Consider the following 57,671-nt stretch of genomic DNA (forward strand, 5'->3'; position numbering starts at 1 on the left):
AATATTTTCTTTTAAAAGATCAATATCGTTAAGGTTAGCCTGATCTGAGATAAACGGAATGGCACCAAGTTCGCGGGCTGCTTTTTCTACAGCTTCTTTTCGCCTTCCGGTAATGATCACGGTTGCTCCTTCTGAAATAAGTTCTTTTGCTGCAGCGAATCCGATCCCGCTGTTTCCTCCTGTTACGATAGCCAGTTTGTTACTGAATTTTTTCATTGTAAAATTTTTTGACAAAGTTATTTCAAAATGGTATACTTTTGTAACCAGTATCACAGAGTATACCAGTATCATTCGTGATATCACTTAACTTTGCAATTATGGAAAGAGACCAGAACGAAGAACTCAGAGCATTACAGGATACCCTTTATTTTATCGGAGGCAAATGGCGGATTCCTGTCATCAATTCACTGTGTAACGGGAACAGACGCTTCAGGGAAATTGAAAGGAGTATTCCCGGAATTACCACCAGAATGCTTTCTAAAGAACTGAAAGATATGGAACTGAATAAACTGCTAAAACGCACCGTTTATCCCGAAACTCCTGTTTTAATAGAATATGAACCCACAGAATACTGCCGAACCTTTGGAAATATCATTCAGGAAATGATCAACTGGGGCAGGGAGCATAGAAGAGTAATTGTGGAAGATAGGAAATAATGCCAATAAAAAACCTCTCACAAAGGAGAGGTTTATAATTATTTGTCAAAAATTTCGATCATTATATTGTCAGGAATTATTCCCGAATAATCATAAGACTGAACGTTGAGTTGAGTAACTGAACTTACACAGACTACCTTATTATTGTAGCTGAACACTTTATAAGGATATCTCTTTGTATTGATTGTCTTGGTTTTTGTGTAAGAATTGATGTTGTAAAGCTCAATGGTCTTACTTGTGGTTCCTGCAATAATACTGTTACCATCAAAATCAAAACTTGAAAGCTTGGAATTTCCGGAAGGCAGATCATTCTGATAAATCATTTGCGAATTATAGACAGAACCTGAACTTGCCGTAATGATTCTTCCATCAGGAAATGCTTCAAATATCCTGTAATTAAGTGGGTGATCTCCATGATAAGTATCGTCCTGATGACTTATGTAATTACCATTAAGATCAAAATTATAAAGATCCATATCTACAGGTGAAATATTCTGTGTTATGGTATATAATTGCACAGAAGTCCCTACAGCTTTTCTCATCCTTCCACTATTATAATAAAGCTGAGGTGATTGAGAAATTATAGCTTTTGTAGCTCTGCTTGCTGATTTAATCACACTGGAACTGCTATTACTATTTGAAGAACCGTAAAGTATACCGTTATGATAAACAGTACTGATGAGCGGCATTCCGAAACTCACCTGAGCTTTCAATGTCAGGTCATTTCCATCATAAATATCTACCCAACCATCATTTCTGGGAACATATAGTTCTACACTTCCATTATAGGTTCCAATATCAGAGTAGCCTAAAGTTGCATTTGTGCTGATCTGATGGGTAACAGAGTTTGTATTTACATCATAAATAGCAATTTTCCCATCCGTATCTAATAGGTATAGCTTTCCGGAGTTTTTATCAAATTGGGCATCAAAAGTTTTAAGATTAACCAATTTGATCTCAGGTCTTTCAATTTTTATAATGTTACTTTTAACCTCTTCACCATTAGCCTTAATACCAATAACCTGATATTCTACATAAGGGTTAAATGGTACGGCTGAAGTAAATGTAAACTGATTCGGATAGCTATTACCAATTTCGGATTGTATCCCATTTTGAGAATCACTTCTTACAATTTTATAATGATTATAAGTGGCATCTCCGCTGAGTGTCCATTTTAAACTTACCGTTTCAGTGGTACCACTGTAAGTTGAAGTTAAATTAATCTTATTTTCAATAACAGGAGGTGTTACTGTGACCACCTCCGTAATATCATCGTTTGAACTGCTGCATGAAAATATTGATAAATAAGCAAATAATAGGGTTATAGTTTTTTTCATAAATTTTAGATTCCGTCAATAATTTCATTTAAAACAGTGCTAGGTCTCATGGCTGCATATGTTTTATATGTATCAGCTTTGTAGTAACCTTCAATGTTTTGAGGTTTACCCTGAGCACCAATTAATTCAGCATTGATTACTTCTTCATTTTCCTGCATTGCCTGAGCAACAGGAGCAAACTGAGCAGCCAGTTCAGCATCAGCAGTCTGGTTCGCCAACGCTTCAGCCCAATACATTGCTAAATAGAAGTGAGAACCTCTGTTGTCTATCTGACCTACTTTTCTTGCAGGAGATTTATCTGTAGCTAAGAATTTAGCGTTAGCTTCATCCAATGCATCAGCTAAAACCTGAGATTTTGTATTCCCTTGAGTTTGTGCAAGATGCTCTAAAGAAGCCTGAAGTGCTAAGAATTCACCCAGAGAATCCCATCTTAGGTATCCTTCTTCCAGGAACTGCTCAATATGTTTTGGAGCAGAACCTCCGGCACCAGTTTCAAATAAACCACCACCATTCATCAATGGAACGATAGAAAGCATTTTTGCAGAAGTACCAAGCTCAAGGATTGGGAAAAGGTCAGTTAAATAATCTCTCAATACGTTTCCGGAAACTGAGATTGTATCTTTACCTTCTCTTGCTCTCTTCAATGTTTCAGTCATAGCGTCTTTTACATCAAGGATTCTGATGTCAAGACCTGTTGTATCGTGATCAGCAAGATATTTCTCTACTTTTTTGATGATTTCTCTGTCGTGAGCTCTTCCTTTGTCTAACCAGAAGATAGCAGGAGTATCAGATAATCTTGATCTGTTTACCGCTAATTTTACCCAGTCCTGGATAGGAGCATCTTTAGTCTGACACATTCTGAAGATATCATCTTTTTCTACTTTCTGAGAAAGAAGAACGTTTCCGGCTTCATCCTGAACTTCTACAGTTCCGTCAGCTGACAATTGGAAAGTTTTATCGTGAGAACCATATTCTTCAGCTTTCTGAGCCATTAAACCTACGTTTGGAACAGATCCCATAGTGGTAGGGTCTAATTTTCCGTGCGCTTTCATATCATCAATCACAGATTGATAGAAACCAGCATAAGAACGGTCCGGAATAATACAAACGGTATCTTCCTCATGTCCGTCTTTGTTCCACATTTTACCTCCTCCTCTTACAAGGGCAGCCATAGAGGCATCGACGATGATGTCAGAAGGTACGTGGAAGTTAGTAATTCCTTTGTCAGAATTTACCATTGCTACTCTAGGTCCTTCAGCAAGAGCTTTTTCAATATCAGCTTTAATGTCAGCTTCCTGAGCGTTTCCTTTGATTTTTTCGAAAAGATCAGCAAGACCGTTATTTGGATTGATATCTAAAGACTTGAAAGTCTCAGCATATTTTGTAAATACTTCTTTGAAGAAAGTCTCAACGATAGCCCCGAAAATGATTGGGTCAGAGATTTTCATCATCGTTGCTTTAAGGTGAGCAGAAAGAAGTACATTTCTTTTCTTAGCTTCCTCGATAGCTTCCTGAACGAATGCTTTCAATGCCTTTAAGTTCATAACAGAAGAATCAATTACTTCACCAGCCTGAAGACCTGCGTAGTCTTTTAAAACATATTCAGAACCGTCATTTCCTTTAAATACGATTCTGTATTTTGTAGCGTTTTCTAAAGTTGTAGAAGTTTCTGTACCATAGAAATCACCATTGTTCATGTGAGCCACATCAGTTTTGCTGTCAGATGCCCAATCACCCATTCTGTGAGGATTAGCTTTTGCATAGTTTTTAACAGCTTTTGGAGCACGTCTGTCAGAGTTTCCTTCTCTTAATACAGGGTTTACAGCACTTCCTAATACCTTGGCATATTTAGCTTTGATCGCTTTTTCTTCGTCATTTTTAGGTTCTGCAGGATAGTTTGGAACTGCGAAACCTTTACCTTGTAATTCCGCAATCGCTGCATCCAATTGAGGTACAGAAGCAGAAATGTTCGGTAACTTAATGATGTTGGCTTCAGGTTTTGTTGCCAATTCTCCAAGTTCTGCCAAAGCATCACCGATCTTTTGGTCGTCTTTCAAAAACTCAGGAAAGTTGGCTAAAATTCTTCCTGCCAAAGAAATGTCCGGTACTGCGATTTCGATATCTGCTGATTTTGTAAAAGCTTTTACGATAGGTAAAAACGAGTGAGTAGCCAGCATTGGAGCTTCATCAGTAAGTGTGTAATAGATTTTTGATTTTTCTGACATTATACTGTTATTTTTTATTTGAAATTTTAAGTCCCACAAATTTAGTAAATATCATTGTTTTATTTAAGATATTTCCATAAAAAAAAGAGGCTTTTGAGTCTTTATATTGATATCTGCTTAATTTATGTTCACCTTCCGGGTACATTTATTTTAGAAATAATTTTATAATGTTCAGAGGCTGAACTTTTTGTCCTTACAATCAGGCTTTTGTAAGTCTGCAGCTACATAATAATTATCTCTGATAAAACTGATTATCAATAAGATATTTTTTATTTTCACTTTAAGATTAATTTAACCATAATAAAACCGGAAAAATTTTCTTTTTTGATTACATTTGAAAAAATAAAAAAATAAATATTATGTCAACGACAATCACTTTAAAAGGAAACGAAGTACACACAATAGGAGCATTACCATCAGTAGGAACCACTGTAAAAGACTTTGCATTGGTAGATTCAGGATTAAATGTAAAAACACTTCAAAATTTTGACGGAAAGAAAAAAGTATTCAATATTTTCCCAAGCATTGATACCCCTACCTGTGCCGCTTCTTCCAGAAAATTCAATGAGGAAGCTTCAAAGCTTGATAATACGGTGATCATCAATGTTTCTAAAGACCTTCCATTTGCATTAGGAAGATTCTGCGCGGCAGAAGGATTGAATAATGTAGAAACACTTTCAGACTTCAGAAGCAGCTTTGGGGACGATTATGAAGTGACCATCGCAGATTCTCCTATGAAAGGATTACTGAGCCGTGCCGTGATCGTTACTGACGAAAACAATAAAGTAGTATATACTGAGCAGGTTCCGGAAATTGCTAATGAACCTAATTACGATGCCGCTCTTGCAGCATTGAAATAATAAAATAATTTTTGTAGAAAAGCCTTGTGAATATGATTTTGCAAGGCTTTTTTAATTAAAAAATTTGAACATGGTAAAAAGAATCGTAGTCAATATTAAAACGAATACTATTTCCAAAGCCAGCCGGTTTTATCAGGATATTCTGGGACTGGAGGTTTTGATGGATCATGGCTGGATTAAAACATTGGGTAATGAGGAAGAAGCCAAAGCTCAGATCAGCTTTGCTGAACAGGGTGGAAACGATACAGAAGTTCCAGATCTTTCCATTGAAGTGGATAATGTGGATGAAATCTATGATAAAATGAAAAAGGCAGGCTTTGAAATCACTTATGAACTTACCCATGAAGAATGGGGAGTACGAAGATTTTTCGTTATAGATCCATTTGATAAGCTGATTAATATACTGTCTCACCAATAAAAACGGTTTTATGGATCCGTATGTTTTACCGTAATTAAACATTATTAATGATCCGGATCATTAAATAATAAGATGAATAAAACTTACCTTTACAGTTTGATAATAGAATGAAACGATCAGGAACAGCAGATTTACCTCTTCACTATGGCAAAGTACCGCCATGGCTGTATGAACGCATGTCTGTTCTGGGGCTTTCCATTATTGAAGTCATTCTCATGGATTACGGTAAAGACGAGGTCTTACGTCGTTTGGCAGATCCATTCTGGTTCCAGAGCTTTGGAGCCGTGATGGGAATGGACTGGCATTCTTCAGGGATTACCACTTCCGTTATGGGAGCTTTAAAACGTTCTGTTAACCCAAATTCTCAATCGCTGGGACTTTATATCTGTGGCGGAAAAGGGAAGTTTTCCCGCGAAACTCCATCAGAGTTAATTAAAATTGCAGATAAAACCGGATTGGACGGAACAGAACTGGTAAGAGCCAGCAAGCTTTCTGCAAAAGTAGATAATACAGCCATTCAGGATGGCTATCAGTTGTATCTTCACAATTTCATTCTTTCAGACAATGGAAACTGGAGCGTCATTCAGCAGGGAATGCATGAATTTGACGGAACAGCAAGACGTTATCACTGGCACTCGGAAAACATTACCTCTTTTGTAGAACAGCCGCACACAGGAATCAATGGGATTTCAAGAGGAAGAATTCTTAACCTTACCGATACTGAAGCTTCAGAGAACAGGAAAGGAATTCTGGATATTTCCCACACCGATTCTGCGGAAGTGATGAAAGATTTTGCAAGACTGATTCTTCCTGCCCACCATGATGTTCAGGCTTCTGATGTTGATTTGAAAAGACTGGGAGCACTTTTATATGTTACCAGAGAACAGCAGCCACAGAATTTTGAAGATCTGCTGATGCTGGAAGGAGTAGGGCCAAGAACCATGCAGTCTTTGGCTCTGGTCAGTGAAGTGATTCACGGAGCGCCGTCAAGATTTGCAGACCCGGCAAGGTTTTCCTTTGCTCATGGCGGTAAAGACGGACACCCTTTCCCGGTGCCGATCAATACGTATGATGAAAGTATCAGCATCCTGAGAAAAGGGATTGAAAAATCCAAACTTGGAAATTCTGATAAGCTGAATTCTTTAAATAAACTTCATGAGATCATAACAAAAGCAGAAAAAGATTTCACTCCGGATTTTGATATTCAGCAGGTGATTGAAGATGAAAGACAGAATTCCTGGCGCTTTGGCGGAAAAACGGTATTCGGCGATGCCCAGAAACCCACTGCTCCCAAATCAATACAGCTTTCCTTATTTTAAGCTTTCTATTTCTTTTAAAAAGTTTACGATTACTATTATCGGCAGGTAGTTATTCCCATCCTTTGGAGGGGTGGCGAAAATTCAAAGAATTTTTGACGGGGTGGTCATATATCGTATGTTTCAAATGGCTGTTTAAAAACAAAAATATTTGAAATGCTTTTAATTCAATAGGGTATGTGTTTTTGATAAAAACATTCAACGCTTTGTTTAATATTTTTTGCTCTGAATTCAATTAAAAATTTTACTTTTAAAGACTTAAAAAATTGACACCAAATGACCAATAAAGCTTTAGAAACCTGCTATGATTTCCCCTTTTTTTTCCCCGAAGAGCTTGCTGAAATATTCCAGGCTCATGAAAAAAGATCTTTCCAGAAAGGTGACTTCATTCTTGAGGAAGGAAAAACGGCCAATGAATATTATATTCTTGAAAGCGGATTGGCGCGTTCCTATGTTAATGATTTCAATGGAAATGAAGTAACTACCCACTTTTTTGTAGAAAATGAAGTCATCATTGAGGTGTTGTCAATGTTTCAGCGGGTTCCGTCTCAGGAAAATATCGTTTGTATTACAGACTGCGAGTGCTGGAGGCTGGATTATGATACCTTCCAGGAGTTGTTCCATAAAATCCCCAACCTCAGGGAATGGGGAAGATCGTGGATGTCTCAGGAACTTTTTGCCTACAAACAAAGATCTGTAGAAATGTTTACCCTTTCTGCGACCAGAAGATACCTGAATCTGCTGGAGCAGAAATCTAAAGTCATACAATTGGCGCCCTTGAAACAAATTGCTTCCTATCTTGGAGTTACAGACACTTCTCTCAGTCGTATCCGTAAAGAAATCGTTTCCCACCCTAAGAAAAATTAAATCTTGCCCTATGACAAGTAGATTTTCATTGCACCTCGGTAATTTTGGATTACAATTTAACACTAAAATTACAAAAATGAAAGTCAATCAAATTTATGTGAACCTTCCGGTAAAAGATGTACAGAAAACCAAAGAATTCTGGACTAAGGTAGGTTTTTCTATCAATGAACAATTCTCTGATGATAAAGCAACCTGTGTTGTTTTGAATGATACCATCTATGTGATGTTTCTCCAGGAAGATTATTTTATGACCTTCACCAATAAACCTGTTGCCAAAGAAAATACCAGTCAGGTTCTTGTAGCGGTAGGTTTGAACAGCCGTGAAGAAGTAGATAAAATAGTAAATACTGCTGTAGATAACGGAGCACGACAGCACGAAGAGCCCCAGGATTACGGATGGATGTACCAGAATTCTTTCTGGGATCCGGATGGGCATGGCTGGAATATTACTTTTGCAGATATGTCTCAAATGCCTGCTGAATAATTAATCCAAATAAAAAATAAATCTTGCCCTATGGCAAGCACATTCTTACCGAATCCCGGTAATTTTGGATAACAATCACCACTAAAATTTACAAAATGAATATTACAGATATTTACGTCAATTTACCTGTAAAAGACGTTCAAAAAACCAGAGAATTCTGGACGAAGCTTGGCTTTTCTATTAATGAACAGTTTTCAGATGATAAGGCCATATGTGTAGTCATGAAAGAAAATCATATCTACACCATGTTTCTCAAAGAAGAGTTCTTTCAAACCTTTACCAACAGACCTTTTGCTAAAGGAGATACAACACAGGTACTTCTGGCCATCGGGGTAAACAGCCGGGAAGAAGTAGACGGTATGGTAAAAACAGCGATCGAAAACGGAGGTTCAAAATACAGTGAGCCTGTAGATTACGGATGGATGTATCAAAGCAGTTTTGCTGATATCAACGGCCATCAGTGGGAAGTAATGCATGGTGATGCCTCTCAGATCCCTGCAGAATAATCCATAACACCACAAAATATATCATATGGAAACACAATCAAACGATATAGAAATCATAAAAAATCAGATAACCAGTAATTATTTTGTGATTACGATGAATATCGATGGTATTACCCACGAAGAATCTATGATTTTTCCCAATGGTGAAGCCAATTGTATGAACTGGATCCTTGGACATTTAATTTACATCAGAAATCCCTTACTGAATATTTTAGGAGAAGAATCTGTCTGGGATAGTGAAAAATTTTCTTTCTATAACAGGGGTGAAATTGCTTTAGATCATCAAGATAAATTGATTAGTTTTGAAGATTTAAAATCCTATCTTAAACAATCCCAGGATAAGCTGGAAGCAAAGCTCAGCACGCTTGATAGTTTTAAACCTGAAATGATTAAAGATATATCAACCCTAAGCCTTCATGAAATCTATCACAGTGGGCAGCTGGGTTATCTCCGCAGAATTTTAGGAAAACCGGGTGCTATAAAATAGCATGCTATTTTTAGACTCCTTACTTCGCTCGGAATGACAGGTGCATCGCTGAAATATGAGTATTACCTTTTCAGATGAGTATAATTTTATCGCAGACAAAATCCTTGCGACTTAAAAAAGCATAGTTTGTAAAACTCTTAGCGCCTTTACGTTTCTCCAACCTACTAACCTCTAATTTCTAACTTCTAATCTCTGATTAAAAATGAACACACCAAAATCAAAAAAAATGGAGCTCGTTATTCCGGCTTACAGAATGCATTCCCAAAGCTTTATGAACGTTTTGGACGGCATTTCGGAAGAAGACGCCTTGAAAAGAATTGAAAATAAAACCAATCATATCGTATGGATGGCAGGAAACTTTGTCAACATGCGCTACGGATTAGGTTCAGTACTTGGACTTCAGGGAGAAGACCCTTACAATGATTTGTTTTTCCAGGGAAAAGCATTGAATGAAAGTTTAAAATATCCAACCTTGGCTGAACTGAAAGAAAACTTTCATACAATTTCAGCTAAAGTCTTTCAAAAACTTCATGAAGTAACCGATGAAGAGCTGGATGAAATATTTGAAATAGGAATGAACATCCCTTTCATTAAAGAAACAAAACTCAATTTTGTCGGAATGTGTATCGGCCGTGAAGACTATCTCTGCGGACAGATAGGTCTCATGCGCAGAATTTTGGATTATCCGGGAATGAAATATGATGTGGACGAAAATCTTAAATATTAATAATGAATCCAGTAGAAAAAGGCTATAAAAAAGTCAACGGAATCCAATTATATTACGAGATCTACGGATCAGGAAAACCTGTGGTTTTAATCCATGGCGGTGGCTCTTCAATGCTTTATGATTTTAAAGAAGTCATTGCAAGGCTGGAAGGCAAGTTCCAGCTGATAGGAATCGATTTACAAAACCATGGCAGAAGTGAACACCGCGATATTCCTGAAACATTTGAACAGGATGCAGACGATGTTGCAGGACTTTTGGCAGAACTTAACATTGAAAAAGCTTCATTCTGGGGATTCAGTAATGGAGGAAGTACCGTAATGCAGATTGGGCATCGTCATCCAGGAATTGTTGAGAAATTAGTGATTGCCTCTGCTTTTTATAAAAGAAGCGGAATGATAGACGGCTTTTTTGAAGGAATGCAGGAAGCAACTTTTGAATCAATGCCTGAACCTTTTAAAATTAATTTCTTAAGCCTCAATCCTGATTTCTCAAAGCTTGAAAACCTTTTTGAGAAAGATTGTACAAGGATGCAGACTTTTCAGGACTGGAATGATGAAGTGCTGAGGTCAATCAAATCACCTGCATTATTTATCAGCGGCGATCAGGATGTGATGAAGCCGGAACATACTGCCGAAATGTGGCGGTTGGTGAAAGGCTCCCGGTTATTGATACTTCCCGCAACTCATGGTATTTATATGATGCCGGACTTTGATGGAAGTATTGATGCCAACTTAATAGACTTTACCGTCAGGGAAGTAGAAAAATTTTTAAACCATTAAGCGTTTTTTTATTCATAGTAAATTAATTAATCCTTAATGGATCAACAGTAGAAACAATATTTTATAATAATAACTTTAAAATTAAAAATCATGGCTAAATTAAATCCATACCTAAATTTTGATGGAACAGCTGAAGAAGCGTTCAATTTTTACAAAAGTGTTTTCGGTGGTGAATTCGTTGGTGGAATTCATAAAATGGGAAATGCTCCCGGAACAGAAAACCTTTCGGAAGAAGAAAAAAACAGAGTAATGCACATCGCTCTGCCTGTAGGTGGGGACCTGTTAATGGCCTCCGATATTGTACCGGCATTCGGGCAGACTCTTACCGTAGGAAATAATAATTATGTGTCTATTTTCCCTGATTCAAAAAGCGAAGCAGACAGGATTTTTAAAGAACTTTCTGATGGCGGAAACGTGGAAATGCCTATTGAAGATCAGTTCTGGGGAGACTACTTCGGATGTTTTCAGGATAAGTATGGTGTTCATTGGATGGTGAACTATAATGAAGAATCTGCAAAATAATCTTATATTTAACTAATGATAATAAAGAGATGCTCATTTTTGGGCAGCTCTTTATTTAAACTTTTAAAAATATAGAACTATGGATCCAATTAAAATAGACATCACAATTTTAGCACCGGTGGAGAAGGTTTGGAATTATTTCAATGAACCCAAGCACATTACGAAATGGAATTTCGCCCATGAAACCTGGCACTGTCCTAGTTCTGAAAATAACCTTGTAGTAGGAGGCAAATTCAAAAACAGAATGGAAGCAAAAGACAAAAGCTTCGGATTCGATTTTGAAGGCGTATATGATGAGATTATTCCTTATGAGATCATTAGGTATCACCTTGAGGACGGACGAAAAGTTGAAGTTGTATTTGATAAGATAGATGAGAATACAACGAAAGTGATTGAAATTTTCGATCCGGAAAAACAAAATTCTGTGGAAATGCAGCGGGATGGCTGGTATGCTATTCTCAACAACTTCCACAAATATGTTGAGAATCATTAACAATATTTTTTTGTAGCCATGATCAATCTAGTTATCATGTCAAAGAGTTTAAACTCTATGTATGCTTTTAATTATGACTCTGCAGAGCAATTCCTTCACGGAGTTATTGCAATACCTGCTAGAAAAGCCTTAGAAAAAGAAAAAATAAATTCTTTGGAAAAACTTTCAGATTATTCCGAAAAAGAAATTATGCAGCTGCATGGTTTCGGTAAAAATGCGATGATGAAACTGAAGAATTACATGAAAGAAAATCAGGTCTGCTTTAAAGAAGCATAATATATATACAACTGAAAAATTTTGCAGTGTCATTGCAGTAAAACGGATTGGTATCGTTTAAAAGCAAAGGCATAAGATCTGTTTTTGCTGTATAGAAAGTTAAAAATACATCACCCTTTTTAAAAATTAAAATTATGAATAACGATATTTTCCCATGTCTCTGGTATGATGGAGACGCCAAGCAGTCAGCCGAATTTTATTGTAAGGTTTTCGGAGGCGAAATCACTGCAGATACTCCTGTTGTCATGAATATTGATTTGTTTGGACAGAGAATTATGCTTCTGAATGGAGGCCCTCAATTCAAAAAAAATGCTTCCATCTCTTTTATGGTAATCTGTGAAACAGAAGATGAAGTTCAAAAATACTGGGATCAGTTACTGGATGGCGGAATAGCTTTGATGGAACTGGGATCTTACTCATGGAGCCCGAAATACGGATGGGTTCAGGATAAATATGGCGTAACATGGCAGTTGTTTCTGGGAGAAAAAGCAAGCGATCAGAAAATAATTCCTACCTTGATGTTTATCCATGGAAATAACGGAAAAGCCAAAGAAGCAATGGAACTTTACACGAAAACTTTTCCCAATTCAAGCATCGGAAATATATTGACCTACGGAGCAGGGAGCGAAGGACATAACATTCCGGAACCGGCAGAAAATGTTCAGCATGCTCATTTTACAATCGATAATTACAGCGTATTCTGTATGGATAATTCCTATGATCACCAGTTTGACTTCAATGAAGGAATATCATTAGTGGTAATGACAGATGACCAGGAACAAACCGACAAATATTGGAATACACTCACTGCTGGCGGTGGCAGAGAAAGTATGTGCGGCTGGCTGAAAGATAAATACGGATTAAGCTGGCAGATTGTTCCTAAGAGACTCATCCAGCTGATGAATGATTCTAACCAGGAAAAAGCCTATAAAGTTGTTCAGGCGATGATGAAAATGCAGAAAATTATTATTCAGGATCTGGAAGACGCTTATAATTCTTAAATATTTTCGGCGTATTGTTTGATGTGATTTAGAAAAAAGATTTGCATATGAAAACACAGAACAAATCAGACTCTAAGTCAAAAGTCCCTAAAGACGGGGTGTTTCCGGAAATTATCAGGAACGATTATCAGGGAAGCCGGAAGCTGCAGGGTAAAAAAGCTGTTATTTCCGGAGGAGACAGCGGCATAGGACAGGCGGTGGCCGTTCATTTTGCCAGAGAAGGAGCAGATGTCGCCATTATCTATAAAGAAAGTGACGATGATGCTAACGAAACCAAAAGACTGGTGGAAAAAGAAGGGCAGAAGTGTCTTCTGATCAAAGGAGATCTTACCCGGAAAGCATTCAGAACCAAATGCGCAGACAAGATTAAAACAGAGTGGAAGAATATTGATATTCTTGTTAATAATGCAGGAATTCATACTTCAAAAAGCAGTCTGGAAAAAATCTCTGATGAACAGATTCAGGAAACGTTTGATACCAATATTATTTCCATGATTTCATTCACCAGAAATTTTCTTCCTATGATACCAAAAGGAGGACGAATCATTTGTACAACCTCTGTTACAGCGTACCGCGGAAGTGACCACTTAATAGATTATGCGGCAACAAAAGGTGCTGTTTTGTCTTTTATCCGGTCTCTTGCCGATAATCTTGCCGAAAAAGAAATTCTGGTAAACGGAATTGCACCAGGACCTATATGGACTCCATTGGTGAAAGAAGCTTTTGATGACCTTTCCACCTTTGGAAAAGACACTCTGCTGAAACGTGCGGGACAACCTTCTGAAGTAGCACCAGCTTATGTTTTTCTTGCCTCAAAGGATGCAAGTTATATTGCAGGAGAAATTATTCATATCAATGGAGGTGATTTTGTCGGAGGATAGAATGAGAAGCTAGAAGTGGTCACAATAACACTCTTACTCTCTTACTCTCAAACTCACCCACCAACGCAGTCACCTGCAACCTATTATCCATCACCTAATCCCTTAAAAAATATATGGAAAAATTATCATATGAAATAGAGATCAATGCTGAACCTGAAAAAGTATGGAGTGTCCTTTGGGGTGATATTACCTACAGACAATGGACAACAGCATTTGCAGAAGGTTCTTTTTATGAAGGAACGCTTGAAAAAAATAATATTGTCAAGTTTCTTGATCCGAAAAACAACGGAATGTACAGCAGGGTGGAAAAAATGATCCCCAACGAGGAAATAAAATTTTTGCACCTTGGAGAAATTTATGAAGGCATTGAAGTTCCTCAGGACTGGGGTGAAGCTACAGAGGCTTACTTTCTTGAGGAGAATGAAGAAGGCACTTTACTGAAAACAGAAATTCAGACACCGGCAGAATTTAAAGAATTTTTTGAAGAGAAGTTTCCAAAAGCGATGTCACTCGTTAAACATCTTTCAGAAAATCAGCTGTAAATAATTGAGTTAGAATTAAAGAAAAATCTGCGAGCTCTGAGATTGCTTCGCTTTGCTCGCAATGACCACCCTAAAAAAATAAAAAATGGAAACCTTATCATACGAAACAGTAATTGATGCGCCTATGCAGAAAGTGTGGGACATCCTATGGAATCCTGAAACATATAGTGAATGGACTAAGTATTTCGGAGCAGGATCTGTTATGAAATCCGACTGGAAAGTAGGAGGAAAAACCTATTTCCTGAATGCACAGGGAGAAGGAATGGTTTCAACCATAGACAGCATGGACGAGCCCAATCATATTGTGTTTAAACATCTGGGAATGGTAGATAAAGATGGGCATGAAGATACCCAAAGCAAAGAAGTCATGGAGTGGAACGGGAGTTTTGAAAAATACTTTCTGATAGACTTTGACGGAAAAACGAAACTTCACGCCGAGGTTCAGGTAGAAAAACAGTGGCAGGATCATATGAATACAGGCTTTACAAAAGGATTAATGGTTGTGAAAAGTCTTGCGGAAGGAGTGAGCCTTGGTTCAGTGTGATGAAATTCAATGTTTAATGTTTAAGGTTTAGAGTTGGTTTCTTACCCTGAATACTAATATCTGCTACCTGCCACCTAATATCTACCACCTATAAATGAAATTACTCGTAATACTTTTCGCAACATTTATTCTGGCTTTGCTGGGGACTTTTTTGTTTCAGGGAAAGCCGGATTTTATATTTTCAGGGAATCTGGGAATGGCTGTTTTCATCCTATTTACAGGTTTTTCCCATTTTAAATTTCAAAAAGGAATGGCGATGATGATCCCTGATTTTATCCCTGCCAGGATGTTTTGGGTATATTGTACAGGAGTTTTGGAGATTGCGGCAGGAATCGGGCTTATGATTCCTGCCATCCGTGAGATAACAGCAATTTTACTCATTATTTTTTACGTATTGGTTTTTATAGCCAATATCAATTCTTCCAGAAATAAGATTAATATTTTTAAAGCCGATTACACAGGGCCGGGAATGAAGTATCTTTATACTCAAAGGATTCCCATGCAGATTATTTTAATAGTCTGGACCTGGTATTTCGGAATTTATTTACACTAAAAAAGACAGTCTGTATAGGCTGTTTTTTTTATAATCGGGATTTTTTTTAACTAAATGAGATAAAAATGTAACATTTTATAGGTGTAACGAGTCTTATTATAGAAAAGCATGAGTTTTTACTAATCTAAAAATGAAATGCCTATATAACTTTAACCTTTAAAACAGAAGTTATGAATCTAAATCACAACATTTTCGGTACAGCCCTTATTGTACTATCCACCATTATGACCAACGCACAGAGTTCTACTGCCAAACTGCCGGGAGATCCTACTTTACCATCTTCCAGGGCTAATCTTGAAAAACTTATTTCCTACGACAAAGGAGATTTTAAATACAAAGTTGAAGATTATTTTGCAAGACCAAAAGCTTCAGCCTTTAAAATTTCTCCGGACGGGAAATATCTTTCCTATAAAGAAAAAGATCAGGAGAAAAAAAATCATGTTTATGTAAAAGATCTTGGCACCGGAAAAATTACCAAAGCTATTGTAGAAAAAGATGATCTGATAAGAAACTATGGCTGGCTGAACAAAAAACGCCTTTTCTATACACAAGATAGAGGCGGAAATGAAAATATCCACCTGTATGCTACCGATACAGACGGAGGAAATCAAAAGGATTTAACACCATTTGACGGAGTAAAAGTGCAGGCCATTATTCCTATAAAAGATACTGATTTCGTTGTGGTTACCATGAATAAAAACAACAAGCAGATCTTTGAGCCTTTTAAAATCAATTTCATTACCGGGGAAATGACCCAGCTGTATGAAAATAAAGATGTCAACAGCCCTATTGACGATTATCTTTTTGATAAAGACGGAAATCTGAGAGGTTATAGCGTCCTTGAAAACGGATTAACCACAAAAACCTATTATAAAGATCTGCAGACCGGAAAATTCAATCTGATCAAATCTGCAGACTGGTCTGATACCTTCAGTATTATAGAGTTTAATGAAAATTCTAAAAATAAAGATGAAGCGTATGTAGTAACCAATCTTGATAGCGATAAAGCGAGAATCGTCCTGTATGATCTGAAGAAGAATGCGGTGATTAAAGAAATTTATTCCAATCCTGTATATGATGTAAGCTCAATAAGCACAGCGGGTAAAAACAGAAACTATGAGCTTGACTATATCAGCTATGAAGGAACCAAAGGAGAAACAGTTCCGGTAAGTAAATTTTATAAAGAAATACATGACAAATTAAAATCTCAGTTTGGAGACAAGGAATTTGGAATTGTTTCTTCTGATGATAATAATGATAAACTTCTGGTTGTTGTAGGAAGTGATAAGCTCTATGGGACTTATTATGAATACGACACCAAAACCAAGCAGACCAAGCTTCTGTACAACCTGATGCCACAGTTGAAGGAAGAAGACATGGCTGAAATGAGGCCTATCGAATTTAAAAGCAGAGACGGGTTGACAATCCATGGATATATTACCCTACCTAAAGCTGCATTGGAAGGTAAAAAAGTTCCTTTGATCGTAAATCCTCATGGCGGCCCTCAGGGAATCAGGGACAGTTGGGGATTCAATCCGGAAACACAGCTGTTTGCAAGCCGTGGATATGCTACGCTTCAGGTGAACTTCAGGATTTCCGGAGGATATGGAAAATCATTCCAGAAAGCAGGTTACAAGCAGATCGGAAGAAAAGCGATGGATGATGTGGAAGATGGTGTAAAATATGCCATTGAACAGGGATGGGTAGATAAAGATAAGGTTGCTATTTACGGAGGAAGCCACGGTGGATATGCAACATTGATGGGATTGATCAAAACTCCGGATTTATATGCTTGTGGAGTGGATTATGTAGGGGTATCCAACATCTTTACTTTTTTTGATTCTTTCCCGGAATACTGGAAACCATACAAAGAAATGGTAAAACAGATTTGGTATGATCTTGATAACCCTGAAGAAGCTAAAATTGCTAAAGAGGTATCTCCTGTGTTTCAGATTGATAAGATTAAGAAACCTTTATTCGTAGTACAGGGAGCTAATGACCCAAGGGTTAACATCAATGAATCTGATCAGATTGTAAAAGCAATGCGTGCCAAAGGTTTTGAAGTTCCTTATCTTGTAAAATACGATGAAGGACACGGATTTGGAAAAGAGCCGAACAGAATAGAACTTTATAAATCGATGTTGGGATTCTTTGCTGAAAATTTTAATAAGTAAACTATAATTTTATAATGTTTGGAACGGAAGGCTTGGTCTTCCGTTTCTTTTTACCATAAAGTCATTGCGAGCAAAGCGAAGCAATCTTATTAAAACCAGAAGTAGTAGAGTTGGAAAACGCAAAGACGCTAAAAATTTTCACAACAATCTGTATATTTTTAAGGCGCAAGGATTTTATCTCCGATAAAATTGAAGACTGCCTATTTTAGTTTTTTAGCTGATTATGTTGACTAAATAGATTTGAGAAGTCCCATGATTAGAAAATAATAAGACAGATCGCTTGCTGAAAATCTCTGATTTTCTTGCGCCTTACAATTATACATTATAACGATAAAAACTTTGTGCCCTTGCGTTTTCCAACAAAAATATTATTTTACAATTTTATCATTCATCATTCATCAATTACCAATTATCACTCACCAACTTAGCCCCGATAGCAGCGGTTACCCCGGAACATGGGTGGAAGAGCCGGAGGGTAAGAGGGTGGGGTAATTTGGCGTGAGGAGTATGAGCGGATAGCGGGAAAAAGCTTCTTTAAACATAAGTAATGAGTAATCCGGGAATAATTGAGAAGATAAAAACATGATGAATAAAAGAAAAATTGAATTGTAAGAAAAATATTTTAAATTTATTAAAGTAAAACCAAAAGGCTAACCGTCATATCAGTATGGAGGTTGTCGAAAAAATAACAATGCCACAGAAGGAGAAAGAAAGCATCATCTCACAAACCGTTTCGAACTACGGAGGGAAGCTGATGTCTTATATTCGTCCGAAAGTGAAAAACACGGAGGATGCGGAAGATATTCTGCAGGAAGTGTGGTATCAGTTCAGTAGCCTTACGAATCTTTCTGAGATCGTAAACGTTGGGGGCTGGCTGTACAGGGTGACGGCGAATAAGATCACAGACCGTTACCGGAAAAAGAAAACAGAAAATCTTGAAGATTTCGTATATGAAGATGAAGACGGCAGTTTTTCTATCAAGGATATCCTTTTGATGGATGAAAGTGCCGGTCCTGAAGTGAAGATGTTTCAGGATGAGATCTGGAAAAAACTGTTTGAGGCGCTTGATGAACTTCCCGAAAAACAAAGGCTGGTCTACGTAGAAAATGAACTGAACGACAAAACCCTCCAGGAGATCGCCGATGAACAGGGAGAAAACATCAAAACCATCATCAGCAGAAAAAACTATGCTGTGAAGCACTTAAGAAACAGATTGAGAAAATTATACGAAGATTTAAAAAGTTAGAAAAAGAAATTATGAATCATAAACACAAAAAGGGTTGGATTTTTTTATTGCTATGCCCGCCATTAATTTTAGCTGCCGTTACATGGATTGTCATGATGCTTTGGAACTGCCTTCTTCCGGAGATTTTAGGAGCAAAAACAATTACTTTCTGGCAGGCCATGGGAATACTGATCTTAAGCAAAATTCTTTTCGGAGGTTTCCACTTTGGCAAAGGGGTGAGAGATTTCAAGGAAAGAAAGATGAGAGAAAAAATGGCAGGCTTATCTCCTGAAGAAAGAGAGAAATTTAAAGAAGTCTGGAGAAATAAATGCTCCGGTGGATTCTTCAACAGAAATAACGAATAATCTGAAATTTTTAAAGAAGTAGTAAAGTAAAAATCAGCATTCATTCGTCTCTATAAAAAACAAGAAGTAGTAAAATTTAAAATTTTGAAAAAATGAAAAATTCAGCATTAAAAGGGGCTCTTGGAGCATTAGCTGTTGCAGGTGTAGCCTTAATCGCTAAAAAAGCAATACAAAGAAGAAGATTTATCAAAGGTATTTTTGATGAGTATGGAATCAAAGAAAAGTCACCTTTCGGACTGGCAGATAAGATCAGAGAAATGAATGAGGAAGACTATCAGGAACTGAAAGGGAAATTCAAAAAAGAATTCCGTTCAAAATGCTGCAAAAAGGATAATACCTGCGAAGCATAAGAAAAGTAAAAACTAAATTGAAATTGTTACATTCCGGCTCGGGAAGCGAAGCTTCCCGAGCCGGAATTTTTACATAAAATAGTCCCAGTAAAGGCTTTTTAACACTATATTTGTTTCTTTCTAATTAAAAGCTATTTCCGGTTATGATGAGGTTTACAAATGTTTTTATTGTCATACTTTCATTTTTTTCGATCATATTGTTTGGGCAAAAGTCACAACAAAAACAATATATTTTCTTTTTACATAATAAATTTTTGGAAGATCATTCTTTTGAGGAAAAGCATCCGAAATATGGTGTTGCAGAATATGAGACAATACTCAATAAGCTAAAGGATAAAAATACGATTGTCATTTCTGAGAAAAGAAAAGCGGACACAGATCCGTCAGCGTATGCTGAAAAAGTAAAAAAGCAGATTGACAGCCTGATGAAAAAGGGAATTCCTGCCGGAAGGATTACCGTTGTGGGAACTTCGCAGGGAGGATATATTGCACAATATGTGTCTTATTATGAAAAGAATCCGCAATTGAAGTTTGTCTTCATCGGAGCCAGTTTTAAAGATGATTCTTTGGAAAAAGATAAAAATTTCAGATTGTATGGAAGGATTCTTTCTATTACGGAGAGATCAGATGACGGACATGTGCCGATGTCGTATGAACAGCGGTTCGTCAGATCCCCCCTAAAAGACTTTAAAGAAATAGAGCTTAATACGGGATTGAATCATGGCTTTCTTTTCAAAGCACTTAATGAGTGGATTGCTCCCACTAAGGATTGGATTTCCCGTAAGTAATTACGGTCGGTCTATTACCGTTCAGTTCTTATGATTGAATTTACTACGAAATGATCTGGGTAATTTGCGGCATCTGTGGGAAATACCTTTAATATGAAGTTGAGATTCCTTGCTTTGCTCGGAATGACAAAGGGGCTGTTGAACTCATTCAATTCATGTATTTGTTGAGAAGTACAGTTTTATCGGAGATAAAATCTTTGCGCCTTAAAAATATGCAGACAGCTATAAAAAACTTTGCGCCCTTGCGTTTTTCCAACCAACGGATTATAAGCTATGTTGAGATTGCTTCACATGCAGTTCGCAATGACTTTTTGATCTATACTTCCAACAAAATTTTACCGTAAACATCAAACGCAAAGAAAAATAAATCCTTATTTTTGTATTGCTCAATGAAAGATTACTATTATTTTCTCGGTATATCACAGGATGCTTCAGAAGAAGACGTCAAAAAAGCCTATCGTAAACTGTCCTTAAAATATCATCCCGATAAAAATGACAATGATGACTTTTTTGCGGACCGTTTCCGTGAGATTCAGGAGGCTTATGAAACCTTAAGTGATCGCGCGCTGAGACGTACTTATGATCAGAATTTAGAAAACCATCAGCGAAGTTTCAGGTATAATATTCCGCCAGCCATCAAAACTTTTACAGCGAATAAAATTCATGCGAAAAAAGGAGAGGAGATTATCATCAACTGGCAGACGAGTAATGCCGATGTGGTGAAAGTATTGCCTTTCGGATTAGAAAAGCCGTATGGAGAGAGGATCTTTAAGATCACAGAATTTAAAGATGGAAAATTCCAGCTTCTGCTGCATGCAACCAATTCTCTTTTGCACAAAACGGTTGTTCAGGGAATTACCATCACAGAAGTTTTTGAAAACGATTCTGAAAAGTTCAAAAGTTCGGTGGAAGAAATGTTTAAGCCGCAGCCTGCAACAAGAATAAACAAGTCAGGTCAGCCTAAGATAATGATGCTGATCTGGGGAATTATTATTCTGGCAATTGCGATCTATATGCTGATAAAAAACTTCAGCTAATTGCGTTTATGCCATTTTCTTTCTTCCCGGGCATTTTTTACATCTTTTTCCCTTCTTGAATTTTTTACAGCATGATTTCTTTTCACAGAACATCTCTTCGGTATTGAATGAGTAAGGTGCCAATGGCGGAACTTTAAATGGGATAATCATATTCATGTTGCAAATATATTAATTTAGAATAAATATAATTAATAAAATTGCATAAAATTCTTACAACCTGATGAATAGCAGTTTCAAATTAATTTAAAAGAGTTTTAATGGAAGTAAATTTGAATGACAGAAGCTTTCAGTATAAGAATAAAAATAGATGTTGAACACATTATATTTTTAAAAAAATTCGTTTAATAGATTCAATAATAAGGGTGAAATTTATTGATGATATACACTAATTTAATAATACGCAAAGAACTTAATTATATAGAAATTGATAGTTTTCCTTGTGTATTATGTATAGAATAATGGTTATTATTGATGAAATTAATGCTAACCTTATCATAATTTACGAAATGCAAATTGTGATAAAAATCACAAATAGATGTGTGAATTATCACCTCTCTGGTACTCTTGTGAAATCATTCAAAAAATTGTAATTTTACCCATCTTTTTACAAACAAAATCTAATAAATAAAAATGAATACAGAACAGTTTGTGAGCCGTCACATTTCCCTTAATGAAGCCGATAAACAGGCGATGTTGGAGAAACTTGGCGTTTCTAGTATTGAAGAGTTAATTTCTCAGACCATCCCTTCTTCTATCCGTTTAGAGAAAGATCTTGAGATCTCGGAACCACTTTCTGAATACGAAATGTTGAACCACTCAAAAGAATTGGCATCTAAAAATACTGATTATACAAGTTATATCGGATTCGGATACCACAATACCCTTTTGCCTTCAGCAATCCAGAGAAATATTTTTGAAAACCCTAGCTGGTATACTGCGTATACTCCATATCAGGCAGAAATTGCACAGGGAAGACTTGAAGCTCTTCTTAATTTCCAGACTGTAGTATGCGATCTTACAGGTTTTGCATTGGCAAATGCATCTTTATTGGATGAATCTACTGCTGCTGCTGAAGCAATGCATATGTTCTTCAACAACAGATCTAAAGACCAGAAAAAAGCCGGAGCTAACAAGTTCTTCATTTCTGACCTTGTTCTTCCACAAACCATTTCTGTATTAAAAACAAAAGCTGAAGGGTTAGAAATTGAGATTGTAGTAGGAGATCATAAAACACACCAGTTTGATGGTTCTTATTATGGTGTTTTATTACAATATCCTGGTAAAAACGGAATCGTTTTAGACTATACAGAAGATATTGTAGAATATAAAAAACTTGATCTTCAGGTAGCTGTGGCTTGTGACCCGATGGCTTTGGTTAAGCTAAAGTCTCCTGCAGAAATGGGTGCTGACTGTGCCGTAGGAACTACGCAGAGATTTGGTATTCCATTAGGGTACGGAGGTCCTCACGCAGCTTTCTTCGCTTGTAGAGAAGATTATAAAAGAGATATTCCGGGAAGAATCATTGGGGTTTCTCAGGATATGTACGGAAAACGTGCATTAAGAATGGCATTACAGACCAGAGAGCAGCACATCAAAAGAGAGAAAGCTACTTCAAACATCTGTACAGCTCAGGTTCTTTTGGCTGTAATGGCAGGTATGTATGCTGTTTACCACGGACCAAAAGGATTAAACTATATCGCTGATCAGATACACTTTAAAGCAAATGCTTTGAAAAACGGTCTTAAAGCATTAGGATATCAGGTAGTAGAAGAGCCAATCTTCGATACTGTGAAAATCACTATGGCTGAAGATGAGAAAGCAAGATTGGTAAGACTAATGCTTGATCACAGATTAAACTTAAACTATTTCACAGAAGGTGTAGTAAGTATTGCGATCAACGAAAGTACAACATTAGAGAAATTAAACTATCTGATGGCTTCTTTCGCTCAGTTCAAAGACAAGCAGACTTTCAAATTAGAAATCAAAGAAGGATACAGTATTCCTGAAGAAAACTTAAGAAAAGACGAAATTCTTACAGAATCAGTATTCAACAAATACCACACGGAAACAGAATTGATGCGTTACATCAAGCGTCTTGAGAGAAAAGACCTATCATTGACTCATTCAATGATTTCTTTAGGATCTTGTACCATGAAACTGAATGCAGCCACTCAGATGTTACCACTTTCATGGGAAAACTGGGGCGCAATTCACCCATTCGTACCTGTAAACCAGGCTGAAGGGTATCAGGAAATGATCCGTGAACTGGAGAAAGACTTAGCAGAAATTACAGGTTTTGCAGGAACTTCACTTCAGCCAAACTCCGGAGCACAGGGAGAATACGCAGGATTAATGGTCATCAGACAATATCATATCTCAAGAGGTGACCACCACAGAAATGTAGTATTGATCCCTCAGTCTGCACACGGTACCAACCCGGCTTCTGCTGCTATGGCAGGAATGAAAATCGTAGTCGTGAAAAACCTTGAAAACGGGGAAATCGACTTCGAAGATCTTAAAGCTAAAACAGAACTTCATTCAGCCAACTTATCAGCTGTAATGATCACTTATCCTTCTACTTACGGATTCTTTGATGCCAACATTAAAGAAATTACCAACCTTATCCATGAGCACGGAGGACAAGTATATATGGATGGTGCAAACATGAACGCTCAGGTAGGATTTACAAGTCCTGGAAACATCGGAGCAGACGTTTGCCACCTTAACCTTCACAAAACTTTCGCAATTCCTCACGGAGGCGGAGGTCCTGGGGTAGGTCCAATCTGTGTTGCTAAACACTTAGTACCTTTCCTTCCGTCTAACGCGAACATCAGAATTGGTTCTAAAGAAGCAATTGAAGGTATTTCTGCTGCACCTTACGGTTCAGGATTAATCCTTAATATTTCTTACGCTTACATCAAGATGTTAGGAACAGAAGGTCTTAAAAAGGCTACAGGCCATGCTATTCTTAACGCTAACTATCTGAAAGAAGTATTAGCAGAGCATTTCCCGATTTTATATTCAAACGAAAACGGAAGAGTAGCTCACGAATGTATCGTAGACTTCCGTCAGTTCAAGTCTTTAGGAATTGAAGTGGCTGATGTGGCGAAGAGATTGATGGATTATGGTTTCCATGCTCCTACCGTTTCTTTCCCGGTTGCAGGTACATTGATGATTGAGCCTACAGAATCTGAAAGCAAGGCTGAAATCGATCGTTTTGCAGAAGCATTGATCTCCATCAAAAAAGAAATTGATGAAATTGCTAATGGAGAAGCAGATGCAACAAACAACGTATTGAAAAATGCTCCTCACACAGAACAACTGGTGATCTCAGATTCATGGGATAAACCATACAGCAGAGAAAAGGCAGCTTATCCTCTAGAGTGGGTAAGAGACCACAAATTCTTCGCTTCTGTATCAAGAGTAGATGAAGCTTACGGAGACAGAAACTTAGTTTGTACTTGTGAGCCAATTGAAGCTTATATGTAATCTTAGTTATAATTATAAAAAAATCCCTTTCAGTAATGAGAGGGATTTTTGTTTTTATAGTCATTGCGAGCGCAGCAATCTCTTTAACGCAAATGTTGCAAGGGTTTTTTGACAACTAATTGTTTCAATGTTCACAAAGGCGTTCCACTCAACGAAGCTTAAACGATGTGTTTTTTCGGCAAATTACGAGCCTTGCACGACCATTGTCATTGCGAGCGTAGCGAAGCAATCTCAATGATTTTTATTTGCTTTTAATCAGTCCTTCAAGCCTGGTCATCATATCATCCTTTTCTTTCAGCATTCTTTCATAAAGTGCAATTTTTTCTTCATGAAGTTGGATGATTTTATCAATAGGATTGTAATTATTGACAATTACACCTGTCGCGTTATCATGGAAGTTGCTTGCAATAATATTGATAGCCTGTTCTTCATCAAAATTTTGAAATGCTTCCACAGGAATTTTTAAAACCTCAGAAATCTTTTGAAGAAGCGGATCTTCAATGGTTTCTTTCTGTTCCAATAAGGAAATTTTCTTCTGGTTCCAGTCATCCCCTAAATCCAGCGCCAAAGCTTCCTGTTTGATGCCCAGCATTTCTCTGAATCTTTTTACGTTTCTTCCCTGATGTATCTTTTGTTCCATTTGTGGTTTTTAAGCTTATTTGAAGGTTTATGATGAGTAAAGATAAAAAATTGTAGTGATATTAATATGTGGAGCTGAAGATTTGTACCAAATTCTTTTTAATTAAAACAAAATCACCTCCCAAAAATTGAGAGGTGCTTAGTATTTAAATTCCGGATTGTTATCTTCGTTTAAAGCTATACGCCAGCAAAATAGCAAAGCCCATAGTAACGCAGGTTATAATTGAAATGGTTTCAATGGAAATTCCACTTTTCATCTGTGTGTTTTCTTTTTCACATGAAAAAAAGAATAATAATGTCATGAACAGACATACCGATAGTAATTTTTTATCCATAAATGTATTTGTTTGGTTACGAAATATTTACAGCAAAAAGTATACCGAATTTGTAGACTAAGGAATGGGTTTATTGACTTGTCCTTATAGTTAATACCTGGGATTAATGAGTAACAAAGGTTTTTCTTATTACTAACCCTTCGACAGGCTCAGGGGGACAACCGAATACCTACCGAAATTTTTAAGCGTTGTCAGGCTGAGCCTGTCGAAGCCGGTATTTTACTAAAGAGATAGGTTTTTACTGCTTAATTTTCGGTTAAATTTTGGAAACGTTATCTATTACCAAAATATAATGACAATAATGTATAATGATACCGGCAATGAAAAGGAGAGAAGCTATTAGTATCTCAGTAGTCAGGTGATGTAGGATAAAATGCAGGATCAGGAAAGTACAGCGGAATAGATTAGGGAAAATAGGATAGAATAAAATGCTTTTGTTTTGTAGGTAAGAATTCTTGTATTTTCGTTGTAGTAGAAGTATTCTTTGCCAGTGAGAAAACTAATGGGGATTTGTTGGCAAAATCAAGTTTAAACATTTTGTTTTCACCTATGATGGTGCCGTCAGCAAGAACAATATCAGTTAAACCCCTTTCTGTGATTGAATGACATACTGCATCAGTGACATTTTTAAACGTTTTGCTATCTTTTATTTCTCTCTCAAAAGTATAAGTAAACGGGAACATATAATTTTAGTCTTTATTATTTGTTTTTCCTTCATCCCAATAATAAGTGTCTGGGTAGATTCTCGCTCCAAAAACAGCAGTCCCCACCCGTACAATCGTGGCACCTTCTTCAATGGCCGTTTCCAGATCGCTGCTCATTCCCATGGAAAGCTCTTTCATTTCTACGTTGGGGATATTTTCGGTGATGATATCTTGTTGAAGTTTTTTCAGGATTTTAAAACATGCTCTTACTTTATCGGTCTCAGCACTGAACAGACCGATGGTCATCAATCCCTTTATCTTTAAAGTAGAGTAGTTGGAAATCTTTCGGGTAAGTTCAATAGCCTGAGCAGGATCAACTCCAAATTTGCTTTCTTCATTGGATGTATTCACCTGAATTAAAACATCCATTGTTCTGTTTTCAGCCAAAAGTCTTTGATGAAGTTTTTCAGCCAGTTCCAGACGATCCAGAGACTGGACGCAGGTAACATCATATTTCAGGATATCTTTGATTTTATTGGTTTGAAGATGGCCTATAAAATGATTTTCATGGGGAATGTCTTTCAGGTCTTCATATTTCTCCTTCAATTCCTGTACTTTGTTTTCTGCGATTAATTCCTGTCCGTTCTCCAAAGCAATTTTGATATGGTCTGCAGAAACAGTTTTAGTAGCGAGCAATAACCTGACATCATCAATATTCCTTCCGGATTGATCACAAGCCTTTCTTATTCTTTCATTGATCAAAGTGAGATTATAGAGGATATCTTCTTTCATGATGGGATAATTTCTTGAGCTTCCAGTTTTTTTATTAAAGCAGCTTTGACGGCGGTTAAAGCATGGTCTTTAGCTTCAGCAAAAGAAACAGAGTATTTTCTTTCAATCGTTCTCAAATCTTCCGGAAACTGTGCTAATAATTGATTGTAGTACGAATCCAGAATTTCAGCGGAAGGCATTTCATAATTAATTTTTAGCTGGAAACGTCTTAGAAGGGCGGTGTCAATAATCTCAGGATGATTGGTGGCACAGATTAAAAGCGCATTTTCAGGATAATAATCAATCAGCTGAATCAGGGTATTAACTAATCTTCTCATTTCGCCTACATCTTTATCATCGCTGCCTCTCGCTTTTCCGATCTGATCCAGTTCGTCAAGAAAAAGTACCGACCTTTCTCTGGCAGCTTTGTCAAAAATCATTTTGATGTTCTGGGACGTTTCCCCGATTCTCGAAGACACAATATTGCTAAGGTTTAAAATAATAATATTTTTTCCCAGAGCATTGGCAACGGCCTTGGCTGTCATTGTTTTTCCACATCCGGAACTTCCTTCAAGTAAAATCTTATGGTTAACCGGAAGGCCGTATTCCTGCAATTCTTTAGCGTAAGTATGCTCTTTGATAAGCTGTACAAGCTGTTCTCTGTTGCCGGCATTGAGGAATACTTCGTTAAGATTTACCTGTTCTTTGTCTTGAATAATAAGGTTGTACAGATTCATAATGACAATTAAAAATATTGAGTAAACAAAGATAAAGCTTTATTGGATGTCAAAAAGAATCCTGAAAAATAATAAACAGCTGGTCCAGCGTAAAATGGATTGTAAATGATAATTGAACTGATGTTGGTGTTAGCAACAATTTGTGAAAATCTGTGAGATTTGTGGGAAAAAGACTCAATAAAAAATAAAGCCAGACTTGCGACCGGCTTTATTCATTGGATATTAAAATTTGTTATGAAACTAAGATCTTTCTGCTTATGTTTTTGGACCCTTTTACCCGATGGGTAAAAGAGCGATCTGATCTCTCAGACTAAAAACATAAAACAATATAATTAGTATAGATTTTCTATAGGCTTGTTTTGTTTTAAGATTAGTTTCTTTCTCTTCTTACTGTCATGAAATATGAAGTAATTACGACTAAACCTGTTGCGATACCGATATAAGTTATCATTTTGTATTATTTTTAATTATTTGACTTTTTTTTATCAATCTTTCAATTGCAATATTACTACTTTCAAATCATGTGCCAAAGTAAAATACTATGATGTTTATCAGTGTATTAGTGTGTTTTGGGTTCATGTATCGGTGAATTTTTGTTTACAATAAATTAATGTATTATTTGGAATTTATTAATGCTTTTGTTATTCTATCTGTAAAATTATGTGAATGTGTTAATCGTTTATCGACTTCTACATTGGACTTGATAAAACAAATAATAAATAATGCTTAGCATAATATTGTTTTAAAGTGTATTTTTTGCACGTTAATTTTTCACTTCAACCAGATTTTTATGTTAATAAAATTTATTTTTAACACTGATTTCTATGTTGGAATTTTTGTCAGCTGTCATATTTCATGTCAGAGAGAAATAGGAGTTTGTGTCACAACTGAAAATAACATTGTCTGCTGACCGATGGCTTGGATGTCATTTTTTGAATTACCCGGGGGCTTTTATTACTTTTGTATAAAGAATGAATTTTATGGGACGCAGTTATATTTTTCTTGCTCTGGCAATCATATTTGAAATTATTGCCACTACTTTTCTGAAAAAATCTGAGGAATTTTCCAAACTATGGCCATCTGTAGTAACAGTTGCCGGATATGCCTGCGCTTTTTATTTTTTAAGCCTTACCCTTCGTCAGATTCCTGTAGGAATTACCTACGCCATCTGGTCCGGCGTAGGGATTGTATTTATAACGATGATCGGAGTGATAGCCTTCAAACAGATCCCGGATCTGCCGGCTATCATTGGTATTGCCCTGATTGTAACCGGAGTGATTATTATCAATGTATTCTCAAAAATGGGAACCCATTAAACAATAATATCCTGCTGCATTTGCTGCTGCTTCCAGTGTTCAGACCTTTTTTTGTATAAAAAGAACTTACCCAGTTTATATTTGAACTTTAAAAAACCTCTGAACTCAATGCCGTCAAATAAAGTAAAAGGAATAGAAGGATTTTCTGCCAGAGACTGTTTTATACCCTTACTGAAGACAGTAGGACCAGTAGTAGCGTGTACATCATTCGGATACCGGTGATTATTGATATTATCAAGCATCAGTTCTAATGTCTTCTTAAGAAAAGGATGGTTTTTATTAAAAATAAGTCCCCATTGCACATATAAATTGGCATGTCTTTCCGCACTGATCACCGCTTCGTCACTTTCTTTGATAAGTTCCCGGAACGGCTTTACGATACTGCTGTCAATATCCAGATAAATGCCTCCTTTTTTATATAAAATAGCGTACCTGAAAAAGTCAGCTTTTGCAGCACCAATTGTCAGTTTATGGTACGTTTCGATATAGCTGGGAGGAAATTCTTCTGTGAGAAATTTTTCAATATCACTGTCATCATAAAAGAAGTAGCTGTATTCCGGATTCTTTCTTTTCATATTCCAGATGTGATATCGTGTAATAAAAGGAAGTTTTTTGGTTTTAAAAGTCTGAAATATTTGTTTGGGTACTGCCATGTCCTGTTTTTAATAAATTCTTATACAAATTCTTAAATCCTTTTTCGTCAGTGATGTGCATGCAGTAATAAGAGTTTTCATAAGGAGAAGGGAATCCCTGAAATTTGAAACAGCTTATGCCGGCTTTGTTTTTTGATTGTATTTTGAAGAAATGGTTAAAAGCCGGAAGAAGAAAATTTTAATTTTTTTTTAATCTTCCAGATTGTGAATTTTAATATTAAGTTCAGATATTGTAAAATCAGTTTTCTTTTTTTAAGGGTTGAATGATAGATTGGAAAAAATTGAAGGTGAAAATTCTGTCGTAGAATATATCCAGGCTGTTTTCAATAATTGCATCCGTGTAGCAGGCAGTATCAGGAACAAATGTTTCCTCTACAAAAACAAACCAGAGTTCTGAAAGCCCAAATCTTCTTCTAAACTCTTCAGATGCATTGCTGTCGGGAACGGCAGAATGTTTAAGATCACAAAACAGGATTCCTTTTTCCTCCCCTTCATGGACTACAATATTAATGGAATGATGCAGGTAACTAACAATTTTCATTTTTGCATCGAAACATTCTACAAAATGGTGAAGATCGATAAGCTGTATTACTTTTTCTTCCTGCTGAGATTCGGTCATAAAAAAACATTCTACTGATATTTCCTGAGTGAGTTCTTGAAAAGCTGTTAATTCCATATGTGTTCATTTATCAGCACAAAGGAATAGAGAAAAGAAGGATACAAATTTGTTTTTATACAAAATGGCTGGTATTTTATACGAAATCCTGAAGGATGATCATTGGTATAATAAAATACCGGTTTTGTATAATAAAACAACTTTAATTTCCGTTATTGCCTATTTTTGTAATAAAATGAGCCTGCCATATGAAATATAGCCCGTGGAAATTTGAAGAAACCTTTGTGATCGATTTTCTGGTGGAAGCGAAATATGGATTCCGAAGGCATCTGCTGTTCCTGATCTTCTTTTTCTTTTTACTGTACAGCGCAAGATTCTGGCACTGGTATTCCGGAATATATCAGTACTATGTTTTATTCTTTGTGTATGTGATTCTGATCGCAATGGTCTACATTAATATATATGTATTGGTTCCTCGGTTTTTCTTTAAAACAAAATATGTCACTTATCTTGTTCTGCTCGTCCTTATGGGTGTGATGGGACTTAATTTCATCGGGTACAGTTTCAGACATCTTTTTCAGGATTTCAGAACACAATACATTCCGAAAGATAATGAAAGAGGAGGCATTTATGAGGGCGTTCTGATGTGTATTCCGATCATCCTGACGACGACAACCATCAAACTTCTGCAGAAATGGATCAGTGATAATAAAAGAATCAATGAACTGAGCAATCTTACCCTGAATATGGAGCTGAATGAATTGAGAAACCAGATCAATCCGCATTTTCTGTTCAACATGCTGAATAATGTAAAAGCATTGATCAGAACAGATCCGGCCAAAGCATCTGTAGTCATTGTAAAACTTTCCGAGTTTCTCAGATATCAGCTGTATGAAAACAGCGAAGAAAAAACGTTGCTGACTTCAGAGATTGATTTCCTGTCTAACTTTTTAAATCTTGAAAAAATAAGACGGGACAATTTTTCTTTTGACATTCAGGTCAATATTGATCAAAGAGTAATAAGCAGTACCTTTATTCCTCCGAATCTGTTTACCACTTTTGTAGAAAATGCTGTGAAACATAGTGTAGATCTCAGTGGAAGAGAATCCTATGTGAAAATAGAAATCAATATCAATAACAGGCAGCTTTATTTTAAATGTGTAAATTCAATAAGTACCGGTTATCTTCCTTCGGACAAAAAGAGCAGTGGACTTGGGCTCGCCAATATCACAAGAAGACTGGAACTTCTTTATAGTGATACTTTTGATCTGAAGACAGATCCCGGAAAGAAAGAATATATAGTAAATTTAAAAATTCCCGTGTGATGAATTGTATTATTATTGATGATGAACCTCTGGCAAGATCCGAAATGAGATCGCTGATCACTGAAATTTCCGGTATTGATATCCTTGGGGAATTTTCCAATGCGCCGTCTGCCCTCGAATTTCTTAAAGATAATGAGGTAGATCTTATTTTCCTCGATATAGAAATGCCCATGGTAACAGGTCTTGAATTTGTAGAAATGCTTCCGAAAAAATCACTGATTATTTTTACTACCGCCTATTCTCAATATGCATTGAAAAGCTATGAACTGGAAGCCGTAGACTATCTTTTGAAGCCTGTTGATCCGCAAAGACTGGAAAAAGCAATTGATAAAGCGGTACTTTATACAGAGCTTTTATCTAAAGATACCGTTAAAAATACCGTGGAATCCAATACGGCAGACTTTTTATTCATCAAAGCAGAACGAAGATTCTATAAAATCAGTTTTTCAGATATTAAATTTATTGAAGGGCTCAAAGATTATGTAGTTATTCATACAAAGCAGCAAAAGCTGATCACAGCAATGAATTTAAAAACCATTCATCAGAAGATTTCCGGGGAAACCTTTATCAGAGTAAGCAAATCCTACGTGGTGAATATGAATTTTATAGATTCATTCGACAATCATAATATATACATTGAAGACTCCGAAATTCCTCTTGGAGAAGTATACCGCTCCGAGTTTTTTACAAGATTTGCAGGAGGTCTTCTCAATTCAGACTGATATATAAGTAATGAGTAATGAGCAATAATAAATATCGGTCATATGATTAGAAAATTTGTGTAATCAGTGGGGAAAAATAGAATATTATGATTCAATAGCAACGGGCTTTAGTCCGTTAGATAAATAAAAACAATCAACGGCTTCAACCAAAACATAAGAATAGCGGTTTATTCAATAAAGCTTCTGATCCTTTTCACAATAAAAACTTCTCCTTTTTCCTACGCCGGTTTGTTTCTTAACCAATTTTTGTCCACAAACCGGACATACCGATTTTGTATGAACCAGCCAATGCTTTTTCAAAACAAATTCTCTTTTCAATTTCAAAAAATCAAAACTGTAATTCCTGGCTTCAGCAATGAGCTCTTTTCTTTTTTTAGCAGGAAGATTACCCAGTAAACTTTCAGGCTGCACACCAATTCTGAAAAGAACCTCATTCTTAATAATATTGCCTACACCTGAAAAAATATCCTGATTCATCAATGCATCACAAACCATCATTTTTGGACTGGATTTTAATTTTTCTTCTGCTTTTTTGGGATTCCACTGATCGCTCATCACATCGGCTTCCCAATCAATTGCTGAAAGATATTCAATAGGTACGGATTTTACGGAACAGGTATAAAAATAAATGTTTCCGGTAGAGAAAAACAAGGCCAAACGCAAACTTTTATCCGGTTTGGTCTGCTCATCAACACTGTAAGAACCGAACATTAATAAGTGAATTCTGATAGCTGCCTTTTCAAAAACGAGGTAAGTCTGTTTTCCAAAAGTACGGATTTCGAGAAGAGTCTGGCCAATAAAAGAATCTTTCTCAAATTGGGCATTCCCTGAAACTTCTGTCACTTGCTGCCCTGCAAATGGCTGCAAGGTTTCTTTCATTAATATGATGGATGGACCTTCAGGCATACGTTTGTTTTGATATAAAGATTCAAATAATATTCCATAGCTGCATACAACCTGATTTTTATCCCAAAACAAACCTGTTTAACATATTTTTAGGCCATTTTTTGTCCTACAAAACGAATGACGGAACCTGTCCCGTTATGGAATAGTCCCTCATTGAGCTCTATTTCTGTTTCAGCTAATTCAATAATATCATAATCCGGAAAATCGGCTTTGATTTCTTCAATAGAGAATAAAGACTCAAGATCTTTTGGACCACCTACTTTTTCGTTTTTTGCAATATATTCAAGATGATTTTTGCTGAAAGCTTCGAAAATAATAAACCACCTTTACGGAGATATTGATTTAACATCTGATGAATAGAAGATTTGATCGCACCCGGAAAATGAGCGTAGATAAGCGCAATGGCATCAAACTGCTCTTTCTGATAATCCAAAGTGGAAAGTTCTCCCACCTGATAATCAATAATAACCTGCTGTTGCCCGGCCAATTGTAACGCTTTATCTCTTCCGTTTGCACTGATATCGAAAGCAGAAACCAGCCATCCTTGTGTGGCTGCAAAAACAGCATTTCTTCCTTCTCCTTCTGCGGGGAAAAGTATTTTACCTGGAGTTAATTGTGATAATTGTTCTCTTAGATAATTGTTGGGTTCTGTTCCATACGCAAATTCTTCGCTGCTGTACCTTTCGTCCCATCTGTTGAGCCATGTGTTGTCTGTCATAGTTATAATTTAAAATTTGAAAGAAGAATTATAGGGATTCTTCAACTGTATTGGTTGTATCAAATGTAAAATATTTATTCAAGCTTTCCGATTCCTAAAAAACGTTTACTATCATAGATTTTTTGAATGGAAGATCTCACTAATAAAAATATAAATACTATTCCGTACAATTAAAATTTGGAGTAATTTTGAAAAATGATGAATTTAAACCAGATTTTCACCAATCAACGTACAGGAAACAATCCACAGACCAAAGCTTCACGAACTGATTTTCAAAGGGATTTCGACAGAATTATCTTCTCTTCTGCCTTTAGAAGACTGCAGAATAAAACGCAGGTTTTTCCTCTTCCGGGAAGTGTTTTTGTGCATAACAGACTTACGCATTCTCTGGAAGTATCATCCGTAGGAAGAAGTTTAGGAAGTATTATCGGTGAATTTATTGCTGAAGATTTTAAAAATGAACTCACTGAAGACTCAAAGAATTTTTATCTCTATAATTTAGGAAATGTAATTGCCGCAGCATGTTTATGCCATGATGTGGGAAATCCTGCATTCGGACATTCCGGGGAAGATGCCATTGCAAGCTATTTTGAACGAAATGAAAAGGATCTGAAATCAAAATTCAATGAAAAGGAGTGGGCAGATCTGGTTAATTTTGAAGGAAATGCAAACGCCATCAGAGTATTGGCACAGCAGCAACAAGGAAAAGATGCAGGAGGTATCCAGCTGACATTTTCTACACTGGCAAGTATTGCAAAATATCCATGTGAGGCTGTTGCAAAGAAAAAAGGAGTCATTCACAGAAAGAAATTCGGTTTTTTCCAGAATGAGAAAGATATATTCCTGGAAATTGCTAAAGAAACACAGCTTATTTCTGAAAGTGAGGAACCTCATATTTTCAAAAGACATCCTTTTGTGTGGCTGGTAGAAGCGGCTGACGATATCTGTTACAACATCATTGATATGGAAGATGCCCACAGATTGGGAATTGTTTCCACAGCAGACTGCAAAAACCTGTTTTTCGAGCTGGTAAAATCGGAGACGGATGATGTTCAGAGAATTGAAACAAAGTTACGTTCTATATCCAATGAAAATGAACAGATTTCTTATTTAAGAGCAAAAGTAATCAATGCATTAATCAACAAATCGATTGAGATGTATAAGCATAACTTTGAAACGATTCTTGAAGGAAATCTTAGTAATGGATTACTTGATATTTATAAAAAAGAAAATAAAGCACTGCAGGATATCGAAAGTTTCTCGGTAGAAAAAATTTACAATCATAAAGCTGTTGTTGAAATTGAAAATGCCGGTTACAATGTAATGTATGAATTGCTGGATCACTTTATTCCTTCCATTCTGAAGTCTAAAGATAACAGAAAATCATATGATGAAAAAGCTTTGAAATTAATTCCAAAGCAATTCATTTACAATGACGGCACCGATTATCAGAAAGTTCTTGGGGTTATTGATTTCGTTTCCGGAATGACAGATAATTACGCTACCGATTTATATAGAAAAATTAAAGGAATAGACATCGGAATGACCGTATAAATTCTATTTACTGTAATAATTCAGAAGCCTCTTCAATTAGTGATCTCATTAAAGCAGAGGCTTTTTTATGCTTTAAAAGCGGCGCAATCTGACCGGACCAGAAGAAAACCAGATCATTTTTTTGCTGTTCCAAAGCCGCTTTTCTCAATGCTCCCATAAAATGCGTCTGCAATGGGAACGGTAATGTTTTTTCTGTTGCAGCCAATACATCTCTTGTGATTTTTGTAGTAATCCCACGTCCTAATCTTCCGGTATAAGCTCTGGTTAAAGTAGTGGATTTCGCAGCTTCGGAAAATAAAAACTCTCTGTGTATCGGTAACGCTCCGGATTCTTCAGTAGCCAGAAATGCCGTTCCGATCTGTACAGCATCAGCTCCCAGCTTAAAAGCACCCGCAATTCCACGGCCGTTGGCAATACCTCCTGCAGCCACCACAGGAATTTTTACCTTATCTTTAATCAATTGAATCAAAGCAAAAGTGCCCGTTACAGAAAACTCAGCACTATCCAGAAATGAAGGTCTGTGACCACCGCTTTCAAAACCGGAAGCCACAATAACATCCACGCCTGTTTTTTCCAAAGCAATCGCTTCATCAAGTGTTGTTGCATTTCCCAAAACAACGGTTCCCTGACGATGAAGATCTTCGATGAGGTTTTCACCAAGCAGTCCAAACATAAAGCTGAAAACTTTAGGCTTTATATCCAAAACTACCTCCAGCTGATTTTGAAATCTTGATTCAAAAGAGAGTGGTGGTAAAGGAATATCCGTCTGCAGAAGATCAAAATAAGGTTGGAAAGTCTCAACAGCCTTTTGGTATTGTTCTTTTGTGTGTTTTTCGTCAATAATATCGTGATCGCTTACCCAGAGATTGAGATTATAAGGTTTGTCCGTTTTGGATTGTATGGCTCTGTGAACGTCATAGATTTCCTGCGGTGACAAAGTATAAACTCCGAAACCTCCCAATCCGCCGAGATTACTCACTGTTGTTGTCAGTTCAACGGTGGAAAGGCCTCCGCCGAAAGGTCCCTGCAGAATAGGATATTCTATTCCCAGTAATTCCGTAATTCTATTTTTATTCCACATGATTGTATTGGTTTTCATTAAAAATCTGAATTAAGGCTGTACATTGGTCAAAGTCTTGTTAACGATCATCCATTGCCCGTCTATATAATTGAAAGTTATGAAATTATAGTAATTAAAATCATACATCCTTACATTTAATTTTGCAACAGCAATTGAATTCATAATGTCGATTGAAATAATTTTCGCTTTAAAGCCTTTTCCTGATTTCTGCGGACTTATACGATTTCCAACGCCTTCAATATATTGCTCTGCAGTTTTGAAATAGGGAACTCCGTTAACGTCTCCGAAAAGCAAAGCATCTTTATAAAAAGCTTTGGCAAGAATATCGGTATTTCCTTCATAAATCCCTTTGAAATAATAATTCTCTATGACATTTCTTATTTCAGTTTCTGAGGTCTGATTGGTTTTCATATCCTTTAGATTTTGTGCAAGGTTACTCAGCGGAAAGCTGAGCAGCCATGCTATAATTAATGATAGTTTCATGATAAATGATGCCCGGCACCCATTCCGCCATCAACATTGATGATGGCCCCGGAAATTAATGTGTTCTTTGCAATCGCATGAATCATCTGAGCAACTTCTTCCGGCTCTCCGATACGATTAATGAGGTGAATTCCTGTATTATTGTCAAGGTCTGCACCATGCATTGGAGTTCTGATCAATCCGGGAGCCACCGTATTGACTCTGATATTATCTTTCCCAAACTCTGCCGCCAGCTGCAAAGTCAGTGCATGAATAGCTCCTTTACTTGAAATAGGTGCTGTGGAAGGAGACTCTGCAATGGCATGATATACCAATGGTGTTCCTACATTAATTACCACACCGTCTTTTTGTCTGATCATCTGAGGAATAACAGCCTGTGTAGTGAAGAATGTTCCTTTTAAATTCGTTGTTAAAAAACGGTCCAGATAATCTTCGGTAACTTCAAGGAAAGGCTTGTTCTCGTAAATTCCGGCATTATTGACGAGAACGTCGATTGATCCGAATCTTTGAACTGCTGTTTTTACCAATGCTTCCCCTGTTGATTTGTCAGAAACACTTCCGGCAACCATTGCCAGATTTTCCCCTGCTCCCAATTCATGATAAACTTCCTCTAATTTGGATGCCGTTTGTGAGTTGATGATGACATTATCACCTCTGTCCAGGAAATAACGGGCCGTTTCCAATCCTATTCCTGAAGAAGCTCCTGTTATAATTACGGTTTGTTTTTTCATTGCTGATTTATTTTTTTCCTGTTGAAAACCCCTGTTCTTTTAATACTGAAACCTGTTCTCCGGCATATCCCCAGTTATCATCCTCAATCTCGTTAATGACAATATGGGTTAAGTGAGGATCCTTATTCAAAACTGAGGTGACAGCTTCACTTATTTTTCTGATTAATTGCTGTTTTGTTTCGCGGTTAAGATCTTCGCGAAGCACATCTACTTTGATGAATGGCATGATGGTAAAATTTTTAAGGTTATAGAATTAATAAGCTTCCGCTACAAGATGGATGTTTAAGTCAAAATTGTTGTATATCAGCGTATCACCAAGGTTGGTGAAGAAATTGGAAGATCTGAATCTGATGTTGAATTTCGTTCTGTCTACTATGATCTTGGTTTTTAGAACGGCCATATTATCTGTTTTTACAATCTGCAGGCTTGTGTCTATAGGATGTGTAATTCCTTTTATGGTAAGATCTCCTTTTGCATAATAAAGATTTTCATCACCCGGTTCAGCATGCGTGATTTCGAAATGAGCTTCAGGAAAATGCTCAGAATTAAAGAAATCATCAGAAGCCAGATGATTGGCAAACTGTGCATTGGTTTCAGCATCTTCAATGTCCAGGATTTTGATGGAACGGGTATCTATGACAAACTTTCCTGACATAGAACTTCCTTCTCCAAATGTGAAGTTTCCATCTTTTATACCGATAGTTCCATTGTGAGCGCCGGTTACTTTTCTTCCGATCCAGTCGATAGTACTGTTTTCTGTATTGACTTTAAAATTTTTTGTGTCCATTTTTATTGGGTTTAAATATTGACACAAAGTTCAGCCGACTGAAGGAAAAAATTATGTGATGTACCTCACAAAATAGAGGAAGAGATTAATTGTTTTAAAGAGGTTGATTACTGGTGCAGCCTGCTCAAAGTTTCTCTGGTTACTCCCAGATAAGATGCAATCAGATGTTTCGGAACCAGATTGTACAATTGAGGATACATGGATAGAAGTTCTTCATACCGGAATCTGGCATCATTATTCATAAAAGATAACAAACGTTTCTGGGCGGCTACATACCCTTTATTGGTTCTCCATCTGAAAAAATGTTCAACTTCATGAATTTCATTACAGATCTTTTCCCTGTCCTCGTTGGAAATAGAAAGGATGCTGGCATTGGTGATACAGTCTACATTGATGGTTGCTCTTGTTTTATTGTAAAGTGCATCAAAATCTGTCACCCACCACGTAGGCATGGCAAACTGAAGGATAAACATTTTCATGCTGTCATTAAGATAAAATGCTTTCAGACAGCCTTCCAGAACAAAATATTCATGATTCACAAAATCACCTTCCGAGATAAGGCTTTGCCCTTTTTTTAAAGAGATCAGGTTAAAATGTCCAAAGACATAATCATACTGCTCTTCTGTGAGAGAAGTAAATTTTGAAATGTGATCCTTTAATATTTCTTTAGAATTAATCATGATGTAATGAATATTCAAAAGTAAGTCTTTTTCAGAATAGTTTTGGTTTAAAAAAAAATATGATATCATAAAGTCTGATTTCCCGGGGATTATATTCCGGATCTTACATTTATTTTTCTTATATTTAAGCAGCTACTTACAAAAAATGTTTTTAACAAAAACAGGTGGTGTAACGACATATTAATAAAAATTAAAACTATGAGTATATATTTTGCACCCGTTATTTTCTTCGGGCTTATCATTTTATTCGCTTCGTTTTTTGTCGTTAAGCAGGAAACAGCAGCAATTATAGAACGTTTCGGGAAATTCCGTGCGGTAAAGCATTCAGGTCTTCACCTGAAGCTGCCCATCATAGATCAGATTGCCAAAAGACTTAATCTGAGAATTCAGCAGTTGGATGTACTGATTGATACAAAAACATTAGACAATGTTTTTATTAAAATGAAAATTTCTGTTCAGTATCAGGTCATCAGAAGTCAGGTGGGAGATGCCTACTATCGTTTGGAAAATCCTGAAAATCAAATTACTTCTTTTGTTTTTGATGTGGTAAGAGCAGAAGTTCCCAAGTTGAAGCTTGATGATGTTTTTGTAAGAAAAGATGATGTGGCCATTGCAGTGAAAAGCGAGCTTCAGGATGCCATGAACAGTTATGGTTATGATATTATCAAAGCTTTGGTAACAGATATTGATCCGGATGAGCAGGTAAAACATGCCATGAACAGGATCAATGCAGCAGAAAGAGAAAAAACGGCTGCTGAATACGAATCTGAAGCACAAAGAATCAGAATTGTTGCGGTTGCAAAAGCAGAAGCAGAATCCAAGAAATTACAAGGGCAGGGAATTGCCGACCAGAGAAGAGAAATTGCAAAAGGACTTGAAGAGTCTGTAAGAATGCTGAATAATGTGGATATCAATTCTCATGAGGCTTCAGCGCTTATTGTAGTAACACAGCATTATGATACTTTACATTCTGTGGGCGCCAGCAACAGAAGTAATCTTGTACTCCTTCCCAATTCACCAACAGCAGCCAGCGGAATGCTGAATGATCTTGTTGTGGCGATGACAACAGCCAACACAGTAGGAGAGGCTACGAAAGGAAAATATCCCGATCCACCCCAGAAAGAAAGCGGGTTTTAAGATAGAAAGGAAGTAAAAAGAAAGACAGAAATAAACACTTAAAATGGATCATTTGTTGACTTTTCCTGATCGTCCCAAAGAAACTTCTGGCTTCGTTCTTCCCGCAAAATAAAAAACCGCTTCTGGATTTTCAGAAGCGGTTTTTTATTGATTATTTTTTCGTTTTAGAAACCTGTTCTACCAATGTATATTTGATTGAAGAAGCATCTGCCGGAGGATTAGCGATTTTTTCTGTTTTTACTTTTAAAACATATTCATATCCCGGTTCATAAGTAAATCCTTCGATATTGCTGTAGAAATTTGTCCAGTTTCCGGAAGCGTTTTCTTTTACCTGCAGACATTTCATAGGAGCTACTCCTGTACAATCTGCTGTTTGTGGTCCTACGATGAATGTTTTTTCATCACCTGCGGATGTATTGGCTGTGGTTGTACATTGTGTCATTGCGAATAATGCTAATGCGGGTGCTGCCCCTTTTAGAATTGTTGCTATACTTTTCATAAACTTGATTTTCCCCATACCTCGCAATTACCATGCCGAAGTTAGCTTTCCTTAATTGTAGTAGTTCTGCTATTGCTTTTTACTTTTTTAATCGTTTAATTTGAATTTCTTAAGAACACTAACCAAAATATAATTCTTATAATAAATATGGATAATCAAATGCAAGTTGAAAATTACAGGATTCAAAAACCTGAAATGTGGGCAGGAAATATCGGGGATGAGGAAATAAAGAACCGAATCAAAGACTCCGAATTTGCCAGAAGACAAATTGATGAAGGTCGTGATTACTGCTACTTTTTAGACAAAAAATACTATACAAGCAATACTGAAAACAGTGAGTACGTATGCATGGCGTATACTCTGAACGAACCGGGAAACCTGGAAAGGGCTTCTGTTTCTGATGTGATTGTTGAGGAAAATGAAGTTTACCAGATTCACAGGATCAGTGTGTTAAGGGATGGAGTGCTGATCGATAAGATTCCGGACACAAAAATAAAGGTTCTTGACAGTGAAAACCAAAGCAGTGGAGGAGTTCTGAGCAGTAATAAAAAAATCAATATCACCATTAAAGATCTCAGGCTGTATGATGTTCTGATTTTGGAAGATTCAAGAATCAAAGAATTTACAGACCGTGATTTTCTTAGAAAGGAGTTCTCAAAATATGTCTGGGTAAGTCCGGATAACTATTGGGCTTATGGCAGTTTTAAATTTACATTCATCAACGAACGTGAACAGACTGTTGCCTATAAAAAAACATTCTTCAGAGATGAGCAGGGAAATGTTCTTGAGCCGGAAATCAGTTATCTGAAAAAAGGAGATAGATTTGTCATTGAAGAAGAGAATTATATCAACCCTGTAGATTCAGGCCGTGAAATTTTTCCTTATGTAGATTTTGCTACAGAAAGCAACTGGAAAGATCTTTCCAACTATATTGTACCGTTCTATGAGGAGATTTTTAACAAGTCTTCGTTAAAGGATTTTGCTCCCAATCTGGTTGAAAAACTCGATGCCATTGCTGATCAGGACGAAAAACTGCAGTTTGCCATAGAATATGTACAAAATCATATCTATTATGTTTTCAATGCAGATGAAATGAATGGTCATAAGCCACAGGAACCATCAGTAACGTATGAAAATAAACAGGGCGATTGTAAGGCAAAATCGGTTTTATTGAAAGTAATCCTTGATTATATAGGAGTAGACGCCTCTGTAGTGCTGGTTAATTTTAATACGGATTATTATATTAAATATTATCTACCGTCCCTGTTAAGTTTCAATCATGTTGTCGTAAAAGTGAATTATAAAGGTGAAGAATATTTCATTGATGCAACCATCCGTGATGAATTCGGACTGATTGAAAACAGAGGCTTTATCTATTTTATGCATTATCTGGAAGTGAAGAAAGATCATGAGCTTCAGGTAAGAAAATCTTATAAATTCCCTTATTTCTGCATTGATGAAAGAGTAGATTTAAATGCACAGGGTAATATCGGAAAGCTTACTTTATCAACAACTTATAAAGGAAACAGAGCCAATGCTATGAGAAGGTATTTTAAAAGTACCAATAAAAGAGAAATCATAGACAGCTGGAACAGCTTTCTTTTCTATGCGCTTAATTATTCAGGTGACCGTAATGGTACAGATGTCCGAAACGTATTCAAAGATGCTGCTATTGATGTAGTAAGTGATGACAAAAGACTGAATGAAGTTAAGATCCAGTATACCGCAACCATTGAAAATCCTTATTTTGTGGATCCGCAGAAAAACCGTTTTCTGATGTACTTTGACAGAAATGTAGTGAAGGCGAGTGCAAGAGATTTCATCCACAAAGATTTACCTTTCTGGCATAATTTCGATAGTGAGAAATATGAAATCAATTTGCAGACGGATCAGAAAATTGATGTTGAAGAAAAATATACAGTTCAGGAAAGTACGATATCCAACCCATATTTTGATTATAAAAGTCGAAAAAAAGTGAACAAAAATGGGGCAAGTGTTTATATTGAATACAATCCTCTGATCAATATTGAAATTCCGCAAAGTGAGTTTGAAAAGTTCCGAACAGATCATCATACTGTTGCTGACAGTAATTTCGGACTGGGAATTGATATCATTGAACCGGGACTCATGAATATGCTTAAATTCAGTTTTAAGAAGAAGTTTAAATAGAGCTTTGAATTTAAAGTTTAAAGTTTAAGGTTTAGAATTATGGCGGGCGGCGAAGCCGCCCGCCGTAATTCTTTACTCACTATTATATTCGTTTACAATCAAAAAAACACAAATTCATTATGTCTAAGATATTTTTTCTCGCTTCGTGTATGACCGTTTCTCTGGTCAGTGCCCAAAAATTAACCAAAGAAAACGTTACTGGATTCTGGAAACTGAAGGAAGCCGGATTTTATGAAGGTAAAAAGAAAGTGATAAAAGAGTTCGATAACTGCCGCCTGATGAGAAATTATGCCATCAGGGAAGATGGTTTTGCCATTTATAATTATGTAGAAGGGAAGTCGGGTGACTGCAGTCCATCTGAACCAAGACTTTCTTTCTGGAGAGTTGTAGAAAACAGGATCCAGTTTTATGTAGATGATAAAAATATCCTTGAAGAAGTGGAAGTAACAATCAATAAAGATCATACGATAACCTTTTCAAGCTATATTCCTGAACCGAAAAAAGTAGATGGTGACATCCTTGCAGAGAAGATAGTAAACACGGTTCATTACGATATACTTGAAAAACAATACTAACCGTAAACACAAAATTTTTAACGTATGAATTATGTAACGGTCATCTATCTCGGAAATCTGGTATTGTATGCGATGTATTTCTTTGGAAGAATGGGTAGTGAAGTTGATGTTTCAGGACTGGATTATGCCGTTTCCGGAATTTTATCTTTATTTCTGATCTTCGCCGGATATCTGAATGCAAAAAAAGGGATGATCTACAGAACCGTCCTATGGATGTTTTTTGTGAATGTCTTCTTATTCGTTTGCTCCGGTTTGTTTGATCAGTTTGGAAGCGATTTTAATATTCTTTCTACAGGTAATAGTGACAGTTTTCTTTTTACATTGGCGTTCATCATTTATAATGGCTATCTTTTTCCTTTAACGGTTATTCTTGACGGATCAGGTCTGGCTTTGATAGTTCCGGTTGTATTGTCATGTATTCTGCCTTCATTGGGTTATCTGATTGGGAAGAAACTCCATCAGAATAAACAGAATTCTACCAACATATAGTCATTACGAACCGAAGGTGAAGCAATCTCAATCTAAAAGTAAAGGTCGGAAAACGCAAAGGCGCAAGTATTATTAGAAGGAATGCTTTTAAGGCGCAAAGATTTTATCTCCGATAAAATTTCAAAACTCTGTTTTGTCATTCCGGGCAAAGCAAGGAATCTAAACTTTAATATCCTCTACAGCTCTTGGAAACCAGGCAGATATTATTAAAAAAAATCTGCGAAATTTCCACAATCTGCGAGAAAAATAATATCATCATTTGCTGAAAATCTCACATTGTGCTAAGTCGAAATGCTCTTACGTCTTCAAAACTAAAAAAGGAAAAGAAACTAAAGGCTATTCCTGATTTTGAGGCTGGTTATTGGACGTAAAGAATTTCTGCTTCCCGATTAATAGTTCAAAAAACAGTCTGAAATCTGAGATTAAAGACCATAAAGGATATTTAAAAGTAGCCGGCTTATTCTTCTCAATCACGGCGTGGCTGAACCAGGCAAATCCGTAGCCTACAATTGGAATATACCATAGAAATCTTTCTTTTCCGGAACTGATGACATACCATATTACGAAAAACACTAAAAATGTTCCGATAAAATGGAAAATGCGTGTGCCTGTTTTACTATGCTCAGTAAGATAAAACTGGTAAAACTCTCTATATGTTTTGATTCTTTCGGCCATGGCGATATAGTTTGTTGATTCTGTTGAAGTCAAAGCAATAATGCTGCCGATTTTTAAACGAGCCTGAAAAAGAAAAAGGCAAAACAGCGAATCAGTATTTCCAACGGGATTAACCTCTTTGCTATTTTGCCTTTTCGCAATTTTATTAAATGCTTATTTAGCTGTCTTTTAACTCTTTTCCAAGCTTACTGTTTTTATATCCGTAGCAGAAATAAATAACCATACCGATCAGGAACCACATTCCGAACCAGAACCAGTTCTCATGGCTCATTCCTGTAAGAAGATACAGACATGAACTTAAACCAATCAATGGAATTAATGATAAATTCTTGATAAAAGCTACGACACATAGAATCAGGTTGATGATAATAAAAAAGAAAATAGAAGCTCTGAATTCTCCTTCATTAGGATCTGACCAGTTCATCAGATTATCAAAAAACTCAGGCTGCCACTGGTAGAAAGCCAGCAAACCACCAATGAAAATAACAGGGAAAATGATTTTACCATTCACGTAAGGAAGGTGGAATCTGCCTTTAATTTTTTCTTTAGCTGGAAGCATTAGTACTCCGGCACATACCAGTACAAAAGCGAAAATAGTTCCGATACTTGTAAAATCAAGGATGAAAGTTTTATCTGTAAACAGGATAGGAATACCTACCACAATCCCAGTAACGATGGTTGCGTATGATGGTGTTTTATACTTAGGATGTACTTTTTGAAATCTTGCAGGCATCAGTCCGTCACGGCTCATGGCATACCAGATTCTTGGCTGTCCCATCTGGAAAACCAATAATACAGTGGTAATGGCAACAATTGCAACGAAAGAAACTACAAGTTCCATCCATGCTACATTAGCATTTGTTTTTTCAAATATAAAAGAAAGAGGATCTCCCACACCGTCAAATTTCTTGTAATCTACCATACCTGTCAATACAAGCGTTAATGCAATATAGATCACAGTACACAGCACAAGAGAGATGATCATTCCTTTTGGTAAAGTCTTTTGTGGGTCTTTAGTCTCTTCAGAAAGAACACTTAAAGCATCAAATCCGATATAAGCAAAGAATACTCCGGATACGGCACTCATTACCCCTGCAAAGCCATTTGGCATAAAGGATGGTGTTCCGGTTGTCGGGCTTACTGGGGTCCAGTTTTCAGTATTGATATACGCAAAACCAACAAGAATAACGAGTAAAATTACTCCAAGCTTTAAGATAACCAGGGAGTTATTAAAGTTTTTACTTTCTTTTACTCCTACATAACAAAGCCATGTAATCAAACCGTTAATAACCAATGCTGGAATATCTACAATGAATTTCAAACTTCCGATTAATGGAGCGGTCTTCCATGCATTTAAGAGTTCCTTGTTTTCTGAACCATATTGAACGGCTTTTCTGGCTTCGGTATAGCTGCAGGTAAGATAATCAGGGATATGCATTCCGAGACGTCCTAAGAAACTGGTGAAATAATCTGACCAGGAAAAGGCTACGTAAATATTCCCGAAAGAATATTCCATGATCAGAGCCCAGCCGATAACCCATGCAATCAATTCCCCAAAACTGGCATAAGCATATGTGTATGCAGAACCTGCCGTAGGAATTCTGCTGGCAAATTCAGCGTAGCATAAAGCGGTAAACCCACAGGCAAAACCACAAATCAAATAGAGTAGTATTACACCGGGACCGCCTCTGAAAACGGCTTCTCCCAAACTGCTGAAACTCCCAGCTCCTATAATAGCCGCAATACCAAAAAATACAATGTCCCATACACCCAGCACTCTTAAAAGCCCTGTTGATGTATCTGTATCTGAATAGATTTTTCTTCTAAAAAGTTGACTCATTCAATAACTATATTTGATTTGAAAAAAAGCAAATGTAATGATTTTTTATTTTGATGTTAACAGTTGTTAAAAACATTTGGGGAAAAATGCGCAAACAAAAGAATTTACTCTTTATAAATGGGAATTTCCACATAACTGTCGTTGTACCATTTTATTTCCAAAGGCTCACCTGCATCTTTTATAGTTTCATCACTTACATTTTTTCCTGTGCCATAATTGACCTGCCAGTTCTTATTTTTATTAACTCCTACCAGTAAGACCAGTTTACTTCCTTTTTCTATTTTTTTGCTGATGAAAAATGAGTTTTTGATTGGGATCTGCTCCTTTTTGCCAGGTTTAAGCAGATGACGTTTGGAATTGTTTTTTGCATAGCTGGCTCGGGTAAGGTGTGTAGATAGTAAAAATATCTTACCATCAGGCTGTACCTGATATAATAGGGTTTTGGGATCAAAATCCTTTTTGTTGATGGAAACGTTGAATATTCCGGATAAATTTCCGCTTATTGTAATATCCTTTTCCAGAATTTCACTTTCAAAATAAATAGAATTGGTTACATACACACTATCCTGTTTGCTTACTGTATGATAAAGATATTTCGGATTTCTGTCTTTAAAGTCAATGGTCTGTTGGGTAAATTGTTCAGTTCCGGGTTTCTCAAAAACTGAAGAACCGTTTTTACGGTCCTGAAGATAAAATTTAAGAGAAGATGAGTGCATTTTATCAAGAGTAGGAACATGTTTCCATGTATTACTGTTCATGATCTGAAAATTGACTTTATCTTTCAGAAGTTCCGGTTTTTTGCCATCCTTCAGAATATAATCAAACCATGAAAAAGCAAGTTGATCAATACTTATTCTGGCTACAGGATCTATGAGTAGATTTCCATAACCGAAAACATAAACATAATTGTATCCATAACTTTGAGCTGCTGCATGATCATAAGGTCCTATCACTAAATAATGGTTAGGGTTTTTGTTGTATTTGTGATGTTCTTTATAATAATACAATGCTCCGATCTGATCAGCATCATAATAACCTGTAGTTGTTAAAACAGGAATGTTTATTTTGGCAAATTCTTTTTTGTAAGGGACCATGTTTTGCCAGTATTTATCATAACCGGGATGATCCAGCCATCTTTGGAATATTGTATTGGGCTTCCCGCTTAAAGAATCAAGGGCTCTGAATGATCTGCCGCTTTTGTACCATGCTGTATTGATGGAATCCCATTTTGTATCATTATTAAAGCTTGCTTCATCAGTCAGCTTATTATTGGTGACATAGTGAATCCACTGGAGCATATAACCCTTGAAGACATTATTCTGAGAAGGATAATCTATTCCTATCCCTACCGAAACCTGAGGTACAATGGTTTTCAAAGCCGGGTGCAGTTTTTTGGCAGCTGCCCATTGGCTGAATCCTAAATAACTTCCGCCTATCATTCCTACTTTACCATTGCTCCACGGTTGCTTGCTGACCCAGTCGATGACTTCATAAAGATCCTGAGCTTCGTCTTCAAATGGATGATTGGGGTCATTGCTGTCTCTTTTTCCACGGGTGTTAACCACGGCTCCTACGTAATTGTAAACTGCTGCTCTTTTCCCTATCGCTGCATCTAAAAATTCCCCGGCATAAATATTATTGGTAAGTATAACGGGAAGAGGAGAAGTGTTTTCTTTTTTTCGTACAATCGTAATGGTAAGTTTTGTTCCTTTTTTTAAAGTAAGGATTTTGGTTTCAATGATGAATTTTTCCTGCTCCTTTACTTTGAACAGCTGCATAATCTGAGGCTTGATGCTTGAGTAAGTCTTATAATTGACATAGTTCTTACATAAAGCCAGAGCGGAAGCATAGTCTATGCTGTCCTTATCTTTTTGTTTGTCAAGTGTTGCATTCAATCTCTTTTTATGGTCCTTTACATCTGAATCAATATCCAGGGTGGGCCCTACTTTGGTGGTCAGCGGTTCGGATAAACTTTCATATTTTGTAGTAAAGGCGGTTTGAAGAGCATTGGAAAACGAAATTTTTTTATCCTTTTCCATCAGTCTTGCCATGCTGTAGATTTCAAAAGCAAGATATTTGTTCCCTGCCATATTATGGTCTGCATATTCCTTACGGTAATCCGTTAAACTTGCAATGGAGTTTTTATAATCTTTTGCAGCGAGCTGTAAACGAAACTGATTGTCTAAAAACGTGAGCGTATACTTCGGTTTGTTTTTAGGAGACTGATATTCAGTAATCACCTTTAAAGCCAGTTCCGGGATTTGTTTTTCCAACATTGTAGAATCTGTTGCCGCTGTCCTCGGAAAGTAAAATTTCTGAGCCTGCATTATATTGACAAAACATAATGCTAAAAGTATCTTAAATTTCATTAATGATGTATTTTGAGCTTCTGATGAAAAAGTATCATATCAAAATATGTACTTCGCCATTAATTACCCAATTGGTTATTTTTTTAGCGGGCTAAATTAAGAATTTTTATCAGTAAAGAATGAAATGATTTATTGTTGTTTTATCACATGAAGTCTGCTGAAACTTGTTTAAAAAGGTTTTTAATCTTTATAAACAGGGACTTCCACATAACTGTCATTGTACCATTTTATTTCCAGCGGTTCCCCTGAATCCTTTATCGTTTCTTCACTTACGTCTTTGCCAGATCCATAATTAATCTGCCAGTTAGGATTTTTATTGACTCCGACCAACAAAAGGAGTTTGCTTCCTTTCTCTATCTTTTTACTCATAACATACGAGTTGTTAATGGGAATCTGTTCTGTCTTGCCCGGTTCAAGAAGCTGTCGTTTTTGATTGTTTTTTGCATAGCTGGCTCTCACGATATGAGTGGATAGTAAATAGGATTTTCCATCAGGAGAAATCTGGTACAGATAGGTATCCGTATCAAAATCTTTTTTATTGATCGAAACATTGAAAACTCCTGACAGGTTTCCACTCATGATCATATCCTTGTCAAGAATTTCACTTTCAAAAGCGACAGAATTAGTCATTTTGATACTGTCTTTTTTGCTGACCTTGTAATAAATGTCTTTCTGATCCCTGTTTTTAAAATCAATAATTTGAGTTGTAAAATTTCTGGTTTCAGGTTTATTAAAGACTGAAGACGTATTTTTTTTGTCCTGAAGGTAGAATTTCAAAGAAGAATTATGCATTTTGTCAAGATCAGCAACATGTTTCCATGTATTCGTATTCATGACCTGAAAATTAATTCTGTCTTTCAGTAGTTCAGGTTTTTTTCCTCCTTTAAGAATATAATCAAACCATGAGAAAGCAAGATCATCGATGCTTATTCTGGCCACCGGATCAATAGGACTGCCATTCACGTAAGTAAATCCGAAACTTTGTGCACCGCCGTGGTTATAAGGGCCTATTACCAGATAATGATCTGCGTTTTTATTGTATTGATGATGCTGTTTAAAATAATACAGTGCGCCAATCTGATCATCATCATAATATCCTGTCGTGGTAAGAACAGGAATGTTAATTTTAGAAAAATCTTCTTTGTAAGGAATCATTTTCTGCCAGTACTCATCATATCCCGGATGATCCAGCCATCGCTGGAATATTTTGCTGGGTTTCCCGCTTATTTTATCTAACGACCTGAATGATTTCCCGCTTTTGTACCATTTTGTAAAAATAGAATCCCATTTTACAGCATTGGTAAAATCTGCTTCATCTGTAAATTTGTTATTGGTCACATATTGTATCCACTGCAGCATATAGCTCATAAAGATATTATTCTGAGCCGGATAATCAATCCCGATTCCTACGGCAACCTGAGGAACAATCGTCTTTAATGCCGGATGCACTTTTTTTACGGCTGCCCACTGGCTGAAGCCTAAATAACTTCCTCCGATCATTCCTACTTTCCCGTTGCACCAGGGCTGTTTGCTGACCCAGTCTATCACTTCATAAATATCTTGCGATTCATGCTCAAAAGGATTGTTCACATCATTGCTGTTTCTCTTGCCTCTCGTATTCACAACAACCCCTACGTAATTGTATGTAGCGGCTCTCTTTCCAAAGAAACCATCAATGGGACCAGCATAGATATTATTGGTTAAAATAACAGGAAGTGGAGATGTGTTTTCCTTTCTGCGAACAATAGTGACTGATAAGGTATTTCCATTGATCTTAAGATCTTTCGTTTCAATAATGAATCTTTCCTTGTCTTTTGAAACCAGCAGCTGCATGACCTGAGGTTTGATGCTGGAGTAGGTTTTATAATTCAGATAATTTTTACATAGAGCCAGTGCCGTTTTGTAATCGATGCTGTCCTTATCTTTTTGTTTATCAAGGAAATTCTTCAACAGTTTTCTGGATGCGTTCACATCTCCGTTAAGAGCGAGTTCCAGTCTTGGAATCAGTTTTTCCGGAAGGCTTTCGTATTTTTGATTAAATACTTTTTGAAGGGCATTGGAAAATGAGGTATTGTTTTCTTCTTGCTCCATTTTTGCAAGGGCATACAGTTCAAATCCGATATATCTGTAGTCTCCCATATTGTTATCCGCAAAGAGCTTACGGTTTTCAGTAAGAGAAGTCAGCGAATTTTTATAATCCTGAGCCACTATCTGCAAACGGAAAAGGTTATCCATAAGATCAACAGTGTTTTCCGGTTTGTATTTTACCGACTGAAGATGAGGAATCACTTGCTGTGCAAGTCCTGGAATCTGTTTTTCCAATATAACAGAGTCATTTACAGCTGTCTTTGGAAAATAAAACTTTTGTGCCTGCAGGAGGTTTACCCAAATTAATGCTAAAAGAATCTTAAATTTCATGAGATGGTGTGTTTATGGTATGTTTTTAGCTGCTGTTGAAAAAGTATCAAATTAAAATATGTTTTTGATAACTGTTTATTAAAATTGTTTATATTTTATCAAACGAATGTAGTAAATTTTATCATTGTATGGTGAGAAAATTTACATTGTTATCAAATAAGAATTAACTGTCATTAACACTGTTAAAACTTGCTTAAACAATAAGTTTTTAATATTTTCGTTAACTTATTTAGACTAATTTTCTTATATCAAGAAGAATGAAATCAAAAAAAATACTTTTAGCGGCTGCGGTCATCTATTTCGGAATCTCCGATGCTCAACAGTCCCAATATTTTACCCAGAAAGAAAATTACAGGTTCAATCTAGCCGAAAATCTTTATCAGACCAAAATATACAACGCTTCCCAGTACGAATATGCAAGACAATATTTCTACAATCAGAATTTGTCCCGTTCGAAAAAGGAAGGCGCCCAGTTTTTTGATAATGTGATCGGTGTGATTCTTCAGAAAAATCATGCTGAAGAAGGGTTAACGGCTTTCATGAAAGAATATCCTAATTCTGCTTATTTTGCTCAGGCTAATCTTCCACTGGCAGATTACTATTTAGCAAAAAAAGATTTCGATAAAGCGCTGGAGACTTTGAAAAAAGTAAACCAGTATCAGCTTTCGAAAGAGGAGAATACCGAGTATATTCTGAAGCTTGGATATGCAAAATTCATGACGGGTGATTCCAAGGGAGCTACTGATGCCCTTGAAGAAGCTTATAAATCAGCAGATCAGTCCCAAAAAGGAGATATTGCTTATATGCTTGGGCATTTGTATTACAGCAACAGACAGAATGATAAAGCTTTCCAGTATTTTGATTCGATAAAGGATCAGGATAAATTCTCAAAGCTGGTACGTCCTTATTATGTACAGATGTATTACAATGATAAGAACTACGATCAGGCTATTACAGAAGGAACAGCTTTGTTGAACGAAAATATTTCAGATTCTTATAAAGCGGAAGTTCATAAGATCATCGGGGAGAGTTACTTCATGAAGAATGATTACACCTCTGCGTATCCACATTTGAAAGATTATCTGAGTGTACAGCAAAATCCATCTGAAAACGATTTGTATGAGATGGGATTTGTCGCTGCACAGCTGAAAAAATATGATGAAGCGGTTTCTTATTACAACCAGCTTCTCAACAGCAATTCTGCTTTGGCACAAAATGCTTATTACCAGTTAGGAAATGCTTATCTGGCCGTAGATAAAAAACAGGAAGCGCTTTCCGCATTTCGTTCTTCTTATCAGATGGATTATGATGCAAAAGTGAAAAAGCTGGCCCATGAGCAGTACGCTAAACTAAGTTACGATATCGGTAACCCGTTTGAAAGTCCTTCGGCGGTAATTCAAAGTTATATCAACGAAAATCAGAACGGAGCCAATGCCGCAGAAATGAGGTCATTACTGGTAAAATCCTATCTATATTCCGGAAATTATAAAGAAACGCTGAATGCGATTGACAGATTACAGAGTTCAACTCCTGAGATCAACAAAGTAGACCAGGAGGTTTCTTATTTATTAGGAACGGAGGAATTCAACAAAGGAAACTATGACGAAGCTGAGAAATATTTCTTAAGAAGTCTAGGCTTTAATATCAATAAAGAATTCAACAGCAGAGCTTTATACTGGCTGGCACAGGTATATTATCAGAAAGGAAATTATCCATCTGCCATTGTTCGTTATGAAAAGCTTCTTACGGAAAACTTCCCTGAAAAGCAGCAGCTGCCTTATGATTTGGGATATGCCTATTTTAAATCTAAGAAATTTGATCAGGCGGCTACTTATTTCAAACAATATCTTGCTAATCCGAAACCGGAATTTAAAAATGATGCAGAACTTCGTCTAGCAGATATCCATTATGCTAACAATGATCTGAACGAAGCCATTGCTATCTATGATAAAAACGAAGATGCTACGGATTATACTTTGTATCAAAAAGCAATGGCTCTGGGATTCAAAGGAGATACACAGGCGAAGATTAACAACCTTAAAAACCTTTTATCAAAATATCCGGATTCAGAATATTATGATGATGCTCAGTACGAAATAGGAACAGCATATGCAGCTCAGGATGATTTTGCTAACTCCAATGATTATTTCGGAAAAGTAATTAAAGGTTCTTCTGACAAAGATCTGATTGCGAATGCTTCTATCTATAGAGCGCAGAATTACATCGATCAAAACCAGAATAATAAAGCTCTTTCTGAACTGAAATCTCTGGGTGAGCAGTATAAAAATACGGCCTATGCTCAGAAAGTAGTTCAGGCTGCAAAACCTATCTTTACGAAAAACGGAGATGTTTCAGGATATGAAACTTTCGCAAGAAATATTGGAGTAAATGTAGATGCTGCTGAAATTGATGAGATCAACTTATCTACAGGGAAGCAGTTGTTCGCGAAGAAAGATTATAAGAATGCAATTTCTTACTACGAAAAGTATCTGACACAGAACCCGACAGGGGAAGGATTGTACCAGGCTAAGTACGAATTAGGAGAAAGTTATTATCAGACTAACAATTCAACCAAAGCTTTACTTGTGCTTCAGGAAGTTACTGGAATTCAGAATGATTACCAGGATGATGCGCAAACTCGTTTAGCTCAGATCTTCCTTGCACAGGGGAATACTGCTGAAGCTAAAAAGTACCTTGAAGGCATCAAAAATTCTTCCAACATCAGCATTAAAAACTATGCAAATGTGGAATTGATGAAACTGTATGCGGAAGAAAACAATTTCTCAGAAGCTGAAAAATTAGCCAATGCAGTAATCGCCAATTCTAAAAACTCTGCAGCCGTTATTGAAACTGCGAAAGTGATTAAAGCAAGAAGCCTGATGAACTCAGGAAAAGACAAAGATGCACAGGCTGCCTATTCTTCTCTTGAAAAATCATCGAATACTTCGGTAGCTGCGGAAGCTTTATATGCAAAAGCCTATTATCAGAACAAAGGAAAAGCTTTCAAGTCTTCTAATGAGACGATCTTTAAGCTTGCCAATAATTATGCATCAGAAGAATTCTGGGGAGCAAAAGCTTTGGTATTGATGGCTAAAAACTATATCGGCCTGAAAGATAACTACCAGGCAAGTTATACCTGTGATCAGATCATTGCAAACTATAAGGATTTCCCTGAAATTGTTGCAGAAGCAAAAGAAGTTAAAAAACAGATTAAGAAATAGTACATGAAGGTTTTTAAAATTACCATATATTCTTTTTTAATTTCTGCTTCACTCTGGAGCTGTATTCCTTCATACAGTGCCTATCCAAAAGAGTATAACCACGCAAAAGCTGACTTTCAAAAACAGAAAGCTTTTGTAGTGAATAAGGATCTTAAGAAAGAATTTGAGATTTTAAAACATTCTGATATTTATGAAATTGTAGAAGACAGTACCAATGTATCTAAGATAACACTGCATCCGATGAAAACCTATACTCCTCCTTGTGGAAACCCAATGATTGGAAGTATGATTACAGTCGGGTTACTGCCTTCAGCATTTCCTTATGATATTGTTTACAGTTATGATGTAGCTGAGAATAGTGCAACAAAAAATTATCAATACAAATTACAAGTTTATCAAAGCCTTTGGCTGTTTAATATATTCAGACTGGGGAGAACTTTTTCAAAACAGTCGGGGAAAGCTTTATTAGGCAGTTATATTGCTTCCAATAAATAAAAGCCCGTTATATATTTTTTTCAAATAAAGAAAATATGAACAAGAAAATTCAATTATTATCCATATTATTTTTAGGGGTTTCGTCGGTGGCGTTTTCCCAGATCAAGGAGGAAAAGCTGGTTCTTAACAAAAAAAGAGAACCGGAAGTGAAGAAGATCGAGAAGAAGAAAACTTCTGTGGAAACCATTAAAAATTATCCGCCGGAAGAGAAATCGCAGACACCTGTGAAATATACCATCACAGATGTTCCTGCTGTTTCAGATTTCAAAACTTCAACGATTCAGGGGGAGGACGTAGCTCCGAAATTTGACGGGACCGCTCAGAATAACTATTTCCAGTTCGGAATGGGTAACTACGGGAAAATCCTGGTAGATGGAAACGTTTCAAAAACTCTTGAAAATAAGCTTGAAGTAGGTGCAGATGTTCATGTTCTTTCCACCAATGGTCTTAAAAAAGATTATGACTGGAAATCCGGGCAGACTTCAGCGAATATCGCCGCTTTCCTCAACTCTTACGGTGAAAAAGGAAAGTTCAACCTTAATGCTGAATATGGCTTAGATAGCTATAATTATTATGGGATCTACGCTATGCAGCCTACCGGAGAGCTTGATCTGAAACAAAAAGTAAATCAGTTTAAAGTAAACGGGTATTACGATTTTTATTCCAACGAAATCTTAAATGATGTAAGGGTAAAATCATCATTCCTGAAGGATCATTTTGATGCTCAGGAAAATCAGGTGTCTATTCTTGCCAATTTCTCCAAACATGCTGTTGAATTAGGTAAATCAGGAATCAACCTGAATGCTGACCTTGGAGTAGGATTGGATGCGGTAAAGACAGATTTTGCCATCAGGGATAAAAACTCTGCTAACTTCTTCAATACCAGCCTGACTCCGAAAGTAACTTTCAGAAAAGGAGACTCTTATTTGACGTTAGGATCTTCATTCTCTTTCCTGAATGCTAAAAATTCCAACGATCAGCTAGAGCAGCAAAAAAATAATAAAACCTATTGGTTCCCACAGGCAGAGTTTCAGTTTGCCGCTGCTAATGAATTTAAATTCTACGGAGGGGTAGACGGTGGTTTGAAACTGAATACATACGGAGATATGTTACAGACGAATCCATTTATCCTTTCTGACCAGTTTTTAAAGCCCACAGAGACTAAATATCGTTTTTATGTAGGATTGAGAGGGGACATTGACGAAACGCTGAAATACGACTTCTCTGCGGGTTATGGAAAAATGAGAGATATTATGTTCTTTAAGGCCAATGATCTTTTCGATAACAACTCTGTTAATCGTTCTGCCTACAATTTTGCCAATACATTCTCTGCAGTGTATGATGACGGAAATGTAAGCGATATTAAGGGTAGTGTGCAGTATTTCCCATTGGCTAACCTTATTTTAGACGGAGAATTGAGGTTTACCAAGTACGATCTTAAGACTTACGACAACATTTATAACGTTCCTTTGTTCAATGCGAGCATCGGGGCAAAATATACGATGCTTGACAAGAAGTTATTACTTGGATTCAAAGGAATCTTTGCAAGTGACAGAACTACAAACTCTTATGCGATAGAAGGTATAGGTGATCCTAACATAATTTACCAGTCTACAGAGAATACAAATGATAAAGTTGGAGGGTATGCTGATTTAAATCTTTCCGCAGAGTATAAAATTCACAAAAATTTCAGTATTTTCGCACTCGGAAATAATCTTCTGAGCTCAAAATACCAGACATACAAGGGATATAAAGTCCTGGGTGCGCAGATTCTGGGAGGCGTGAAAATTACTTTCTAAAGTATAAATGATAGGTAATCAAGCATTACTCATTACTTATCATTCATTACTTATGAATACGGCTGCATAGTTTAATGGATAGAACTTCGGATTTCGGCTCCGACAGTGAGGGTTCGAATCCTTCTGCGGTCACTCGGACGGACGAGACATTTTTTTTAATGTTTTGTCCGTCTTTTTTTGTTTGTAAACTATTGTTAATGTGTAAGATATAAGATAACGCAGAATTTAATTTTGGTGTTCGAAACGCATTTTCTTCAAACTCAAGTTTTTCTGATAAAATCGAACACAATATGTCACGTTTAGTTTCTGTATCTCCTTGTGAGTAGAGCTTTGACAGATTAGGTATGATCTTTAGAACCGTTTCAACTTTTTTCGTGATATCAAG

58 protein-coding genes, 1 tRNA gene and 1 pseudogene (1 of these 60 cut by a window edge) are annotated in these 57,671 nt (G+C 36.5%); 37 read left to right on the plus strand and 23 right to left on the minus strand.

What is annotated here, in order from left to right:
- A protein-coding gene (locus AB1278_RS09080; RefSeq protein WP_238349570.1) for an SDR family oxidoreductase crosses the window boundary here: on the minus strand, positions 1-216 show its 5' end (the start). It extends 531 nt beyond the left edge of the window; 216 of the gene's 747 nt are visible here — the first part of the coding sequence; it begins with the start codon at positions 214-216; the stop codon falls past the left edge of the window.
- A 101-nt stretch (positions 217-317) separates the two neighbouring features.
- On the opposite strand from AB1278_RS09080, the gene AB1278_RS09085 reads away from it, so the two are divergent.
- Complete coding sequence (locus AB1278_RS09085) at positions 318-656, plus strand: winged helix-turn-helix transcriptional regulator (protein ID WP_114821030.1); 339 nt, start codon at positions 318-320, stop codon at positions 654-656.
- A gap of 38 nt (positions 657-694) precedes the next feature.
- On the opposite strand, the gene AB1278_RS09090 is transcribed toward AB1278_RS09085, so the two are convergent.
- Complete coding sequence (locus AB1278_RS09090; RefSeq protein WP_202838582.1) at positions 695-1,993, minus strand: hypothetical protein; 1,299 nt, start codon at positions 1,991-1,993, stop codon at positions 695-697.
- Positions 1,994-1,998: 5 nt separating this feature from the next.
- Positions 1,999-4,218, minus strand: a complete 2,220-nt coding sequence (locus tag AB1278_RS09095) for an NADP-dependent isocitrate dehydrogenase (RefSeq protein WP_202838583.1) — start codon at positions 4,216-4,218, stop codon at positions 1,999-2,001.
- Positions 4,219-4,577: 359 nt separating this feature from the next.
- On the opposite strand from AB1278_RS09095, the gene tpx reads away from it, so the two are divergent.
- The 23 genes from tpx (at position 4,578) to AB1278_RS09210 (ending at position 21,413) form a co-directional block, all read left to right on the plus strand.
- Positions 4,578-5,078 carry a thiol peroxidase gene (gene tpx, locus AB1278_RS09100; protein WP_062675275.1) on the plus strand — a complete coding sequence of 167 codons (501 nt, stop codon included), beginning with the start codon at positions 4,578-4,580 and terminating at the stop codon, positions 5,076-5,078.
- Positions 5,079-5,148: 70 nt separating this feature from the next.
- Positions 5,149-5,496, plus strand: coding sequence for a VOC family protein (locus tag AB1278_RS09105; protein ID WP_202838585.1), 348 nt, complete (start codon positions 5,149-5,151; stop codon positions 5,494-5,496).
- A gap of 107 nt (positions 5,497-5,603) precedes the next feature.
- A complete protein-coding gene (locus AB1278_RS09110) occupies positions 5,604-6,815 on the plus strand; it encodes a DUF763 domain-containing protein (RefSeq protein ID WP_343638836.1) in 1,212 nt (403 codons plus the stop codon).
- Between the two features lie 273 nt (positions 6,816-7,088).
- On the plus strand, positions 7,089-7,679 hold the full coding sequence (locus AB1278_RS09115; RefSeq protein WP_343638834.1) for a Crp/Fnr family transcriptional regulator: 591 nt from the start codon (positions 7,089-7,091) through the stop codon (positions 7,677-7,679).
- A 76-nt stretch (positions 7,680-7,755) separates the two neighbouring features.
- Entirely contained in the window at positions 7,756-8,163 is a 408-nt protein-coding gene (locus AB1278_RS09120; RefSeq protein ID WP_120231590.1) for a VOC family protein, read from the plus strand.
- A 95-nt stretch (positions 8,164-8,258) separates the two neighbouring features.
- Positions 8,259-8,669: a VOC family protein gene (locus AB1278_RS09125; protein WP_202838589.1), complete on the plus strand. Its 411-nt coding sequence runs from the start codon at positions 8,259-8,261 to the stop codon at positions 8,667-8,669.
- A gap of 25 nt (positions 8,670-8,694) precedes the next feature.
- Positions 8,695-9,156 (plus strand): hypothetical protein, encoded by a 462-nt coding sequence (locus AB1278_RS09130; protein ID WP_343638828.1) that lies wholly within the window; start codon positions 8,695-8,697, stop codon positions 9,154-9,156.
- A 226-nt stretch (positions 9,157-9,382) separates the two neighbouring features.
- Positions 9,383-9,883: a DinB family protein gene (locus AB1278_RS09135; RefSeq protein WP_343638825.1), complete on the plus strand. Its 501-nt coding sequence runs from the start codon at positions 9,383-9,385 to the stop codon at positions 9,881-9,883.
- A 2-nt stretch (positions 9,884-9,885) separates the two neighbouring features.
- The gene (locus tag AB1278_RS09140; protein WP_202838591.1) at positions 9,886-10,662 is read left to right on the plus strand and encodes an alpha/beta fold hydrolase; all 777 of its coding nucleotides are present in this window, start codon (positions 9,886-9,888) and stop codon (positions 10,660-10,662) included.
- A gap of 90 nt (positions 10,663-10,752) precedes the next feature.
- The gene (locus AB1278_RS09145; RefSeq protein WP_062675266.1) at positions 10,753-11,184 is read left to right on the plus strand and encodes a VOC family protein; all 432 of its coding nucleotides are present in this window, start codon (positions 10,753-10,755) and stop codon (positions 11,182-11,184) included.
- 79 nt (positions 11,185-11,263) lie between these two features.
- Positions 11,264-11,677 carry an SRPBCC family protein gene (locus tag AB1278_RS09150; RefSeq protein ID WP_429813879.1) on the plus strand — a complete coding sequence of 138 codons (414 nt, stop codon included), beginning with the start codon at positions 11,264-11,266 and terminating at the stop codon, positions 11,675-11,677.
- 36 nt (positions 11,678-11,713) lie between these two features.
- Positions 11,714-11,953 carry a hypothetical protein gene (locus AB1278_RS09155; RefSeq protein ID WP_228432187.1) on the plus strand — a complete coding sequence of 80 codons (240 nt, stop codon included), beginning with the start codon at positions 11,714-11,716 and terminating at the stop codon, positions 11,951-11,953.
- Between the two features lie 134 nt (positions 11,954-12,087).
- The gene (locus AB1278_RS09160; RefSeq protein WP_343638816.1) at positions 12,088-12,954 is read left to right on the plus strand and encodes a VOC family protein; all 867 of its coding nucleotides are present in this window, start codon (positions 12,088-12,090) and stop codon (positions 12,952-12,954) included.
- A gap of 47 nt (positions 12,955-13,001) precedes the next feature.
- Positions 13,002-13,835, plus strand: coding sequence for an SDR family oxidoreductase (locus AB1278_RS09165; RefSeq protein WP_202838592.1), 834 nt, complete (start codon positions 13,002-13,004; stop codon positions 13,833-13,835).
- A 113-nt stretch (positions 13,836-13,948) separates the two neighbouring features.
- Positions 13,949-14,377 carry an SRPBCC domain-containing protein gene (locus tag AB1278_RS09170; protein WP_429813884.1) on the plus strand — a complete coding sequence of 143 codons (429 nt, stop codon included), beginning with the start codon at positions 13,949-13,951 and terminating at the stop codon, positions 14,375-14,377.
- A gap of 85 nt (positions 14,378-14,462) precedes the next feature.
- A complete protein-coding gene (locus tag AB1278_RS09175) occupies positions 14,463-14,921 on the plus strand; it encodes an SRPBCC family protein (RefSeq protein WP_343638812.1) in 459 nt (152 codons plus the stop codon).
- Positions 14,922-15,015: 94 nt separating this feature from the next.
- A complete protein-coding gene (locus tag AB1278_RS09180; RefSeq protein ID WP_343638810.1) occupies positions 15,016-15,474 on the plus strand; it encodes a DoxX family protein in 459 nt (152 codons plus the stop codon).
- Between the two features lie 170 nt (positions 15,475-15,644).
- Entirely contained in the window at positions 15,645-17,648 is a 2,004-nt protein-coding gene (locus tag AB1278_RS09185; RefSeq protein WP_202838596.1) for a S9 family peptidase, read from the plus strand.
- 691 nt (positions 17,649-18,339) lie between these two features.
- Complete coding sequence (locus AB1278_RS09190) at positions 18,340-18,894, plus strand: RNA polymerase sigma factor (protein WP_228406519.1); 555 nt, start codon at positions 18,340-18,342, stop codon at positions 18,892-18,894.
- Positions 18,895-18,905: 11 nt separating this feature from the next.
- Positions 18,906-19,238, plus strand: coding sequence for a hypothetical protein (locus tag AB1278_RS09195; protein ID WP_047433535.1), 333 nt, complete (start codon positions 18,906-18,908; stop codon positions 19,236-19,238).
- Between the two features lie 92 nt (positions 19,239-19,330).
- Positions 19,331-19,588 (plus strand): hypothetical protein, encoded by a 258-nt coding sequence (locus tag AB1278_RS09200; RefSeq protein WP_110010383.1) that lies wholly within the window; start codon positions 19,331-19,333, stop codon positions 19,586-19,588.
- 254 nt (positions 19,589-19,842) lie between these two features.
- On the plus strand, positions 19,843-20,376 hold the full coding sequence (locus tag AB1278_RS09205; RefSeq protein ID WP_429813890.1) for an alpha/beta hydrolase: 534 nt from the start codon (positions 19,843-19,845) through the stop codon (positions 20,374-20,376).
- A gap of 389 nt (positions 20,377-20,765) precedes the next feature.
- Positions 20,766-21,413 carry a J domain-containing protein gene (locus tag AB1278_RS09210; protein WP_110010381.1) on the plus strand — a complete coding sequence of 216 codons (648 nt, stop codon included), beginning with the start codon at positions 20,766-20,768 and terminating at the stop codon, positions 21,411-21,413.
- 6 nt (positions 21,414-21,419) lie between these two features.
- On the opposite strand, the gene AB1278_RS09215 is transcribed toward AB1278_RS09210, so the two are convergent.
- Positions 21,420-21,569, minus strand: coding sequence for a hypothetical protein (locus AB1278_RS09215; protein WP_171006367.1), 150 nt, complete (start codon positions 21,567-21,569; stop codon positions 21,420-21,422).
- A gap of 474 nt (positions 21,570-22,043) precedes the next feature.
- Between AB1278_RS09215 and gcvP the strand changes: the two genes are divergently transcribed.
- Positions 22,044-24,902 carry an aminomethyl-transferring glycine dehydrogenase gene (gene gcvP / locus AB1278_RS09220; protein ID WP_429813894.1) on the plus strand — a complete coding sequence of 953 codons (2,859 nt, stop codon included), beginning with the start codon at positions 22,044-22,046 and terminating at the stop codon, positions 24,900-24,902.
- A 241-nt stretch (positions 24,903-25,143) separates the two neighbouring features.
- Here the strand turns inward: gcvP and AB1278_RS09225 are convergent, their stop codons facing one another.
- From AB1278_RS09225 to AB1278_RS09240, 4 genes are all read right to left on the minus strand, one after another.
- Positions 25,144-25,542 (minus strand): helix-turn-helix domain-containing protein, encoded by a 399-nt coding sequence (locus tag AB1278_RS09225; RefSeq protein ID WP_114821059.1) that lies wholly within the window; start codon positions 25,540-25,542, stop codon positions 25,144-25,146.
- Between the two features lie 738 nt (positions 25,543-26,280).
- Positions 26,281-26,559, minus strand: coding sequence for a hypothetical protein (locus AB1278_RS09230; RefSeq protein ID WP_202838602.1), 279 nt, complete (start codon positions 26,557-26,559; stop codon positions 26,281-26,283).
- Positions 26,560-26,565: 6 nt separating this feature from the next.
- On the minus strand, positions 26,566-27,312 hold the full coding sequence (locus AB1278_RS09235) for a YggS family pyridoxal phosphate-dependent enzyme (RefSeq protein WP_429813897.1): 747 nt from the start codon (positions 27,310-27,312) through the stop codon (positions 26,566-26,568).
- The gene (locus AB1278_RS09240; RefSeq protein WP_429813900.1) at positions 27,309-28,028 is read right to left on the minus strand and encodes an AAA family ATPase; all 720 of its coding nucleotides are present in this window, start codon (positions 28,026-28,028) and stop codon (positions 27,309-27,311) included. Before AB1278_RS09240 ends, AB1278_RS09235 begins: the two co-directional genes overlap by 4 nt.
- 980 nt (positions 28,029-29,008) lie before the next feature.
- Here AB1278_RS09240 and AB1278_RS09245 point away from each other — a divergent pair.
- Entirely contained in the window at positions 29,009-29,344 is a 336-nt protein-coding gene (locus tag AB1278_RS09245) for a DMT family transporter (protein WP_110010375.1), read from the plus strand.
- Here AB1278_RS09245 and AB1278_RS09250 read toward each other — a convergent pair.
- The gene (locus tag AB1278_RS09250) at positions 29,341-29,997 is read right to left on the minus strand and encodes a glycosyltransferase family 32 protein (protein ID WP_202838604.1); all 657 of its coding nucleotides are present in this window, start codon (positions 29,995-29,997) and stop codon (positions 29,341-29,343) included. The two genes, AB1278_RS09245 and AB1278_RS09250, sit on opposite strands and share 4 nt — an antisense overlap.
- Before the next feature lie 238 nt (positions 29,998-30,235).
- Complete coding sequence (locus AB1278_RS09255) at positions 30,236-30,673, minus strand: hypothetical protein (protein WP_411412924.1); 438 nt, start codon at positions 30,671-30,673, stop codon at positions 30,236-30,238.
- A 188-nt stretch (positions 30,674-30,861) separates the two neighbouring features.
- Between AB1278_RS09255 and AB1278_RS09260 the strand changes: the two genes are divergently transcribed.
- The gene (locus AB1278_RS09260; protein WP_343638780.1) at positions 30,862-31,938 is read left to right on the plus strand and encodes a sensor histidine kinase; all 1,077 of its coding nucleotides are present in this window, start codon (positions 30,862-30,864) and stop codon (positions 31,936-31,938) included.
- A complete protein-coding gene (locus AB1278_RS09265; RefSeq protein WP_343638779.1) occupies positions 31,938-32,660 on the plus strand; it encodes a LytR/AlgR family response regulator transcription factor in 723 nt (240 codons plus the stop codon). Before AB1278_RS09260 ends, AB1278_RS09265 begins: the two co-directional genes overlap by 1 nt.
- A 171-nt stretch (positions 32,661-32,831) precedes the next feature.
- Here AB1278_RS09265 and AB1278_RS09270 read toward each other — a convergent pair whose 3' ends face one another.
- Both AB1278_RS09270 and AB1278_RS09275 read right to left on the minus strand, forming a co-directional pair.
- Positions 32,832-33,566 carry a DNA-formamidopyrimidine glycosylase family protein gene (locus tag AB1278_RS09270; protein WP_343638777.1) on the minus strand — a complete coding sequence of 245 codons (735 nt, stop codon included), beginning with the start codon at positions 33,564-33,566 and terminating at the stop codon, positions 32,832-32,834.
- Between the two features lie 89 nt (positions 33,567-33,655).
- Positions 33,656-34,284: pseudogene (locus tag AB1278_RS09275) on the minus strand (class I SAM-dependent methyltransferase).
- 198 nt (positions 34,285-34,482) lie between these two features.
- Between AB1278_RS09275 and AB1278_RS09280 the strand changes: the two are divergent.
- The gene (locus AB1278_RS09280; RefSeq protein ID WP_411413312.1) at positions 34,483-35,838 is read left to right on the plus strand and encodes a deoxyguanosinetriphosphate triphosphohydrolase; all 1,356 of its coding nucleotides are present in this window, start codon (positions 34,483-34,485) and stop codon (positions 35,836-35,838) included.
- 7 nt (positions 35,839-35,845) lie between these two features.
- Here AB1278_RS09280 and AB1278_RS09285 read toward each other — a convergent pair whose 3' ends face one another.
- From AB1278_RS09285 to AB1278_RS09310, 6 genes are all read right to left on the minus strand, one after another.
- A complete protein-coding gene (locus AB1278_RS09285; RefSeq protein WP_429813907.1) occupies positions 35,846-36,937 on the minus strand; it encodes an NAD(P)H-dependent flavin oxidoreductase in 1,092 nt (363 codons plus the stop codon).
- 12 nt (positions 36,938-36,949) lie between these two features.
- Positions 36,950-37,402, minus strand: a complete 453-nt coding sequence (locus tag AB1278_RS09290; RefSeq protein ID WP_429813910.1) for a nuclear transport factor 2 family protein — start codon at positions 37,400-37,402, stop codon at positions 36,950-36,952.
- Entirely contained in the window at positions 37,399-38,133 is a 735-nt protein-coding gene (locus AB1278_RS09295; RefSeq protein WP_429813912.1) for an SDR family NAD(P)-dependent oxidoreductase, read from the minus strand. The genes AB1278_RS09290 and AB1278_RS09295 overlap by 4 nt, the downstream gene beginning before the upstream one ends.
- Positions 38,134-38,140: 7 nt before the next feature.
- Positions 38,141-38,359 carry a tautomerase family protein gene (locus AB1278_RS09300; RefSeq protein ID WP_062675241.1) on the minus strand — a complete coding sequence of 73 codons (219 nt, stop codon included), beginning with the start codon at positions 38,357-38,359 and terminating at the stop codon, positions 38,141-38,143.
- A 27-nt stretch (positions 38,360-38,386) separates the two neighbouring features.
- Entirely contained in the window at positions 38,387-38,920 is a 534-nt protein-coding gene (locus tag AB1278_RS09305) for a YceI family protein (protein ID WP_202838612.1), read from the minus strand.
- Positions 38,921-39,027: 107 nt separating this feature from the next.
- A complete protein-coding gene (locus AB1278_RS09310; RefSeq protein ID WP_429813916.1) occupies positions 39,028-39,600 on the minus strand; it encodes a Crp/Fnr family transcriptional regulator in 573 nt (190 codons plus the stop codon).
- A 198-nt stretch (positions 39,601-39,798) separates the two neighbouring features.
- Between AB1278_RS09310 and AB1278_RS09315 the strand changes: the two genes are divergently transcribed.
- Positions 39,799-40,737 (plus strand): SPFH domain-containing protein, encoded by a 939-nt coding sequence (locus AB1278_RS09315; protein WP_202838613.1) that lies wholly within the window; start codon positions 39,799-39,801, stop codon positions 40,735-40,737.
- A 151-nt stretch (positions 40,738-40,888) separates the two neighbouring features.
- Here the strand turns inward: AB1278_RS09315 and AB1278_RS09320 are convergent, their stop codons facing one another.
- The gene (locus AB1278_RS09320; RefSeq protein ID WP_429813919.1) at positions 40,889-41,236 is read right to left on the minus strand and encodes a DUF4377 domain-containing protein; all 348 of its coding nucleotides are present in this window, start codon (positions 41,234-41,236) and stop codon (positions 40,889-40,891) included.
- Between the two features lie 159 nt (positions 41,237-41,395).
- Here AB1278_RS09320 and AB1278_RS09325 point away from each other — a divergent pair, with 159 nt between their 5' ends.
- From AB1278_RS09325 to AB1278_RS09335, 3 genes are all read left to right on the plus strand, one after another.
- Entirely contained in the window at positions 41,396-43,405 is a 2,010-nt protein-coding gene (locus AB1278_RS09325; protein WP_429813922.1) for a hypothetical protein, read from the plus strand.
- A gap of 119 nt (positions 43,406-43,524) precedes the next feature.
- A complete protein-coding gene (locus tag AB1278_RS09330; protein WP_202838615.1) occupies positions 43,525-43,980 on the plus strand; it encodes a lipocalin family protein in 456 nt (151 codons plus the stop codon).
- Between the two features lie 24 nt (positions 43,981-44,004).
- Complete coding sequence (locus AB1278_RS09335; RefSeq protein WP_202838616.1) at positions 44,005-44,469, plus strand: hypothetical protein; 465 nt, start codon at positions 44,005-44,007, stop codon at positions 44,467-44,469.
- A gap of 336 nt (positions 44,470-44,805) precedes the next feature.
- Here the strand turns inward: AB1278_RS09335 and AB1278_RS09340 are convergent, their stop codons facing one another.
- From AB1278_RS09340 to AB1278_RS09355, 4 genes are all read right to left on the minus strand, one after another.
- On the minus strand, positions 44,806-45,144 hold the full coding sequence (locus AB1278_RS09340) for a DUF962 domain-containing protein (protein ID WP_062675236.1): 339 nt from the start codon (positions 45,142-45,144) through the stop codon (positions 44,806-44,808).
- A 157-nt stretch (positions 45,145-45,301) separates the two neighbouring features.
- Positions 45,302-46,984, minus strand: a complete 1,683-nt coding sequence (locus AB1278_RS09345) for an APC family permease (protein ID WP_202838617.1) — start codon at positions 46,982-46,984, stop codon at positions 45,302-45,304.
- Between the two features lie 104 nt (positions 46,985-47,088).
- On the minus strand, positions 47,089-49,353 hold the full coding sequence (locus tag AB1278_RS09350) for a CocE/NonD family hydrolase (protein WP_202838618.1): 2,265 nt from the start codon (positions 49,351-49,353) through the stop codon (positions 47,089-47,091).
- Between the two features lie 180 nt (positions 49,354-49,533).
- The gene (locus tag AB1278_RS09355) at positions 49,534-51,771 is read right to left on the minus strand and encodes a CocE/NonD family hydrolase (protein WP_429813927.1); all 2,238 of its coding nucleotides are present in this window, start codon (positions 51,769-51,771) and stop codon (positions 49,534-49,536) included.
- A gap of 257 nt (positions 51,772-52,028) precedes the next feature.
- Between AB1278_RS09355 and AB1278_RS09360 the strand changes: the two genes are divergently transcribed.
- From AB1278_RS09360 to AB1278_RS09375, 4 genes are all read left to right on the plus strand, one after another.
- Complete coding sequence (locus AB1278_RS09360) at positions 52,029-54,992, plus strand: tetratricopeptide repeat protein (protein WP_429813930.1); 2,964 nt, start codon at positions 52,029-52,031, stop codon at positions 54,990-54,992.
- 3 nt (positions 54,993-54,995) lie between these two features.
- The gene (locus AB1278_RS09365; protein ID WP_062675232.1) at positions 54,996-55,487 is read left to right on the plus strand and encodes a hypothetical protein; all 492 of its coding nucleotides are present in this window, start codon (positions 54,996-54,998) and stop codon (positions 55,485-55,487) included.
- Positions 55,488-55,522: 35 nt separating this feature from the next.
- Positions 55,523-57,286 carry a TonB-dependent receptor gene (locus AB1278_RS09370; RefSeq protein WP_411412935.1) on the plus strand — a complete coding sequence of 588 codons (1,764 nt, stop codon included), beginning with the start codon at positions 55,523-55,525 and terminating at the stop codon, positions 57,284-57,286.
- A 60-nt stretch (positions 57,287-57,346) separates the two neighbouring features.
- A tRNA-Arg gene (locus AB1278_RS09375) sits at positions 57,347-57,418 on the plus strand.
- Positions 57,419-57,671: the final 253 nt, after the last annotated feature.

This window comes from Chryseobacterium sp. NRRL B-14798, from assembly GCF_050470705.1.
Taxonomy (GTDB): domain Bacteria; phylum Bacteroidota; class Bacteroidia; order Flavobacteriales; family Weeksellaceae; genus Chryseobacterium; species Chryseobacterium cupriresistens.

Coding starts and splice junctions, on each gene's coding strand:
- AB1278_RS09200 (WP_110010383.1), top strand. CDS start 19,331: ATGAAAAATTCAGCATTAAAAGGGGCTCTTGGAGCATTAGCTGTTGCA.
- AB1278_RS09085 (WP_114821030.1), top strand. CDS start 318: ATGGAAAGAGACCAGAACGAAGAACTCAGAGCATTACAGGATACCCTT.
- AB1278_RS09185 (WP_202838596.1), top strand. CDS start 15,645: ATGAATCTAAATCACAACATTTTCGGTACAGCCCTTATTGTACTATCC.
- AB1278_RS09180 (WP_343638810.1), top strand. CDS start 15,016: ATGAAATTACTCGTAATACTTTTCGCAACATTTATTCTGGCTTTGCTG.
- AB1278_RS09290 (WP_429813910.1), bottom strand. CDS start 37,402: ATGAAACTATCATTAATTATAGCATGGCTGCTCAGCTTTCCGCTGAGT.
- AB1278_RS09315 (WP_202838613.1), top strand. CDS start 39,799: ATGAGTATATATTTTGCACCCGTTATTTTCTTCGGGCTTATCATTTTA.
- AB1278_RS09345 (WP_202838617.1), bottom strand. CDS start 46,984: ATGAGTCAACTTTTTAGAAGAAAAATCTATTCAGATACAGATACATCA.
- AB1278_RS09355 (WP_429813927.1), bottom strand. CDS start 51,771: ATGAAATTTAAGATTCTTTTAGCATTAATTTGGGTAAACCTCCTGCAG.
- AB1278_RS09360 (WP_429813930.1), top strand. CDS start 52,029: ATGAAATCAAAAAAAATACTTTTAGCGGCTGCGGTCATCTATTTCGGA.
- AB1278_RS09140 (WP_202838591.1), top strand. CDS start 9,886: ATGAATCCAGTAGAAAAAGGCTATAAAAAAGTCAACGGAATCCAATTA.
- AB1278_RS09195 (WP_047433535.1), top strand. CDS start 18,906: ATGAATCATAAACACAAAAAGGGTTGGATTTTTTTATTGCTATGCCCG.
- AB1278_RS09280 (WP_411413312.1), top strand. CDS start 34,483: ATGAATTTAAACCAGATTTTCACCAATCAACGTACAGGAAACAATCCA.
- AB1278_RS09115 (WP_343638834.1), top strand. CDS start 7,089: ATGACCAATAAAGCTTTAGAAACCTGCTATGATTTCCCCTTTTTTTTC.
- AB1278_RS09300 (WP_062675241.1), bottom strand. CDS start 38,359: ATGCCATTCATCAAAGTAGATGTGCTTCGCGAAGATCTTAACCGCGAA.
- AB1278_RS09320 (WP_429813919.1), bottom strand. CDS start 41,236: ATGAAAAGTATAGCAACAATTCTAAAAGGGGCAGCACCCGCATTAGCA.
- AB1278_RS09330 (WP_202838615.1), top strand. CDS start 43,525: ATGTCTAAGATATTTTTTCTCGCTTCGTGTATGACCGTTTCTCTGGTC.
- AB1278_RS09285 (WP_429813907.1), bottom strand. CDS start 36,937: ATGAAAACCAATACAATCATGTGGAATAAAAATAGAATTACGGAATTA.
- AB1278_RS09260 (WP_343638780.1), top strand. CDS start 30,862: ATGAAATATAGCCCGTGGAAATTTGAAGAAACCTTTGTGATCGATTTT.
- AB1278_RS09325 (WP_429813922.1), top strand. CDS start 41,396: ATGCAAGTTGAAAATTACAGGATTCAAAAACCTGAAATGTGGGCAGGA.
- AB1278_RS09095 (WP_202838583.1), bottom strand. CDS start 4,218: ATGTCAGAAAAATCAAAAATCTATTACACACTTACTGATGAAGCTCCA.
- AB1278_RS09230 (WP_202838602.1), bottom strand. CDS start 26,559: ATGTTCCCGTTTACTTATACTTTTGAGAGAGAAATAAAAGATAGCAAA.
- AB1278_RS09160 (WP_343638816.1), top strand. CDS start 12,088: ATGAATAACGATATTTTCCCATGTCTCTGGTATGATGGAGACGCCAAG.
- AB1278_RS09165 (WP_202838592.1), top strand. CDS start 13,002: ATGAAAACACAGAACAAATCAGACTCTAAGTCAAAAGTCCCTAAAGAC.
- AB1278_RS09245 (WP_110010375.1), top strand. CDS start 29,009: ATGGGACGCAGTTATATTTTTCTTGCTCTGGCAATCATATTTGAAATT.
- AB1278_RS09175 (WP_343638812.1), top strand. CDS start 14,463: ATGGAAACCTTATCATACGAAACAGTAATTGATGCGCCTATGCAGAAA.
- AB1278_RS09340 (WP_062675236.1), bottom strand. CDS start 45,144: ATGGCCGAAAGAATCAAAACATATAGAGAGTTTTACCAGTTTTATCTT.
- AB1278_RS09130 (WP_343638828.1), top strand. CDS start 8,695: ATGGAAACACAATCAAACGATATAGAAATCATAAAAAATCAGATAACC.
- gcvP (WP_429813894.1), top strand. CDS start 22,044: ATGAATACAGAACAGTTTGTGAGCCGTCACATTTCCCTTAATGAAGCC.
- AB1278_RS09270 (WP_343638777.1), bottom strand. CDS start 33,566: ATGCCTGAAGGTCCATCCATCATATTAATGAAAGAAACCTTGCAGCCA.
- AB1278_RS09120 (WP_120231590.1), top strand. CDS start 7,756: ATGAAAGTCAATCAAATTTATGTGAACCTTCCGGTAAAAGATGTACAG.
- AB1278_RS09150 (WP_429813879.1), top strand. CDS start 11,264: ATGGATCCAATTAAAATAGACATCACAATTTTAGCACCGGTGGAGAAG.
- AB1278_RS09225 (WP_114821059.1), bottom strand. CDS start 25,542: ATGGAACAAAAGATACATCAGGGAAGAAACGTAAAAAGATTCAGAGAA.
- AB1278_RS09190 (WP_228406519.1), top strand. CDS start 18,340: ATGCCACAGAAGGAGAAAGAAAGCATCATCTCACAAACCGTTTCGAAC.
- AB1278_RS09265 (WP_343638779.1), top strand. CDS start 31,938: ATGAATTGTATTATTATTGATGATGAACCTCTGGCAAGATCCGAAATG.
- AB1278_RS09110 (WP_343638836.1), top strand. CDS start 5,604: ATGAAACGATCAGGAACAGCAGATTTACCTCTTCACTATGGCAAAGTA.
- AB1278_RS09105 (WP_202838585.1), top strand. CDS start 5,149: ATGGTAAAAAGAATCGTAGTCAATATTAAAACGAATACTATTTCCAAA.
- AB1278_RS09305 (WP_202838612.1), bottom strand. CDS start 38,920: ATGGACACAAAAAATTTTAAAGTCAATACAGAAAACAGTACTATCGAC.
- AB1278_RS09135 (WP_343638825.1), top strand. CDS start 9,383: ATGGAGCTCGTTATTCCGGCTTACAGAATGCATTCCCAAAGCTTTATG.
- AB1278_RS09350 (WP_202838618.1), bottom strand. CDS start 49,353: ATGAAATTTAAGATACTTTTAGCATTATGTTTTGTCAATATAATGCAG.
- AB1278_RS09090 (WP_202838582.1), bottom strand. CDS start 1,993: ATGAAAAAAACTATAACCCTATTATTTGCTTATTTATCAATATTTTCA.
- AB1278_RS09125 (WP_202838589.1), top strand. CDS start 8,259: ATGAATATTACAGATATTTACGTCAATTTACCTGTAAAAGACGTTCAA.
- AB1278_RS09255 (WP_411412924.1), bottom strand. CDS start 30,673: ATGGAATTAACAGCTTTTCAAGAACTCACTCAGGAAATATCAGTAGAA.
- AB1278_RS09310 (WP_429813916.1), bottom strand. CDS start 39,600: ATGATTAATTCTAAAGAAATATTAAAGGATCACATTTCAAAATTTACT.
- tpx (WP_062675275.1), top strand. CDS start 4,578: ATGTCAACGACAATCACTTTAAAAGGAAACGAAGTACACACAATAGGA.
- AB1278_RS09215 (WP_171006367.1), bottom strand. CDS start 21,569: ATGAATATGATTATCCCATTTAAAGTTCCGCCATTGGCACCTTACTCA.
- AB1278_RS09335 (WP_202838616.1), top strand. CDS start 44,005: ATGAATTATGTAACGGTCATCTATCTCGGAAATCTGGTATTGTATGCG.
- AB1278_RS09210 (WP_110010381.1), top strand. CDS start 20,766: ATGAAAGATTACTATTATTTTCTCGGTATATCACAGGATGCTTCAGAA.
- AB1278_RS09370 (WP_411412935.1), top strand. CDS start 55,523: ATGAACAAGAAAATTCAATTATTATCCATATTATTTTTAGGGGTTTCG.
- AB1278_RS09155 (WP_228432187.1), top strand. CDS start 11,714: ATGTCAAAGAGTTTAAACTCTATGTATGCTTTTAATTATGACTCTGCA.
- AB1278_RS09250 (WP_202838604.1), bottom strand. CDS start 29,997: ATGGCAGTACCCAAACAAATATTTCAGACTTTTAAAACCAAAAAACTT.
- AB1278_RS09145 (WP_062675266.1), top strand. CDS start 10,753: ATGGCTAAATTAAATCCATACCTAAATTTTGATGGAACAGCTGAAGAA.
- AB1278_RS09295 (WP_429813912.1), bottom strand. CDS start 38,133: ATGAAAAAACAAACCGTAATTATAACAGGAGCTTCTTCAGGAATAGGA.
- AB1278_RS09170 (WP_429813884.1), top strand. CDS start 13,949: ATGGAAAAATTATCATATGAAATAGAGATCAATGCTGAACCTGAAAAA.
- AB1278_RS09235 (WP_429813897.1), bottom strand. CDS start 27,312: ATGAAAGAAGATATCCTCTATAATCTCACTTTGATCAATGAAAGAATA.
- AB1278_RS09365 (WP_062675232.1), top strand. CDS start 54,996: ATGAAGGTTTTTAAAATTACCATATATTCTTTTTTAATTTCTGCTTCA.
- AB1278_RS09240 (WP_429813900.1), bottom strand. CDS start 28,028: ATGAATCTGTACAACCTTATTATTCAAGACAAAGAACAGGTAAATCTT.